This window comes from Allobosea sp. 05T438, assembly GCF_056396025.1.
Window position 1 is genome coordinate 1 of sequence record NZ_JBFTKQ010000028.1, and the last position, 45871, is coordinate 45871.

The 45871-nt window shown below is 66.5% G+C and carries 38 protein-coding genes; 22 read left to right on the forward strand and 16 right to left on the reverse strand.

Features of this window, described 5'->3' with window-relative positions:
• Positions 1 to 237: 237 nt before the first annotated feature.
• From AC1DIN_RS27510 to AC1DIN_RS27520, 3 genes are all read left to right on the forward strand, one after another.
• A complete protein-coding gene (locus AC1DIN_RS27510) occupies positions 238 to 1530 on the forward strand; it encodes an alpha/beta hydrolase (protein ID WP_476812059.1) in 1293 nt (430 codons plus the stop codon).
• A 136-nt stretch (positions 1531 to 1666) separates the two neighbouring features.
• Complete coding sequence (locus AC1DIN_RS27515) at positions 1667 to 2824, forward strand: acyl-CoA dehydrogenase family protein (RefSeq protein WP_476812060.1); 1158 nt, start codon at positions 1667 to 1669, stop codon at positions 2822 to 2824.
• Positions 2824 to 3684, forward strand: a complete 861-nt coding sequence (locus AC1DIN_RS27520; protein WP_476812061.1) for an HTD2 family dehydratase — start codon at positions 2824 to 2826, stop codon at positions 3682 to 3684. Before AC1DIN_RS27515 ends, AC1DIN_RS27520 begins: the two co-directional genes overlap by 1 nt.
• A 22-nt stretch (positions 3685 to 3706) precedes the next feature.
• Here the strand turns inward: AC1DIN_RS27520 and AC1DIN_RS27525 are convergent, their stop codons facing one another.
• Both AC1DIN_RS27525 and AC1DIN_RS27530 read right to left on the reverse strand, forming a co-directional pair.
• Positions 3707 to 4969, reverse strand: coding sequence for an MATE family efflux transporter (locus AC1DIN_RS27525; RefSeq protein WP_476812062.1), 1263 nt, complete (start codon positions 4967 to 4969; stop codon positions 3707 to 3709).
• Positions 4966 to 6105, reverse strand: coding sequence for a glycosyltransferase family 4 protein (locus tag AC1DIN_RS27530; RefSeq protein ID WP_476812063.1), 1140 nt, complete (start codon positions 6103 to 6105; stop codon positions 4966 to 4968). Before AC1DIN_RS27530 ends, AC1DIN_RS27525 begins: the two co-directional genes overlap by 4 nt.
• Before the next feature lie 168 nt (positions 6106 to 6273).
• Here AC1DIN_RS27530 and AC1DIN_RS27535 point away from each other — a divergent pair, with 168 nt between their 5' ends.
• Both AC1DIN_RS27535 and AC1DIN_RS27540 read left to right on the forward strand, forming a co-directional pair.
• Positions 6274 to 7446 (forward strand): DUF1972 domain-containing protein, encoded by a 1173-nt coding sequence (locus tag AC1DIN_RS27535; protein WP_476812064.1) that lies wholly within the window; start codon positions 6274 to 6276, stop codon positions 7444 to 7446.
• Complete coding sequence (locus AC1DIN_RS27540; RefSeq protein ID WP_476812065.1) at positions 7443 to 8684, forward strand: glycoside hydrolase family 5 protein; 1242 nt, start codon at positions 7443 to 7445, stop codon at positions 8682 to 8684. The genes AC1DIN_RS27535 and AC1DIN_RS27540 overlap by 4 nt, the downstream gene beginning before the upstream one ends.
• On the opposite strand, the gene AC1DIN_RS27545 is transcribed toward AC1DIN_RS27540, so the two are convergent.
• Both AC1DIN_RS27545 and AC1DIN_RS27550 read right to left on the reverse strand, forming a co-directional pair.
• Positions 8626 to 9969 carry a VpsF family polysaccharide biosynthesis protein gene (locus AC1DIN_RS27545; RefSeq protein ID WP_476812066.1) on the reverse strand — a complete coding sequence of 448 codons (1344 nt, stop codon included), beginning with the start codon at positions 9967 to 9969 and terminating at the stop codon, positions 8626 to 8628. The two genes, AC1DIN_RS27540 and AC1DIN_RS27545, sit on opposite strands and share 59 nt — an antisense overlap.
• A complete protein-coding gene (locus AC1DIN_RS27550) occupies positions 9969 to 12065 on the reverse strand; it encodes a GumC family protein (RefSeq protein ID WP_476812067.1) in 2097 nt (698 codons plus the stop codon). The genes AC1DIN_RS27545 and AC1DIN_RS27550 overlap by 1 nt, the downstream gene beginning before the upstream one ends.
• A gap of 275 nt (positions 12066 to 12340) precedes the next feature.
• On the opposite strand from AC1DIN_RS27550, the gene AC1DIN_RS27555 reads away from it, so the two are divergent.
• Positions 12341 to 13837 (forward strand): glucosamine inositolphosphorylceramide transferase family protein, encoded by a 1497-nt coding sequence (locus AC1DIN_RS27555; protein ID WP_476812068.1) that lies wholly within the window; start codon positions 12341 to 12343, stop codon positions 13835 to 13837.
• Here AC1DIN_RS27555 and AC1DIN_RS27560 read toward each other — a convergent pair.
• From AC1DIN_RS27560 to AC1DIN_RS27610, 11 genes are all read right to left on the reverse strand, one after another.
• Positions 13761 to 14924: a GNAT family N-acetyltransferase gene (locus AC1DIN_RS27560; protein WP_476812069.1), complete on the reverse strand. Its 1164-nt coding sequence runs from the start codon at positions 14922 to 14924 to the stop codon at positions 13761 to 13763. The genes AC1DIN_RS27555 and AC1DIN_RS27560 overlap by 77 nt on opposite strands.
• Positions 14921 to 15916, reverse strand: a complete 996-nt coding sequence (locus tag AC1DIN_RS27565) for a sterol desaturase family protein (protein ID WP_476812070.1) — start codon at positions 15914 to 15916, stop codon at positions 14921 to 14923. The genes AC1DIN_RS27560 and AC1DIN_RS27565 overlap by 4 nt, the downstream gene beginning before the upstream one ends.
• A gap of 135 nt (positions 15917 to 16051) precedes the next feature.
• Complete coding sequence (pepT, locus tag AC1DIN_RS27570) at positions 16052 to 17281, reverse strand: peptidase T (protein ID WP_476812071.1); 1230 nt, start codon at positions 17279 to 17281, stop codon at positions 16052 to 16054.
• Positions 17282 to 17389: 108 nt separating this feature from the next.
• Positions 17390 to 18370, reverse strand: a complete 981-nt coding sequence (locus AC1DIN_RS27575) for a peptide ABC transporter ATP-binding protein (RefSeq protein WP_476812072.1) — start codon at positions 18368 to 18370, stop codon at positions 17390 to 17392.
• Positions 18367 to 19389 carry an ABC transporter ATP-binding protein gene (locus tag AC1DIN_RS27580; RefSeq protein ID WP_441473751.1) on the reverse strand — a complete coding sequence of 341 codons (1023 nt, stop codon included), beginning with the start codon at positions 19387 to 19389 and terminating at the stop codon, positions 18367 to 18369. Before AC1DIN_RS27580 ends, AC1DIN_RS27575 begins: the two co-directional genes overlap by 4 nt.
• Positions 19390 to 19393: 4 nt before the next feature.
• A complete protein-coding gene (locus tag AC1DIN_RS27585) occupies positions 19394 to 20305 on the reverse strand; it encodes an ABC transporter permease subunit (protein ID WP_441473752.1) in 912 nt (303 codons plus the stop codon).
• 40 nt (positions 20306 to 20345) lie between these two features.
• Positions 20346 to 21356: an ABC transporter permease subunit gene (locus tag AC1DIN_RS27590; protein ID WP_476812073.1), complete on the reverse strand. Its 1011-nt coding sequence runs from the start codon at positions 21354 to 21356 to the stop codon at positions 20346 to 20348.
• 286 nt (positions 21357 to 21642) lie between these two features.
• On the reverse strand, positions 21643 to 23259 hold the full coding sequence (locus tag AC1DIN_RS27595; protein WP_476812074.1) for an ABC transporter substrate-binding protein: 1617 nt from the start codon (positions 23257 to 23259) through the stop codon (positions 21643 to 21645).
• Between the two features lie 146 nt (positions 23260 to 23405).
• On the reverse strand, positions 23406 to 24998 hold the full coding sequence (locus AC1DIN_RS27600) for an ABC transporter substrate-binding protein (protein WP_476812075.1): 1593 nt from the start codon (positions 24996 to 24998) through the stop codon (positions 23406 to 23408).
• Between the two features lie 236 nt (positions 24999 to 25234).
• Complete coding sequence (locus AC1DIN_RS27605; protein ID WP_476812076.1) at positions 25235 to 25900, reverse strand: GntR family transcriptional regulator; 666 nt, start codon at positions 25898 to 25900, stop codon at positions 25235 to 25237.
• Positions 25901 to 25952: 52 nt separating this feature from the next.
• Positions 25953 to 27344 carry a flagellar biosynthesis protein FlgA gene (locus AC1DIN_RS27610; protein ID WP_476812077.1) on the reverse strand — a complete coding sequence of 464 codons (1392 nt, stop codon included), beginning with the start codon at positions 27342 to 27344 and terminating at the stop codon, positions 25953 to 25955.
• Positions 27345 to 27494: 150 nt separating this feature from the next.
• Between AC1DIN_RS27610 and AC1DIN_RS27615 the strand changes: the two genes are divergently transcribed.
• From AC1DIN_RS27615 to pcaF, 6 genes are all read left to right on the forward strand, one after another.
• Entirely contained in the window at positions 27495 to 28529 is a 1035-nt protein-coding gene (locus AC1DIN_RS27615; RefSeq protein ID WP_476812078.1) for a 4-hydroxythreonine-4-phosphate dehydrogenase PdxA, read from the forward strand.
• A 75-nt stretch (positions 28530 to 28604) separates the two neighbouring features.
• Positions 28605 to 29600 carry a Bug family tripartite tricarboxylate transporter substrate binding protein gene (locus AC1DIN_RS27620; protein ID WP_476812079.1) on the forward strand — a complete coding sequence of 332 codons (996 nt, stop codon included), beginning with the start codon at positions 28605 to 28607 and terminating at the stop codon, positions 29598 to 29600.
• A 193-nt stretch (positions 29601 to 29793) separates the two neighbouring features.
• Entirely contained in the window at positions 29794 to 30282 is a 489-nt protein-coding gene (locus AC1DIN_RS27625; RefSeq protein WP_441473760.1) for a tripartite tricarboxylate transporter TctB family protein, read from the forward strand.
• Positions 30283 to 30300: 18 nt separating this feature from the next.
• Positions 30301 to 31812 carry a tripartite tricarboxylate transporter permease gene (locus AC1DIN_RS27630; RefSeq protein ID WP_476812080.1) on the forward strand — a complete coding sequence of 504 codons (1512 nt, stop codon included), beginning with the start codon at positions 30301 to 30303 and terminating at the stop codon, positions 31810 to 31812.
• Between the two features lie 52 nt (positions 31813 to 31864).
• Positions 31865 to 32782 carry a dihydrodipicolinate synthase family protein gene (locus AC1DIN_RS27635; protein WP_476812081.1) on the forward strand — a complete coding sequence of 306 codons (918 nt, stop codon included), beginning with the start codon at positions 31865 to 31867 and terminating at the stop codon, positions 32780 to 32782.
• A gap of 122 nt (positions 32783 to 32904) precedes the next feature.
• Positions 32905 to 34113: a 3-oxoadipyl-CoA thiolase gene (pcaF, locus tag AC1DIN_RS27640; protein ID WP_441473763.1), complete on the forward strand. Its 1209-nt coding sequence runs from the start codon at positions 32905 to 32907 to the stop codon at positions 34111 to 34113.
• A 49-nt stretch (positions 34114 to 34162) separates the two neighbouring features.
• On the opposite strand, the gene AC1DIN_RS27645 is transcribed toward pcaF, so the two are convergent.
• Positions 34163 to 34636, reverse strand: coding sequence for a hypothetical protein (locus tag AC1DIN_RS27645; protein ID WP_441473764.1), 474 nt, complete (start codon positions 34634 to 34636; stop codon positions 34163 to 34165).
• 217 nt (positions 34637 to 34853) lie between these two features.
• Here AC1DIN_RS27645 and AC1DIN_RS27650 point away from each other — a divergent pair, with 217 nt between their 5' ends.
• The 10 genes from AC1DIN_RS27650 to AC1DIN_RS27695 all read left to right on the forward strand — a co-directional run.
• A complete protein-coding gene (locus AC1DIN_RS27650; RefSeq protein WP_441473773.1) occupies positions 34854 to 35510 on the forward strand; it encodes a helix-turn-helix domain-containing protein in 657 nt (218 codons plus the stop codon).
• Between the two features lie 183 nt (positions 35511 to 35693).
• On the forward strand, positions 35694 to 37307 hold the full coding sequence (gene ccoN, locus AC1DIN_RS27655) for a cytochrome-c oxidase, cbb3-type subunit I (protein WP_441473774.1): 1614 nt from the start codon (positions 35694 to 35696) through the stop codon (positions 37305 to 37307).
• Positions 37308 to 37319: 12 nt separating this feature from the next.
• On the forward strand, positions 37320 to 38084 hold the full coding sequence (gene ccoO, locus AC1DIN_RS27660; RefSeq protein ID WP_476812082.1) for a cytochrome-c oxidase, cbb3-type subunit II: 765 nt from the start codon (positions 37320 to 37322) through the stop codon (positions 38082 to 38084).
• An 11-nt stretch (positions 38085 to 38095) separates the two neighbouring features.
• A complete protein-coding gene (locus AC1DIN_RS27665) occupies positions 38096 to 38251 on the forward strand; it encodes a cbb3-type cytochrome c oxidase subunit 3 (protein ID WP_441473766.1) in 156 nt (51 codons plus the stop codon).
• Positions 38252 to 39154, forward strand: coding sequence for a cytochrome-c oxidase, cbb3-type subunit III (gene ccoP, locus AC1DIN_RS27670; RefSeq protein WP_476812083.1), 903 nt, complete (start codon positions 38252 to 38254; stop codon positions 39152 to 39154). It begins immediately after the preceding gene.
• 1 nt (position 39155) lies between these two features.
• Positions 39156 to 40610 (forward strand): cytochrome c oxidase accessory protein CcoG, encoded by a 1455-nt coding sequence (gene ccoG, locus AC1DIN_RS27675; protein ID WP_476812084.1) that lies wholly within the window; start codon positions 39156 to 39158, stop codon positions 40608 to 40610.
• Positions 40611 to 40630: 20 nt separating this feature from the next.
• On the forward strand, positions 40631 to 41152 hold the full coding sequence (locus AC1DIN_RS27680) for a FixH family protein (protein ID WP_476812085.1): 522 nt from the start codon (positions 40631 to 40633) through the stop codon (positions 41150 to 41152).
• Position 41153: 1 nt separating this feature from the next.
• Positions 41154 to 43352: a heavy metal translocating P-type ATPase gene (locus AC1DIN_RS27685; protein WP_476812086.1), complete on the forward strand. Its 2199-nt coding sequence runs from the start codon at positions 41154 to 41156 to the stop codon at positions 43350 to 43352.
• Positions 43349 to 43522: a cbb3-type cytochrome oxidase assembly protein CcoS gene (gene ccoS / locus AC1DIN_RS27690; protein ID WP_476812087.1), complete on the forward strand. Its 174-nt coding sequence runs from the start codon at positions 43349 to 43351 to the stop codon at positions 43520 to 43522. Before AC1DIN_RS27685 ends, ccoS begins: the two co-directional genes overlap by 4 nt.
• 223 nt (positions 43523 to 43745) lie before the next feature.
• The coding region (locus AC1DIN_RS27695; RefSeq protein WP_476812088.1) for a DNA translocase FtsK at positions 43746 to 45871 on the forward strand (2126 nt) is incomplete at its 3' end.

A 45871-nucleotide genomic window follows, 5' to 3' on the forward strand; every position in this document is an offset into this window, starting at 1 on the left:
GCAACCAAATCAAAAGCCCGCCCCTCAAAAGGCGGGCTTTACGTCGTCAGCTGCTCAAGCGCCACCTGCTCACAAAGATCCACCCCGAAAACCAGGCAAACAGCCAAAGCCCCGAGCTCTCCGCTTGACCGCTCGGCAGGAACGCTGCCTAGTTCGGGGCTGGCTGTCACAGCTCAGCATCATTCCCGCATGATAAAGCGATGTCGGGACAAAGTGGCGTCGTTGTCGGGGGCGGGGATGCGTATTGCGTTACTTCACAAGGTCGGGCTCCGGTCTTTCTGGGCAGGAGCCGCCGCCTTGTTGCTCGCGGGCTGCGCCGGTGATGTGAAGGGCGTGCTTCTGCCCGTGAGCTCGTCCGCTACGGATACGAGCAAGGTCACCATGCTGGTGGCCACGACGCGCGCGCCGGACGAGGATGCCGGCGTTCTGTTCTCGGGCGAGCGCGGCAAGCCCGCCTTCGCCGAGATCACTGTCTCCCTGCCGCCGGGGACCCGCCGCAAGGTCGGCGAGGTGCAATGGCCGAGCCGCCTGCCCGGCGATCCGGAGACGGAATTCGTGACGCTGAAGGTCGAAAAGCTCGACCGCGCCCAGGCGGTGTCACGCTTCCACAAGGCCGTGGTCAAGGTGCCCAAGCGCCGGGTGATGGTCTTCATCCACGGCTTCAACAATCGCTTCGAGGACGCGGTTTATCGCTTCGCGCAGATCGTGCACGACTCCAACGCCAACGTCGTGCCGATCCTTTTCACCTGGCCGTCGCGCGGCTCGATCTTCGCCTATGGCTATGATCGCGAGAGCGGCAATTATTCCCGCACGTCGCTCGAGAACCTGCTGCAGGATCTCGCGCGCGATCCGGCTGTCGGCGAGGTCTCGATCCTCGCCCACTCGATGGGGAACTGGGTGACGATGGAGGCGCTGCGGCAGATGGCGATCCGCAACGGCAGCATCCCGCCGAAAATCGCCAATGTCATGCTCGCCGCGCCGGATGTCGACGTCGATGTCTTCCGCAGCCAAATCTCCGACATCCACGGCAAGCTGCCGCGCTTCACTGTGTTCGTCTCGCAGGATGACAGGGCCCTTGCGGTCTCGCGGCGCGTCTGGGGCAGCACGGCAAGGCTGGGCGCGATCGATCCCGATGTCGAGCCCTATCGGACGGAGCTCGCGCAGACCGGCATCACCGTGCTCAACCTGACAAAACTGCGCTCCGGCGACAGCCTGAACCATGGCAAGTTCGCCGAGAGCCCGGAAGTCGTACAACTGATCGGCTCCCGGCTGGTCGAGGGGCAGCCGATCACGGATTCGCGGGTCGGCCTGGGCGAGCGCCTGATGCAGGTGACCGCCGGCACCGCGGCGGCCGTCGGCACGGCAGCCGGCCTCGCGATCTCGGCGCCGATCGCCGTCGTCGACCCGCACACGCGCCGGAATTTCAACGACACGATCGAGCAGGTCGGTCGGTCTGTCGGGGATGCCGGACAAGCCACGGGCGAGGCCGTGACCGCGCCGTTCGAGGCGGGAGCGCCTTCCGGCCGCTGAGAATGAAGCGACCCGCACGCCGGCTGTTGATGATGCAGGCCTTACCCTCCACGGACGCTCTTTCTCATCGGTCTGTGGAGGTCTAACCACGAAGGGATCGGGACGCCGCGAGGCGTCCGGCAGCTTCGAGGCCGCTATGCAGCATGCTTCCGACCACGCCGACATTCGCGATGCGGTTGCCAGGTTGTGCGCGGATTTCCCCGGCGAGTACTGGCGCAAGCTCGACCGTGAGATGGCCTATCCGGCCGCGTTCGTCACGGCGCTGACGGAAAGCGGCTTCCTCTCGGCGCTGATCCCCGAGGAATATGGCGGCGCCGGCCTGCCGCTTTCGGCCGCCGCCGTCATCATGGAGGAGATCCAGCGACAGGGCTGCAACGGCGCCGCCTGTCACGCCCAGATGTATGTGATGGGCACGGTGCTGCGTCACGGCACCGAGGACCAGAAGCAGCGCTATTTGCCGAAGATCGCCTCGGGCGAGCTCAGGCTCCAGGCTTTCGGGGTCACTGAGCCGACCAGCGGCACCGACACCACGGCGCTGCGCACCACCGCTCGCCGCGAGGGCGACCATTACATTATCAACGGCCAGAAGATCTGGACGAGCCGCGCGGCGCAGTCCGACCTGATGCTGCTGCTCGCCCGCACCACGCCGCGCGACCAGGTCGCCAAGCGCACCGACGGGCTCTCGGTCTTCATCCTCGACATGCGCGAGGCGCTGAAGGACGGGCTGACCGTCCGGCCGATCCGCACGATGATGAACCACGCCACCACCGAAGTCTTCTTCGACAATGTGAAGGTGCCGGCGCAGAATCTCGTCGGCGAAGAGGGCAAGGGCTTCCGCTACATCCTCTCCGGCATGAACGCCGAGCGCATCCTGATCGCGGCCGAGTGCGTCGGCGATGCCAAGTGGTTCATCGACAAGGCCTCGAACTATGCCAGGGAACGCCATGTCTTCGGCCGGCCGATCGGCCAGAACCAGGGCATCCAGTTCCCGATCGCCAAGGCCTACGCCAATATGCGCGCCGCCGAATTGATGGTGCGCGAGGCGATCCGGCTCTACGAGGCCGGCGCCAATCCGGGTGCAGAGGCCAACATGGCCAAGATGCTGGCGGCGGACGCGTCCTTCGAGGCGGCCAATGCCTGCATCCAGACTCATGGCGGCTTCGGCTTTGCCGAGGAATACGACGTGGAGCGCAAATTCCGCGAGACGAGGCTCTACCAGGTCGCGCCGATCTCCACGAACCTGATCCTCTCCTATCTCGCCGAGCACGTGCTGGGCATGCCGAGGTCTTACTGATGGCTGCTTCCGATAGGTCCGCACTCGACATCGATCACCTGCGCGGCTGGATCGGCAACGAGGATATCGGCGTCGACATCGTCAGCGAGGATCTGGCGCGGAAGTATCACGCGACATTCGATGATCCGGGCGAGGCGCCGAAGCCCGGCGAAGTGGTGCCGAGGCTGATCCATTTCTGCCTGGCGCAGCCGGCGGCTCCGACCGGCGCGCTCGGCCCCGATGGCCACCCCGCTCGGGGGGGCTTTCTGCCGCCCGTGCCGTTGCCTCGCCGGATGTGGGCCGGGGGCGCATTCTCCTTTTCCGGCGATCTCAGAGTGGGGGATGTCGTCAGTCGTATCTCCCGCATTGCCGACGTCGTGCTGAAGGAAGGGCGCACCGGGCCGCTCTGCTTCGTCACCGTGGAGCATCGCGTCGAGGCGAATGGAGCGCTCGTGCTGGAGGAGCGACAGGACATCGTCTATCGCGATCTCGACGGCGCCGCGGGCACGACAAAGCAGCCACCATCTGCCGAGCAGGGCGCTCACCAGCGGCCTATGAGGGCCGAGGCGCCGCTGCTGTTTCGCTATTCCGCCCTGACGTTCAACGGCCATCGCATTCACTATGACCGCCGCTACGTCATGGAGGTCGAGGGCTACCCCGGTCTCATCGTCCATGGGCCGATGCAGGCGGCCCTGCTCTGCAACTACGCCACCGAGTTACGCGGAGCCCCGCCGCGCCGTTTCAGCTTCCGGGGGCTGTCGCCGCTTTTCGATGACGATGCTTTCGCCTTGCACGCGGCGGAGGAGGGGGGCCGATTGAAGCTCTGGACCGCCAAGCAGAACGGCACGCTCTGCATGACGGCGGAAGCTTCCTGGTCGTAAGGGCGCCAACCGTGGTCGTCGGTCAGCCGGCTCGGGCGGCGGACGGCGCCTTCTCGGCGGCACGCTGCCTCGGCCAGACAACGGCCCAACTGCCGATGAGGACGATGACCTCCGACAGCGCTCCGCCGAGAAGCACCCAGGAGGGAGCGGCCGTCAGCAGCAGGACCAGCACCACCAGCATGCCGATGGCGGCGGCTATCGCCGAGAGGATCGCGATCGAGCGGAAATCCTGGGCGATCTCGAGCCAGATGCGGGGCATGACATAGAGCATTGGCATGCCGCTCATGACCCAGGCCATCACCGATATCTTGAAGAAGCGGGTGTCCTCGAGGCTTTCCGGCAGGATGAGCGGGAGCGCGAGCAGAATGACGATCCCGTAGACGACGCCGAGGGCAGCCAGCGGGATCGGCCAGTAGCGCAGCAAGCGCCCGACCTTCGCGGAGTCGCGATGCGCCACGAGCGCCGTCATCTCCGGATGCATCATGTTGGCGAAGGCGGTGGAGACGATGCGCAGCGGCACGAAATTGACCAGTGCCGCCGCGATCGGCGCATAGGCTGCAGGCCCCGCGATCGTGGCGACCAGCAGTGCCATGCCCTGGCCCTGGAGGTTGGTGATGGTCACGCTCAGCAGCGACCATTTCAGGTCTCGCCAGAGTTTGCGATAGCGCCGCCAGACATGTGTGCCGAAGCTCAACCGTATGGGCCGCCGGCCGAACGCGAGCATCACGGCGATGCCGAGCGCGTTTGCCGTCATCATGACCAGAAACGTGTGTTGCAGGATATGGGTGCCGTTCCACACCACCCATGCGGCGCCGAGGGAGCCACTGATCGTGAACGTCAGGTCGCTGGCGCTGACCAGCATCTGCCGATTGCGGGCGAAGAAGACAGTGCGGATATGCGCGCGTGCGGTCCACAGAGCGACGAAGGCGCCGCCGCCGAAGGCCCCTTCGGGAAGCCAGCCGCTCAGGGCGCAGGCGACGCCGACGCCGAGCAGCGCCGACAGCAGCGCGGCCGCCGAGCCGAAGGTGATCTCAAAGGCCCCGGCCGCGGCGACGCTGTGGCTGCGGGCGATGAAGATGCTCGCCGGCAGAGCCGTGAGCGCGCGGATATAGGTCAGGCCGATGCCGCCGACCACCATGACCAGCGCGAAGACGCCGTAGTCCCACGCGGACACGGAGTGCAGCAGGACGAGGTTGAGGGCGAGGTGAAACGCGCTTTGCAGCGCCTCGCCGCCGACCATGACGACGAGCTTCAGGATCAGGCGGCGCAGGGATTCGAAGTTCATTGCTGCCCCTGCCGGCCGCGGGAGAGCATGTCCTCGACAACCGCACCGATGGCGCGGGCGACGGCCCGATCGCTGAACAGTGCGGAGAAGCGTTCGCGGCCCGCATGCGCCATGGGGGCGAGCATCTCCGGCGCGAGGATCACCTGTTTCAGCGCTTCGGCGAGAGCGTTGGGGTCGCCAGGCGGCAATAGCCGGCCGGTCAAACCGTCCACCACCACCTCCTGCAGGCCCCCGATCGCCGAGGCGAGCGGAGGCCGGCCGAATGCCATGGCTTCGATTGCGACGCGGCCGAGCGACTCCGGGCGACGGGACGGCACCACGACGATGTCGGCCCACTGATAAAGCGGCGTGGGATCATCGCGGAAAGGCTCGACTTTGACCTGCTCGTCGAGACCCGCGCTCGTCACTGCTTCGTGCAAGCTCTGTTCGAGGGCGGGGTCCTCGAAAGCGCTGCCGACGATCCGCACCTCAAGGCGGTCTCGCAGCTCCGGAGGCAGGGCGCTCACCGCTGCGAGCAGGATTTCCTGGCCCTTGATGCGGTTGATCCGGCCGAGCATGAGGACACGCAGTCGGCGCTTCCCGTCATAATCCGTGGGTGCCCAATCGGCGGGTCCGGCCACGCCATTGTAGATGACGTCCGCCGCATGATMGGCCGGGAGCGGAAAGGCGGCGCGCGTCGCCTGCGAGTTGAAGATCAGCCGCGCCCGGCCCCAGAGGATGAGCCGGCGCAGGAGCGTGCGGGTCATTCCCTCCGGGATTTCGTGGATATGCTGGATTACCTTGCCGGCAAAGAACCGCGCGGCGAGGACATGGTCCACGATGACCGAGGTATTGATGTAGACGAGGTCGCAGCGGCGCATGCGCCGCGCCGCTCGCAATACGGCGCGAGGCAGCTCGACCGGGGCCGTGGCCATCAATCTGGGCAGGTTCCTGCGGCGCAGGACCCATAGCGGCTCGATGACGACCCGGCTGGCGATCGGCTGCAGCAGGCTGAGAATCGGACCCTCGCGCGGGAGCACGACCTCGATATCGGCGGCCGGGTAGGCCTGCCGCAAGGCAGCCACGCTCTCGGCGAAAGCGCGATCCGAGCCGTAGAGTTCATAGCCCTGATGAATGCAGGCGATACGCAGCGTCACAATCCATTTCCATTCGAGGACGCCGCCATCGCGCTTCCACCGATTCCGCATGGCCGGAAAGCGCGTCCTAACCATCTTCGATAAAAGGAGAATAAACCCCAGAAACTCAAGGTATTATTGGAGGTATGCGCTATCTTCACGCAGCTTTGCGCGCCTCCGGATAAAATCATGGCAAATACCGCTCCCTCGTTGCTGATCCTCGGAACACGGGGGATTCCAGCTGCGCATGGAGGCTTCGAGACCTTCGCCGAGAAGCTCGCCTTGTTTTTGGTCGAGCGGGGCTGGCAGGTCGGCGTGTACTGCCAGGACGAGGTTCCGGTCGTCACGCGCCGGTTTCACAGCGAATCCTGGCGGGGCATAGAGCTTATCCGCACGCAGGTGTCGTCTTCGGGGCCGCGCGCGACCATCGATTTCGACTGGCATTGTGTGCGGCACGCGGCACAGCGCCCGGCGCTCAGTCTCGTCCTGGGATATAATGGCGCGATCTTCCTGCCCTATTTGCGCCTGGCCGGGCGGAAGATCATGACGAATATGGACGGGATCGAGTGGCGCCGGCCGAAATGGTCTTGGCCCGTCCGCAGCTGGTTCTGGATCAACGAATGGGTCGCGGCCTGGTCCTCGAACCGTCTCGTGGCCGATCATCCGGTCATCGCCGATCACCTCGCGACGCGGCGTCCGCGCAGTGCCACGGTCATGATTCCCTATGGCGGCATGCCCATCAGGATGGCGCCGGCAAAGCCGCTCGCGAGGTTCGGGCTGGAGAGCGGCTGCTATCTGATCTCGATCGCCCGGATCGAGCCCGACAATTCGATCCTCACTCTCGTCGAGGCATTCTCGTCCAAGCGGCGCGGCATGCCCCTCGTCGTCCTCGGCAATTTCTCTGATGAGAACGCCTATCATCGCCAGGTCAAGGCGGCGGCGGGGCCGGAGGTGATCATGCCCGGCGCGATCTACGATGACGAGACGGTAAGGGCCTTGCGCTTCCACGCGCGGGGCTATCTGCACGGACATACGGTCGGCGGGACCAACCCCTCTCTGGTCGAGGCGCTGTGGGCAGGGAACCCGGTCATCGCCCATGACAATCCCTACAATCGCTGGACGGCCGGCGAGGCAGGCCTGTTCTTCGGTGACGAGGCGAGCTGCTCCAATGCGATCGGGAGGCTGCTGGCCGATGACGAGCTGGCCGCGCGCCTGAAGCAGGCTGCGCTCGGGCGCGCCCGGTCCAGCTTCGAATGGCAGACGGTCCTCGAACAGTACGAGCGCGAGGCGCTTGCCCTGCTCGGCCTCGAGCCGGAAGCCACTTTTGCTCCTGTCGAAATGACCGGCAGCCGCCGGGGATGAAGGTCAGCCGCCGGTCTCTGCTCGCGGGTGCAATCGGCACGGCGACCATCGGTGGCGGTCGCGCCCATGCAGCGCGGCCCCTCAGCGTCCGGCGCGGCGTCAATCTCTGGCCGTGGTTCTCGTTGACGCGGGAGCACCCGGCGCCGCGAACCGACTATGATTGGCCACCATTCCAGCTCGACCGGCAGGTTCCGACGCGGGCGGATCTTGCGCTGCTGCGTCGTGCGGGCCTCGACTTCGTCCGGTTGCCTGTGGACCCCGGTCCGTTCCTTGCCGGCGCTCCTGCCGCCAGGAAGTCATTGCTCGATCAGGTGATGGCCGCCGTCGCGCTGGCGCAACGCGAGGGGCTCGCCGTGATCGTCAACCTGCACGCCAACGCCGCGACGCATTATTGGACGCCGTCGCGATTGTTCGGAAGCTTGGATGCTCCGGCGTTTCCGGCCTATCGCGACCTGGTGACGGAGCTGGCGTCGCGGTTGGGACGGAGCGATCCGGAGCGGACCGGTTTCGAGCCGGTCAACGAGCCGCTCCAGGCCTGCGGCTCCGCCGAATGGGGAGAGATGCAGAAGCGGCTTCTGGCCTCGGCCCGGCTGGCCGCGCCAGGGCTGACATTGCTGGCGACCGGCGCCTGCGGCAGCATGATCGCCGGCCTCGAACCCCTCCGGGTTCGCGAGCTCTCGCTCTATGAGCCGCTGCTCTTCACCTTTCACTTCTACGAGCCCTACCTCTTCTCGCATCAGGGCGCGCGCTGGATGAGCGAGCCGGTCTACCGGGCGCTCAACTCCGTGCCCTGGCCGGCGGCGCGGGGAAGCCTCGACGCCACCCTCGCTGCGGTCCGTGCTCGAATGGCGGCGCTAGGCGGGCCGGCACAGGGCAGCGGTGCGGCCGCCTATCGCGAGACCGAGCGTGTCCTGAAGGAGTATTTCGATGCCCAGCCGGACCGCCCCTTCATCGATGGCTATCTGCGCCGGGTCCGTGCCTGGGCAGAGCGCGAGGGCGTCCAGCCCGGCCGGATCCTGATGGGCGAGTTCGGGGCGCTGCGCTCCGGGGGCGGCACGGTCGCCTCCGCTCCGGACGATCGCGCCCGCTATGTGCGTGACGTCAGGCTCGGCGCCGAAGCGCTCGGCTTTCCCTGGGCGTTCTGGAATCTGTTCGACAGCATGGGGATGATGGACGACGTCAGCCGCCGGCTCGACCCGGCCATGATCGCGGCCCTCGGCCTGAGAATGCCGGATTGAGCCGGTCGGAAACGCGCCTTTCCGGTCGATAGAGGCACAGAATCACGACGACGAATTTCGACGGCATCGTCGTCTTCGTCGCGATGCTCTCCGAGCCGTTCAGCAGGATGATCCAGACGATCATCGGGAGCCAGACGCCGGAGCGTCCGCGCCCCAGCTCGTACATGAAGAGGCCGAAGGCCAGCGTCACGAGCGCGGTGATGATCGCCCCTTGATACAGCGTCATGCGCACGAACGGGTTCTCGATGCCCCATTCGAGCCCGTTGACGCGGCGCAGGGTATCGACGAGCTGTACATCCGGCCCGACGATGAGGTCGCCGATCGAAAACATCTGCAGCAGCTCGAACATTTCCTTGCGGGCATTGGCGCTGCCGCCGTCGGAGACGAAGCGCGTGGCCACGTCGTCGAAGAAACCAAGCGCCACCAGCCCGCCGATGGCGACGGGCAGAAGGGCTACGAGCACGCAGCCGATGGCGGCGGCGATGAGCGATATCCGCCCGCTCCGCAGCAAGGCGAACAGCTGTACCGTGCCGTAGCAGAGGCCGAACGCCAGCGACGTCAGAAGCGCGGTCCGGCCGCCGAAGACCACCAGGGCGGCGCTCTGCAGCGCGATGAGGACGCCGCGGACCGCCGGCGGCAGGGAGCGTGATCCGCTGATCAGGGCCATCAGATAGCAGGCGGTGATCATGGCGTTGGCCAGCGGATGGCCGTGAAACGCGCTGGAGCGGGTGTCGGTTTCGAAGACGGCGCCGTCGAAGCGGTAGGGAAAGAGCCGGAACTGCGTGACGAACTCGAAGAGCGCGAGCAGGGCGTTGAGGGTCATGACGACATGCAGCATCGTCGTGAGCGTCGTCATGGTCTCCTCGTCGGCATCGACGAGCAACAGGACCAGCAGGCAGACGGCGACATAGGTGTCGACCATGCCGCCGAGGCCCGGCCCGTCGCGCAGCACGGTGACGATGATCGTCCCCATCGTAACCAGCAGCATGAACAGCGTCGCCGGCCGAKCGCTGACGAGATGAATGATGCKGCTGACCGGATCGCCGCAGCCGATCAGGCTCCAGCCGAACAGCAGCACGATCATATAGGTCGAGGGATGGATCTTCGTGGCGGCGGCGCCGGTGAGGCCGTCGTAATTGTAGCCGACGAGCCAGAGCATGCCGCCCGACACGCAGAACAGCACCAGGACAGTGGCGAAAAGACCGTAGCGCGTCAGCCCATCCAGGTGGGCCCAGCCCGGTGCCCCACGGGCCGAGGCGTCGGCCGTGGGATTGGCGGCAGGCATCAGCCTCGCCCGTCGGCGTCGATCAGGATCGTTGCCGTCACCGTGCGACCCATGACGCGCGCGGATTCGACCGCCCGCATGATCTCCTGCTGACGCGTGGTGTAGAGGCGAGCGACGAGCACGATCTCCTCGACCATGCCGACCAGCGGCGCGATCTTCACATTGCGCTCCAGCGGCCCGCCGTCGATGACCACGACGTCGAAGTGACGGCTGGCATCCGCCAGCATTCGCATCGCATAGCTGCGTGCCAATGCCTTCTGCGTTGCAGCTTTCGGGCGACCGGCCGACATCAGCGCAACATCCTTGGCGCCGCTGAAGTGAATGGCATCCTCGAAGCTGCATTCGCCCCGCAGAATATCCATGAGCCCGGCAGGGCCGCCCTGGACTGGTTCGGTCGTCGTATCGACCAGGAGGACGCGCTCTCCATGCTGGACCGCTGCGCTGGCGAGCAGGTCGGCTGCATGCTCTCGCTCATCGCCATCGGCCTCGGCCGAAATCAGCAGGGCGCTGCGTGCTGCCGGGACCGGCACATCCGTGGGCTTGAACAGCAGCAGCAGCGCGAGTTGCGCCGCGCCTTCCGCATCCGCTTTCCGTCCCGTCGAGCGCCGGAACCACCGGCCGAAACCGCGCGCGGGGGCCGTCCTGGAGCGCAGGATACCGATCACCGGAGCGCCGATCAGGGTCTCGGCCTGCGAGCGGGAGAGCAGATGAGGCGCAGCATATTCGCGAAGCAATGCGAGGCCGGCGCCGAGTCCCAGGCCGAGGACGGCCGCTGCCGCCGCAAGCGGAAGCGTCGGCGGCCAGCTCGCCTGTAGCGGCGGCTGAGCCCGGCCGATGATGCGGGCGTTGGTGGTGTCCAAGGTCGCCTGCTCGCGTGTTTCCTGCGCGCGCAGCAGGAACGTCGCATAGACGGCACGGACCGCTTCGAGATCGCGCTGGAGCTCGCGCAGTCGCACTGAAGCCTGGTCCGCCCCTTGCGTCTGGCGCGTCAGGGTCTCGAGCTTGGTGGCGAGGAGCTTCTCATTGCCGAGCGCGCGCTCATATTCGGTGCGCACGGATTGCTCGACCCGCTCGATCTCCGTCGCGATGAGGCGGCGGATGTGGACGAGCTGGTTTTGCACCGCGCCGATCGACGGGTGCCGCGGGCCGAACTGGCTCTGCAGGTCGGCTTCGCGCTGAACCAGCGTGGCCTCCTGCTCCCGCAGTCTTCCGATGACCGGAGACTGTATTGCCTCCGTGGAGTTGCCGGCCAGGGCCCCGCGCCGGCGTTGCTGCGCGATCAGCTCGACCTGGGACCGGAGGGTGGCGGTGCGTGCCTGGGCGGCCGAGAGCTGATTGCTGATCTCGCTGAGCTGCTGCTCGCTGATGAGGCGCCCGGACGCTGCGACGAGATTGTTCTCGGCACGGTAGCGCTCGACGGCGTTCTCAGCCGCCTCGACCCGCTTCCGCTGTTCCGCGAGCCTGGCGGTCAGCGACTCGGACGCCTCCGTCGCAGCGCGGCTGCGCGCATCGGCCTGGTCGGTGAGATAGGCTTCGGCGATAGCGTTGGCGAGCTTGGCGGACTTGTCGGCGTCGCGCGTCGTCACCACCACGTCCAGCACCAGGACCTTGTCGGCGCGCCTGACGGAAACCTTCCGCCGGAGGCTGGCGAGCGTCCGCGCCTCGGCAGGTGTGAGAGCGCCATCCAGGGCGGGAGTATCTGCCGCGATCCGGCCGAGCAGGCGACTGAGAAGCCCGGCGCCGTTGAATTCCGTGTCCTCGGTGAGTTTCGTTGCCCTGATCGCCCGAGCCAGCACGCTTGTGGACTGAATGACACTGGCCTGGCTTTCGATCTGCGCCAGCCCGCCATCCGGAGAGACCGTATTGGGGTTGACGTCATTGCTGACGACGTTCCGGTCGCGCGGGTCGATCAGGATCTGCGTCGAGGCGGTATAGAGCGAAGGCGTCAGCAGCCCATAGGCGAGGGCCAGCCCCGCCAGCACGCCCGCGACGGCCAGGATCGTCAGGCGCCGATGCCAGAGGATGCGCCAGAGCTCGGAGACCTCGACGGCGCCATCCGGGCGGCGACGAAAGGCTTCCTGAGGAGGCGGCTGCACCGTTTCCTCCTGCCGATGAGCGGTCGCAGCCAGACTTGCCATTCCTCTACTCGGACAACGCAACGCGATGCCGCGGCGTCTTCCAGCCGCAGCTTCCAGGCGCGACACTGCCACGAACTCCTTAACAAGTGCCCCGATCGGTCGAGCCACCCGCATGAGCGGGCTTGCACGCGGGGCTAACCAAATCGAAATGCGGGTATTGGAGAATGCCGGCTGCTTTGGCGCAGTTGCCGCAAGAAATGCGGCTGGGCTTGGATATGAGATTGAGATTGAACATGGGTGCTTCGCCCTTGCGGCGGTGGCATCTGGTCCTGATCGAGCGGCTGCGGGCTATCCCCGGCCTGGCGCTTTCGGTCGTTCCGCCGGCGGCGAACGCAGCCGACCCGCATCGACTCGACGGTCTCTTCCGCGTGGAGGGCTATCTACACGGCCTCCAGCCTGAGGGTCTTTTCACGGCGGCCCCGCCGGCCGAGGCGGCTGCCGTGGCTGCCGCGCCGGGGCACGACGAAGCCGACCTGCTTCTCGATCTCGGCAGCGATGAACCGTCCGGATCGACGCGGCGCTGGAGCCTGCGCTTCGAAGGGCGGGCGGGAGAAGCGGCGCTCGTCTCCGCTCTTCTCGCCGGTGGCGTTCCCTTGGTCGAACTGACGGAGAACGGGGCGCGGATCGCCGCAGCGCGGCCGGGCAGCGATCACGGCCGCATTCTGCTGGCGAAGCTCGACGATATCCTCAGCCGCGTGATCACATTCATCGTGGCAGCGGTCGAAGGCAGCCGCATGCGTGTGCCGCAGCTGCCTGCCGAAGCCGAGCCTTCGCCCCCGCCCCAGACCGGCCTCGCCCGGACCATGGTCCGGGCAGTGACCTCGAATGCGGTCGATCGCATCTATCGCCGCTGCTTCCATGCCCCGCACTGGCGGGTGGGCTGGCGCAAGCTGGCCGGCCCGGATCTGTTCGATCTGAAGCGCCATCCCGGTACGGGCTGGCACGACCTGCCCGATGACGGCACCCGCTTCTACGCCGATCCGTTTCCGATCCTGCATCGCGGGCGCCTCATGCTCTTCGTCGAGGACTTCCCCCATGCCACCGGCAAGGGCATCATCTCGGCGGTGGAGTTCGGGCCGGATGGTCCGACAGGGCGCCCCGAGCCGGTGCTCGAGCAGCCCGGCCATCTATCCTATCCCTTCGTCTTCGAACGGGATGGGCAGGTCTGGATGATCCCGGAAAGCTCCGGTGCCGCGCGGGTGGATCTGTTTCGCGCGACGGCGTTCCCCGGCGGCTGGGTCAGGGAGGCGACGCTGATCGACGGCGTGGTCGCGAGCGATGCGACGCTGATCGAGCACGGGGGTCTTTGGTGGCTGTTTGCCACGGTGCGCGACGGCGGCGGCTCCCATTCGGATGCGCTGCATCTCTGGTCGGCGCCGGATTTCCGCGGTCCCTGGAAACCGCACCCCCGCAATCCCGTGCTGATCGACATCGCCTCGGCCCGGCCGGCCGGGCACATGACCATCCGCGACGGTGTTCTGCTGCGTCCGGTGCAGGACTGTCGGTTCGGCTATGGCAAGGCGCTCGGCATTGCCCGCGTCACCCGGCTCGACCCCGAGGGCTTCGATCAGGAGGTCGAGACCATCATCCAGGCAGGTGCTCTCTGGCCCGGTCGCCGCATCCACAGCCTCAACCGGGCCGGCGGATACGAATTCATCGACGGCTCGGCAATGGCTCGCCGGCCGCTTCTGGCTCGTCCCCGGCCTGTGCCGGCGCTCGCCGATTCCTGATGGCGTGCTGGGCGCCGTCGGCAAGGACGGCGAGCCGTCCGAGCAGCGTGCGGCCTCCCGAAACCGAATCCAGCGTCACCGCCTGTGTGGCGAAGCGCCGCTTGAAATCCTCGCCGCCGCAGAGGAAATCGACCATCGACAGGCCCTGGTCGATCGACCACTGGATGTAGTCCATCATCAGCACCATGCCCGGAGAGGCACGCTCATGGTCCGGGTCATAAGTGGTGACGAAGGCCATCATCCTGTCGCGCTGCACCAGATTGATCGAGACCGCGACGATGCTGTCGCCGCATTCGAGCAGGAAAACACGCAGGATGCCGAGCTTCGCCATCACGCCGACGAGCGCGGCGAGAGCCGGCGAGCCTTCGTCGAACAGGTCCGAAGCATGGCCGTGGCGCTCGAGCCATTTGCGCTTGAGGGCGGCGACGCGCTGCAGCACCGGTTCCAGAGGTTCCCCCGGAGCCATCAGCCGGAAGCGGACCTCCCCTGATTCCTCCATGAACTTGCGCCCGCGCCGGTAATTCTGCCGCGTCTTCTTCGACTGCTGGTCGAACCAGAGCGCGCCACGGTTCCAGGAGCCGCTCACGCGATAGTTGATCTCGCACCGGTGGTTCGGGCGCAGGCGAAGGGCTGCGTTGTCGTCCGTCACGATCTGACGGGCCACCGCCTCGGGCGCGAGCCGGTTGAGATAGGCCATGTCGAAGCGGCCGGCGGTGGCGATCGCCCGCCACAGGGCGGCTGCAGCTTCGCGGCTCCAGCCGGGAGCCACGAGGATGTCGCCATAATCGCTATGCTCCTTCGCGGCCCATTCGAGGATGCGGATGCCGCGGCGCCGGATCGTGGCGAAAGGCAGCACGGCCTCGAGGTTTTCGCCATTCCAGACCAGGCCGATCAGCAGCTCGCGCTGGTCGCGGCCCGGCGTGGTCCGCCACCAGGCGCTGATCCAGCCATGGCTCTGGAAGACGAGGCCGTCGGCTTGCCGCCACAGCGCATCCCAGGCGGGAGCCAGCGCCGTGAGCCGCTCTTGCGAGGTGACGATCTCCAGCTTTCGGCCGTCGACGGCGGCGAGCGCGGTTGGGGCGCTCACTGCTGTGTTCCCTCGATCTCGGCTTCGGTGCGACGAGCGGGACGCAGGCCGAGGCGACGCCGGATCTGATACCACATGCGTTTCAGCGGCAGCAGATAAAGCCCCGACAGCGACTGGTAATCACGAACGCCGCGTTCCATCAGCCCGAACTTGAAGTCCTCGTCCGGCTTCGGCACGCACAAGGTTCCGAAAAGACGATCCCAGAACGAGAACAGCAGGCCGAAATTCTTGTCGTAGTGGCGCGGATCGACGCTGTGATGCAGCTGGTGCCAGTGCGGACACAGGATGAGGTTGTTGAGCGGGCCGAACGAGATCTTGAAATGCGTGTGCCTGACGAAGTCCATCATCAGGATATTGCGCATGATGTAGACGTTCACGCCGAAGACGGTGAGTTCGACGAGGTTGAGCGAGACCAGCGACCAGATCCCGAAGCAGATGCCCGGGATTACGCCGTCCCAGGCCCGGTTCATCAACTCGTCGAGCGGGTGGACGCGGTCCTTGGTGATGCCCACCATCACTTCCGCGGAATGATGGACCTTGTGCAGCTCCCAGAGGATGGGAAAGCGGTGCTGCGCGACATGATAGAGATAATAGGAGATGTCATAGGCCAGCAGCATCGTGATCGTGAAGATCACGGTGGTCATCGGCCCGGCCGGCCCCGGAATGAGGGGCGGCTCGATCTGGAAGATCGTCGCGAGGATCTTGTTGGTCGCGTAGCCGACTGCGACGACGAAGGTGACGCCCGCCGGCAGCATCAGGAACGGCATGATCGCCTTGCGCGTCACCCAGAAGAGCAGATCCGCCTTCGCCGAGGGGTGAGTGATGATCTCATTGGGGAAGATGAAATCGAAGAACTCCCGGAAGTTCTTCTGCTCGGCCGTCCTCCAATAGGCGACCAGCGCGCTGACCAGCGCCGTCAGCAGCAGCAAGCCCGTCGTCAAGAGGCTCGTCGCCGAAATCTTGTCGAGGATTTTGCTAATGAATTCGGTCATTCCGTCTAGCACCTGCGGCGGGGGGCGGTACCCTTAGGCCACAAGGCTATTAAATATTCGACACATCGCAGGAAAGCTCGCGCCTTATGGTTAAGCGCGGCTTCGGGCGGCGCGATTCCGCTGCGGGGCGCGGCTTCAGCCCCGCTCCGCCGCCAGCCGGCAGATCATGCGCGCGGTTTCGTAGGACTTCACGAAAGCCGGAACGGGCAGGAATTCGAAGCGCGAGTGGAAATTGCAGCCACCGGTGAAGAAGTTCGGCGTCGGCAACCCGCGCGCCGACAGCGCTGCCCCATCCGTGCCGCCGCGCATCGGGATCAGCTTCGGTTCGATCTTCAGTGCATCGAGCGCGGCGAAAAGCAGATCGACCGGGCGGCGGTCGTCGCCGAGGCTGTCATGGATGTTGCCGTAGGTATCGGTGACATCAGACGAGACCCGTCCCCTCGGATAGCGCTGTGCGATCAGCTCCGCGACCTCGCCGATACGGCGCTTGCGCTGTTCGAACCGGGACTTGTCGAACTCGCGGATCATCACCTTGAGCTTGGCCTCGCTCTGGCCGGCGGCGATCTCGGTGAACCAGAAATAGCCCTCGCGCCCTTCGGTGTTTTCCGGTGTCTCGGCGCGGTCGAACTCAGCGATGAAATCCATCGCCATCAGCAGCGGATTGACCAGCACGCCCTTGGCCGAAATCGGATGGGCGCTGACGCCGGTGAAGCTGATCTCGCCCTGGGCCGCGTTGAAGTTCTCGATGACGACCTCGCCGAGTTCGCAGGCGTCGATCGTATAGGCGAAGTCGCAGGCGAAACGCGTGAGATCGAGAGCCTTGGCGCCGCGCAGGCCGATCTCCTCGTCGGGCACGAAGGCGACGAGGATGTCGCCATGGGCGTCTTCGGGGCCAAGCTCGGCGAGTAGCGTCATGATCGCGGCGACGGCGGCCTTGTTGTCGGCGCCGAGCACGCTGGTGCCGTCGCCGACGATGACGTCCGCGCCGACCCAGGGCTTGATCTGCGGGTTCTCCTCGACGCGCAGCCAGATGTCCTGCTCGCGGTTGAGGCACAGATCCTGCCCTTCGAAGCGCAGGATCTGCGGGCGGATGACCGGCGAGAGCCCGACATCGACGGTGTCGAGATGGGCGATGAAGCCGATGCGCGGCGCGCCCGGCCGTGTGCCGGGCTTGCGCGCGGTGACGGTGGCGTGGTCGTCGATGACGATATCGGCGAGGCCGAGGGCGGCGAGTTCCTCGGCGAGAAGCGCGGCGAGGCGCTGCTGCCCGGGCGTCGAGGGCAGGCTCGTCGCCCGCGCGTCGCTCTGGCTCTCGACCGCGACGTAGCGCAGGAAGCGCTCCGTCAGTTTCGCCGCAATGGACATCTCGACCTCGCTTCGCGTCTCGCCGTGCCCCGCATCCTGCGGATGCCGGGCGCAGCGAGAGCTATCGCGTCGGCCTGCGCTTCGGCAAGGGCCGCCGAAGCGCAGCGGTCACGCCGCCTTGGCGAGGAAGTCCTCGGCGTAGTGGCAGGCGACCTGCCGGCCGTCGATCTCGCGCTTCTCCGGGCGCTCCGCCCGGCAGCGATCGGTCACATAGGGGCAGCGCGTCGAGAACACGCAGCCCTTGGGCGGGTTGAGCGGGGAGGGCAGTTCGCCGCGCAGCACGATGCGCTCGCGCTTGCCGGCATCGACGCGCGGCGTCGAGGCGAGCAGCGCCTGCGTATAGGGGTGCAGCGGCCGGGCGTAGATGCGCTCCTTCGGGCCGTGCTCGATGGCATTGCCGAGATACATCACCATCACGTCATGGGCGATGTGACGGACGACGCTGAGGTCATGCGAGATGAAGAGATAGGCGAGCTTCAGCTCTTCCTGCAGATCCGCCAGCAGGTTCAGCACCTGCGCCTGAATCGAGATGTCCAGCGCCGAGACCGGCTCGTCCGCCACGACGAGCTTCGGCGAGAGGATCAGCGCCCGGGCGATCGCGATGCGCTGGCGCTGACCGCCGGAGAACATGTGCGGATAGCGGGCGTAATGCTCCGGCCGCAGGCCGACCTTGGCCATGATCGCGCGCGCCTTCTCGGTGCGCTCGGCCTTGGAGAGGTCGGTGTTGATCTTGAGCGGCTCCTCCAGGATCGTGCCGACCTTCTTGCGCGGGTTGAGCGAGCCATAAGGGTTCTGGAAGACGAACTGGACGGTGCGGCGCAGGCGCTTGCGCTCGCTCGCGGGCGGATTGACGGCATCGACCCCGTCGAGCATCAACGTGCCCGAGGTCGGCGTCTCGATCAGCGTCGCCATGCGGGCAAGCGTCGACTTTCCGCAGCCGGACTCGCCGACGACCGCGAGCGTCCGGCCGGCCTCGACCGCGAAGGACACCTTGTTCACCGCCTGCAGCTGCGCCGGCGGGCGGAAAAGCCCCTGCTTGACCGGATAGATCTGCGTGAGTTCACGCGCCTCGATGACGGGGCTGCTCATCGCACGGCCTCCTTCGCCCGGCCGGCTTCGTCGCGGGCGCGATCAGCGTCGCGCTGAGGATCGCCGAGCGGATAGTGACAGCGTACGCGCCCGTCAGCCCAGTTCCTGAGTTCCGGCTGGACATTGCGCGAGTGCTCGGTCGCATAGGCGCAACGCGGGCTGAACAGGCAGCCCTTCGGCCGGTCGTTCAGGCCCGGCACCATGCCGGGGATCGTGGCGAGCCGCGTCGCGTTTTCGCTCCGCTCCGGCAACGCCGCGAGCAGCGCGGCGGAATAGGGATGCTGCGGATCGGCGAAGAGCGCGTCGACCTTGCGCTCTTCCATGATCTGCCCGGCATACATCACCATGATGCGCTGTGCCGTCTCGGCGACGACGCCCATATTGTGGGTGATGAGGACGAGCGCCATGCCGCGCTCGCGCTGCAGCGACATCAGGAGATCGAGGATCTGCGCCTGGATGGTGACGTCGAGCGCGGTCGTCGGCTCGTCGGCGATCAGCAGGCGCGGATTGCAGGCGATCGCCATCGCGATCATCACGCGCTGGTTCATGCCGCCGGACATCTGATGCGGGAAGGCCTTGAGGCGGCTCTCCGGGGCCGGGATGCCAACCTGCTCGAGCAGCTCGATCGAGCGGCGCTTTGCGGCCTTGCCGTCCATGCCCTCATGCTTCCTGAGCGTCTCGGCGAGCTGGAAGCCGATGGTGAAGCAGGGGTTCAGGCTGGTGCTCGGCTCCTGGAAGATCATCGCCACATCCTTGCCTGTGAGCTGGCGGCGCTCGCGGGCGGACATGGTCAGGAGGTCGCGGCCGTCGAAGCGCAGCTTGTCGGCGCGGACGCGGCCGGGATAGCCGACGAGGCCCATCAGCGCGAGCATGGTGACTGATTTGCCGGAGCCGGATTCGCCGACCACGCCGAGCACCTCGCCCTCCTCCAGGGTGAGGTCGATGCGGTCAACGGCGCGCAGCGTTCCCTGGGAGGTGGGGAATTCGACGCTGAGGTTTTCGATTTCGAGCAGGGGCATGGGATCAGCGCTTCAGCTTGGGGTCGAGCGCATCGCGCAGGCCGTCACCGAGAAGGTTGAAGGCGAGCACGGTGATGAGGATGGCGAGGCCCGGGAAGGTGACGACCCACCAGGCGCGCAGCACGAATTCGCGCGCATCGGCGAGCATCGTGCCCCATTCCGGGGTCGGGGGCTGGGCGCCGAGGCCGAGGAAGCCCAGCGCCGCGGCGTCGAGGATCGCCGTGGAGACGCCGAGCGTCGCCTGCACGATGAGGGGAGCGGCGCAGTTCGGCAGGATCTCGGAGAACATCAGTCGGATGGTCTGCGCACCGCTGACCTGGGCGGCGATGACGTAATCCTTGCTGGCCTCGGTGATCACGGCGGCGCGGGTGATGCGCACGTAATGCGGCAGCACGACGATGGCGACGGCGAGCATCGCGTTCATCAGGCCGGGGCCGAGGATCGCGACGATGACGATGGCGAGCAGCAGGCTCGGCATCGTCATCAGGATGTCCATCAGCCGCATGATCGCGATGTCGGCGATGCCCTTGAAGTAGCCGGCGATCAGCCCGAGGACGATGCCGACGACGATGGCGATGGAGACGACGGCGATGCCGATCACCAGCGAGAGTCGCGCGCCGAAAAGCAGGCGCGAGAGGATGTCGCGGCCGATGGCGTCGGTGCCGAGCGGATAGGAGAGCGAACCGCCCGCCTGCCAGAACGGCGGCTTCAGGAAGACCGCGTTGTTGGTCAGGTTCGGGTCATGCGGCGCGATCAGCGGCGCGAACAGCGCGCAGACCAGCACCAGCACGATGACGACCAGGCCGGCGACGGCGCCGCGATTGGCGCTGAAATAGGTCCAGAACTCGCGCGCCGGATGGGGCGGCGTGCCGCTCGGTGCAGCGACTGCTGGGGCTTCGAGGGTTTCTGCGCTCATGGACGAGGGCTCCGATGGGAGCTGGAATGTGAAGGGCGGATCATTTGGCGTGCCTGATGCGCGGGTTGATCAGGCCGTAGAGCAGGTCGACGAAGAGGTTGACGCTCATCACGACGATGCCGAGCAGCAGCGTGCCGCCCTGCAGGACGGGATAGTCGCGCCGGCTGATCGCCTCGATCAGCCATTTGCCGACGCCGGGCCAGGAGAAGATCGTCTCGGTCAGGATCGCACCGGTGAACAGCGTGCCGACCTGCAGGCCGATGACGGTGACGACCGGGATCAGCGCGTTGCGTAGCGCATGCAGCGCGACGACGCGGATCGGCGCCATGCCCTTGGCCCGCGCCGTGCGGATATAGTCCTCGCCGAGCACCTCGAGCATCGCCGAGCGCGTCATGCGCGCGATCACGGCCAGCGGCACGGTGCCGAGCACGATCGCGGGCAGCACCAGATGCGACAGCGCCGACCAGAAGGCGTCGATGTCGCCGGCCAGCAGGCTGTCGATGGTGAGGAAGCCGGTGACCGGCTCGATGAAGTATTGCACCGCGATGCGTCCCGACACCGGCGTGATGCCGAGCTGCACCGAGAACAGCAGGATCAGCAGCAGGCCCCACCAGAAGATCGGCATCGAATAGCCGGTGAGCGAGATGCCCATCACGCCATGATCGAAGATCGAGTTTCGTTTGACCGCCGCAATGATGCCGGCAGGCAGCCCGACGATCAGCGCGATCAGGATGGCGCAGAGTGCGAGCTCGATGGTGGCGGGGAAGAGCTGGCCGAATTCCGTCAGCACGTTCTCGCGCGTCACGATCGACTTGCCGAGGTCGCCCTGCACGACGCGCTCGATATACTTGCCGTACTGGACGAGCAGCGGCCGGTCGAGGMCGTATTCGGTGAGGAGCTGCGCATGGCGGGCGGCGTCGATGCCGCGCTCGCCGGCCATCGTCTCGATCGGGTCGCCCGGCACGAGCCGCACCAGGAAGAAGGCCAGCAGCGTGATGCCGATGAAGGTCGGGATGACCAGGCTCAGCCGTGTGAAGATGAAGCGCAGCATGGTTCTGCCATTTTTGTCGGCCCGGGCATGTCATCTGCGCGGCGGCCTGTCTTGTCATTTTAGTCGAATTTGAATTCCGGCGCAGCGGAAACACCAGAATCCACGAAAGATCAAGAACGCGATGACAAAAACCGTGGATCGCCGTCAGAGGCCGCGGTTCTCGGGTGTTCGGCTGGTGAAATACTTGGGAAAAACCGAGAATTCCGGCGCAACAATGCGAATTGTTTCGGCGCCAGCAAGGCAATGAATGCTCTGCTGGCGCCGCTGATCGTTGGGTGTTCAGATCCTACTTGGCGATCGACACGCCATAGAACGGCTGTCCTCCGAAGAAGTGGATCTTGTAGTCCTTCACTTCCTTGCGGACCGGCGTGAAAGCCTGCGCATTGGCGAAGAGCAGGCCCGCAACATCCTCGTGGAAGAGCTCCTGGAAGCGCTTGTAGAGCTTGGTGCGTTCGCCCTGGTCGGTGATGGTGTTGGCCTTGGCGAGCGCGTCCGAGGCTTCCTGGTTGCACCAGCGGGCCCGGTTGGCGCCGGTCTTCACACCCTCGCAGGTCCAGCCCGAGAGCAGGATCTGGCTCGGATCAGGGTAGTCCCAGGTGTAGCCGAACATGCCGACTTCGTGCTCGCCGGCCCTGCCGCGCTTGAGATACTCGCCCCATTCGAAGGTCTGGATCGTCGCCTTGACGCCGATCCTGGCCCAGTCTGCCTGGATCAGTTCGGCCGCGCGCCGGCCGTTCGGCATGTAGGCGCGAACGACCGGAATGGCCCACAGCGTCGTCTCGAAGCCGTTCGGATATCCGGCCTCTGCCAGCAGCGCCTTGGCCTTGTCGGGATCATAGGGGCGCGGCTTGAGGTCGGCGTCATGCGACCAGAGCGAGGGCGGCACCGCCGCCGCGGTCGGGTTGCCCGTCCCCTGATAGACCGCGTCGATGATGGCGGGGATGTTGGTGGCGTAGGCCAGCGCCTCGCGCACCCGCTTGTCGCCGAAAGGTTTCTTCTGCTGGTTGAAGGCAAGGAAGCTCTGATCGGCGATGCTGCCCTGCAGCAGGTTGACGGTCGGCTCGGTCTTCATCGCCGGCAGGTCACCGGGATTGGGGTAGCGCGCGATCTGGCATTCGCCCGAGCGCACCTTGGCGAAGCGGACGGCGGCATCCGGGGTGATCACGAAGATCAGGTCGTTGACCAGTGCCATGCGGTCGCGATTGCCGACGGCCTTGGTCCAGTGATCCGGCACCGCCTTGAAACGGATGATCGCATCCTTCTGGTAGGACAGCAGCGAGAACGGGCCGGTGCCGATCGGCGCGAAATCGACCTGCTCCGGCGTGCCGGCCTTCAGCATCGCGGCCGCATATTCGGCCGAGAGGATGGACATCGGCTCGACCGAGAGTGCCGACAGCATCGGCGAGTTCGGCTTCGTCAGCGTCAATTTGACCGTGTAGTCGTCGACCTTCTCGATCGACTTCAGGCTCGGCTTCACGATCTCGCTGAAGAACTGGTAATTGCCGCTGCCGACCTTGTTGTAGGGGTTGCTCGCATCGAACATCCGTTCGAACGAGAAGACGACGTCGTCGGCATTGAACTCGCGGCTCGGCGTGAAGGCCTTGTTGGCGTGCCACTTCACGCCCTTGCGCAGCTTGAAGGTGTAGGTCAGCGCGTCGTCGGAGATCGTCCAGGACTCGGCGAGGCTCGGGATGATCTGCGATCCCCCGCGTTCCGTCGCCGTCAAGCGCTCATAGATCTGCGCCGCCACGTCGTAGGCGGTGTTCTGGCTGCTGAATTGCGGGTTCAGGAAATCGGGGCTGGCTTCGGAGCAGACGACGAGCGCCTGGGCGCTGGCGACGGCGGGCAGCAAAAGGACACTCAGCCCCAGCGTCAGAGCGAAGGAGCGGGCACGAGCGGACATGGCGTTTCTCTCGGATAGGCAAGGAGACGGATCGGGCGCGGGGCGTCATGCCCCATCGTCTCCGCCTCCCGAAACGCGGCCCCGCGGGGGCCGCGTCGTTTGGCACGCATCAGCCACGCCGGATCGGGGCGCGGCTGGCACTTCGCTCAGTTGGCGATGTCGACGCCGTAGAAGACATGGCGGCTGAACGGCGAGAGCTTGAAGTCCTTCACTTCCTTGCGGACGGGCTTCAACTGCACCGCATGCGCGATGGTGAACCAGGGCGACTGCTCCTTGAACACCACCTGCGCCTGCCGATAGAGCCTCTCGCGTTCGGCCTGGTCGGTGACGGTCTTCGCCTTCGTCACCAGCTCCTCGAAGGGCTGGTAGCAGAACTTGGCGACGTTCGAGCCGTTGGTCTTGGCCGAGTCGCAGCCCAGCAGCGTGTGCAGGAAGTTGTCCGGATCGCCGTTGTCGCCGGTCCAGCCGAGCATGCCCGTCTGGTGTTCGCCGTTCTGCATGCGCTTGCGGTACTCGCCCCATTCGAAGCTCTTGATCTCTGCCTTGACGCCGACCTTGGCGAGGTCCGCCTGCATCAGCTCGGCGATGCGCTTGGCGTTCGGGTTGTAGGGGCGCTGCACCGGCATGGCCCAGAGGTCGATCTCCAGCCCGTTCGGATAGCCGGCCTCGGCCAGCTCCTTCTTGGCGGCCTCCGGATCATAGGGGTCGTCCTTGATGGTCTCGTTGTACGACCACATCGACGGCGGGATCGGGTTGATCGCTGCGATGCCGCTGGAGAGATAGACCGCGTCGATGATCGCCTTCTTGTTGATCGCCTTGTTGACGGCCCGGCGAACCCTGACGTCGTCGAAGGGCTTCTTGGTGGTGTTGTAGGCGAGATAGCCTATGTTCAGGCCGGGCTGCTCGAGGATCTGGACGTTGGCGTCCTTCCTGATCGCGTCGAGATCGGCCGGGTTCGGATAGGGCATGACATGGCATTCGCCCTTCTGGAGCTTGGCCCAGCGCACCGAGGCGTCCGGCGTGATCGCGAAGATGAGGTCATCGATCTTCGCCTTGCCGGCCCAATACTCCGGGAAGGCCTTGTAGCGGATGATCGCGTCCTTCTGGTACTGCACCAGATAGAACGGGCCGGTGCCGATCGGGTCCTGATCGAGCTTTTCCGGCGTGCCGGCCTTCAGCATCGCGTCGGCATATTCCTTCGACTGCACGCTGGCGTACTGCATGGCGAGGTCGGAGAGGAACGGCGCCTCAGGCTGGTTCAGCGTGAATTTGACCGTATAGTCATCTACCTTCTCGACCGACTTCAGCAGCTTGGGCATGCCCATGTCGTTGAAGTAGGAGTGGTTCGAGCTCGTCACCTTGAAGAACGGGTGATCTTCCTTCCACTGCCGCTCGATCATGAACATGACGTCGTCGGCGTTGAAGTCGCGCGTCGGCTTGAACGTCTTGTTCGAATGCCACTTCACGCCCTTGCGCAGATGGAAGGTGTAGGTCAGGCCGTCCGGCGAGATGTCCCATTTCTCGGCGAGCGCCGGCTGGACCTTGGTGCCACCGCGCTCGAACTGGACGATGGTGTCGTAGATCTGGGTGTTCGCGTCGAAGGAGGTGCCGGTCGTGTTGACGCTCGGCGCGAAGTTCTCAGGGCTGCCCTCGGAGCAATAGACCAGCGTCTTCGCCATCAGCGGCTGCGCCGCCATCAGCGCCGAGGCCGACAGCGTCGCCAACAGAATTTTCTTCATGGATGTCTCCTCGAACGCCTCTCTCCGCCGCCTCAGGCGGATGATGATCCCGTTGCATCGGAAGCTTCATGGGCGGAATTCCCCGAGCCGCCTTGTCAACAGCTTATTGAAAGTCGAGGGGCGCGAATAGTCGTTTCCGCAGGCGTTTTGCGACCTGTGGAGGGGAGGGTAAACGATTGCGCTGTGCGTCCGCGTGGCCTGGAAAGAGGCGCCGCAGGGGCCGGCCAGCCTTCCGGCTAGAGCACCTCGCGCACGCGCAGCAGGGTGACATCCATATGACGGCCGATCGCCTCCGACAGGGCATCGGCGTCGCGCTTGAGCAGCGCCGCCATCATCTCCTCATGCTCGGCCACCGCGCCGGCCCATTTCTCCGGGCCTTCATTGCCGACGAAGCGCAACCGCTTGATGCGCGACTGCAGGGTGGTGTGCATCTCGAGCAGCACCGGGTTGCCGGAGGCGGCGACGATGGCGCTGTGAATGGCCTGGTTGAGCTTGAAATAGTCGAGGCGATCGCGCGTCGCGTAGAGCGCCAGCATATCCTGATGCATCTTGTGGATCGCTGCGATCGTGGCGTCGCTGGCCTGGGCGCAGGCGATCCGGCCGCCGAGTTGCTCCAGGCTCTTGATGACCTCGAGGATGTCGGCGAGGTCGCGCGCCGAGAACTTGCGGACCACGGCGCCCTTGGCCGGCAGGATCTCGACCAGCCCCTCGCTGGCGAGCGTCTTGATCGCCTCGCGCAGCGGCGTCCGCGAGACGCCGAGCTGCGTGCCGATCAGCCCCTCGTTGATGCGCTGACCGGGAGCGAGCTGGCCCTCGATGATCATGTCGCGCACGCGCTCCAGGACCTCGTCATGGAGGGTCCGCCGCGTGATCCGGGGGAAGTCGACCGCCGTCTCGCTCATCGCTGCTCCATTGTTCTCGGCCGCTCCGTTACGGCATGCGGCTTCGTCGCTGTCAAACGGCGGCGAAGAGCTTGTCCTGGCGCTGGCGCATCGCCAGCAGGCCGGAATCGCCGGCGATCTCGACATCGCCGAGGCGGATCGCCTCGCCGGCCGTGACGGCGCGGACGAGCGGTCGGTCGGCGACGAGATAGAACGGGGCAGGGCGGTCGGCCGCGAGCGGAGCGGCAGGGCGAACCTCGGCGCCGATGCCGTCGATGCTGTGATGGTGGCCGCCCATCTTCAGAGCCGTGCCGGCCGGGAGGTCACGCTGCGCCACCGCGACGAGATCCTGCCGCGGCCGATAGTCCTCGCCATAGCCGGAGCGGCCGAGGCCGGCGGCGTCGAGGATGGAGGTGGCGACTTCCACGCCCAGCAGGTGGCGCGGCAGGTAGAGCGCCGCAGTTCGGCCGGTGCGGCTGACGACATGGCCCTTGCCGGCGAGCATCTCCCAGGTCTCGGCATTGTCGCAGCGCACCACGATGAAGACGCCGCCGGCGAAGCTCGCCTCTTCCGTCAGGCGGAGGTGATGGAACACGTCGATGCGGCGCGTGCCCGACATCAGGCCGCCCTCGCTGCGCTCCGCAAAAAGATCGGCGAGCTCCGGGATACGCGCCGGCGGTGCATGGAAGCCGGCTGCGTCGGCCGAGAAGCCGAGCGCGTTGGCGACCAGCGTCATCTCGCAGAGATCGGGCACGGCTCGCAGCGGGAAGGCCTCGCCCAGAATGCGCGCACGCTCCGCCGCATTGGCGACGGTGGAGCGCGAGCCGGGCAGCCAGTGCTCGCGCAGCGCCGGCAGCGAGCGGGTCACCCCATTGCAGGTGACGTTGCCGGTGGCCGCGTCGAGCACGAAGTCGTACTCGCTCGACTTGCCGGCCGCGATGATGTCGAGGCCGAGCACCTCGGCCCAGCTCGCCAGCGCGATCAGCAGGCTCGGCTGGTCGCCGTCGACCGGCGTCACCACGACACCTTTCTCGCGGGCGAGGCGCGCCAGCCCCGGCCCGACGACGCTGTCGGCCTCCTTCGAGACAAGAGCGACATGGCGGCCGGCATCGATCGCTGCGAGGCTGTGGCGGGTCGCGCCTTCCGGGCTGCCCGTCGCTTCGACGAGTAACTGAAAGGGGAGGCCGAGGACGATGCCGAGGCTCGCTGCTGCGACGCATTTGCCGCTGTCCCAAGCCGCACGCGCTTCGGCTGTGGTCTCGCACAGCGCGATCTCGGAAGGCGCGAAGCCGGCCGCGGCGAAGGCGCGCCCGGCGGCGTCGGCCGTCATGTCCACGGCAATGCGCGCACTGACCAGCCGCGTGCGGCGCGACTGCGCCAGATAGCTGCGGCCGAAGCTGCCGCTGCCGACGAGGCAGGTTTCGACCGGTTCGGTGATCCCGGCGTAATGCGCGTGGAAATTCATCGCTCTCCTCCCGGCACGGCCGATGACGGCGTGGCCGCGCTTTTGGCGATGACTACAGCAATCTCGTTATGCTGCATACAGCATACTTGAGGCGATGAGAGGCCTGTGTTAGCGAGGAGGGGCAAGAATGCTGGGCAGCGGAGTGCGGCCATGAACGAGCGGATGAATGAGGCCCTGCCGGTGATTGCCGTTGCGATGGGCGATCCTTCGGGCATCAGTCCGGAGCTGACGGCGCGGATTCTTTCAGAGGCTGATCTCAGGGCGGCGGCGCGTTATGTCGTGTTCGGCGACAGGCGGCTTCTCGATCTCGGCATCGAGGATGGCGGCGTCGATCCGCAGGTTCAGGTCGTGAAGGACGGCGATGCATTGCCACTCGGCGACAAGCCCGTCTTCGTCGATCTCGGCAACCACGACCCGGCCGATCTCCAGCGCGGCAAGGCGACGCTCGCCGGCGGCAAGGCTGCGACCGAGAATTTCCGCCGCGCGCTGCAGTTCGCCGCTGCCGGCCAGGCCGATGCGGTGTTCTTCACGCCCTTCAACAAGGCGGCGATGCGCTTCGCCTATCCCGGCTATGACGACGAGATCCGCTTCGTGCGCGACGCCATCGGCTTCGAAGGCGCGGCGAGCGAGTTCAACATCCTCGACAAGCTCTGGAACGCCCGCGTCACCTCGCATATCCCGCTCTCCGAGGTGGCCAAGAACATCACCCAGGAACGCATTCTGCGGGCGCTGACGCTGGCGGACGCCAATCTGCGGGCGGCCGGCTTCAACCCGCCGCGCATCGCGGTTGCCGGCATCAATCCGCATGCCGGCGATGGCGGCAATTTCGGCCGTGACGAGATCGAGACGATCGAGCCGGCAGTCGCGGCGGCCAAGGCCAAGGGCTTCACCGTCGAGGGGCCGTTCCCCTCGGATACGGTCTTCCTGCGTGCCAAGAATGGCGATTTCGACGCCGTGCTGACGATGTATCATGACCAGGGGCAGATCGCGATGAAGCTGATCGGCTTCGACCGCGGCGTTACCCTGATCGGCGGCTTCCCCTTCCCGATCTGCACGCCCGCCCATGGCACGGCCTATGAGATCGCCGGCAAGGGAATCGCCAATCTCGGCGCGACGCGCGCCGCGCTCTCGCTCGCCATCAAGATGGCTCAGGACGGAAAGGCGAGGGCGCGCGCTGCGGCCTGAGTTTCAGCTGCTTTCAGTGAAGCCGCCAATAAGAGCGGCGTCGCAAAAATCCAATTCCTAGGGAGAAAAACCATCATGAAGACCATTGCCATCTCGGCTGCGTTCGCCGGCGCGCTCGCGCTCGGCGGCGTCGGTGCGGCGCAGGCCTGGGAGCCGACCAAGCCGATCGAGTTCGTCGTGACCTCGGGCGCCGGCGGCGGCACCGACAATTTCGCTCGCATCATCCAGTCGATCATCACCAAGCACAAGTTCACCGAGCAGCCGATCGTGGTGGTGAACAAGGGCGGTGGCTCCGGCGCCGAGGGCTATGTCTATGGCAAGGGCGCCAAGGGCGATCCGAACCGCGTCATCTTCGGCACCAACAACGCCTATCTGCTGCCCTATGTCGCCAAGCTCGGCTACAAGTTCACGGACCTCACGCCGGTCGCCTCGCTCGCGCTCGACGAGTTCCTGATCTGGGTGAAGGGTGACGCGCCCTATGCCGACGCCAAGAGCTATATCGAGGCGGTCAAGGCCAAGCCCATGGGCTTCAAGATGGGCGGCAGCCAGTCCAAGGACACCGACCAGACGCTGACCTCGATGATCCAGGACGCCACCGGCGTGAAATGGATCTACGTGCCGTTCCAGGGCGGCAGCGCCGCGGCCGTGCAACTCGCCGGCGGCCATATCGACTCCAACGTCAACAACCCCAACGAGAATATCGGCCAGTGGAAGGCCGGCCAGGTGAAGCCGCTCTGCGTGTTCTCGCCGGTTCGCCTCGCCAAGAGCGATCCGGTCTTCGAGGGCAAGGGCTGGGGCGATATCCCGACCTGCAAGGAAGCGGGCCTGCCGCTCGAGACCTTCCAGATGCCGCGCACCGTCTGGCTGCCGGCCGACGTCCCGGCCGATGCCGTGGCCTACTACGCCGACCTGATGGAGAAGGTCTCCAAGACGCCGGAGTGGCAGGAGTTCGTGCAGCGCACCGCCCAGACCGCCCGGTTCATGAAGGGCAAGGAGCTCACCGACTTCGTCGCCAAGGACGAGGCCGCGAACAAGAAGGTCTTCGAGAACGAAGGCTGGGTCGCGAAGTAAGGTGTAGTCGGCGCGTGCCGATTTGCCTCGGAACCGCGCAGTCATCCCGGGCTTGACCCGGGATCCATGCCAGAACCTCTATCGGGTAGGCTCAGGCATGGATCCCGGATCTCCGCTTCGCTCAGTCCGGGATGACCCGCTTCTCCTTTGAAACGCGCGTTCCCGCCGCCCCCCGCAAGGAGGAAACCACCGCATGATCACCCGCTTCTGGGCTGAAATCGGGACGGCGATCCTGACGCTGGTCTTCGGGCTCGTCATCGTGAAGGGCTCGCTGGAATTCGGCATCGGCTGGGATTCCGCCGGGCCGCAGCCCGGTGCCTTTCCGTTCTATGCCGGGGTGCTGATCGCGCTGGCGAGCCTGGGCACGCTGGCGATGACGGTCGGCCAGCGCGTGGCCGGCAAGGCCGCACTCGCCGAGTCCTTCCTCGATGCCGAGCGCGGCAAACGGGTGCTGTCCTTCCTGCTGCCGCTCATCGGCTTCGTGGTGCTGAGCGCGACGCTCGGCATGTATGTCGCGACGATCCTCTATCTCGTCTTCGCGATGCGCTTCCAGGGCGGTTACGGCTGGCTGCCGACGCTCGTCACCGCCTTCGCGACGGCGGCGTTCTTCTACTTCGCTCTCGAAAAATTCTTCCAGATCGGCCTGCTCAAGGGCCCGATCGAGCCGCTCATCGGCCTCTGAGGCGGCAGGGAAACGCGCATGGACAACGTCGCCAACCTGATGCACGGCTTCTCGGTCGCGCTCACCACGCATCATATCCTGCTGATGATGGCAGGCGTGCTCCTCGGCGTGCTCGTCGGGGTGCTGCCGGGGCTCGGCGCCCCCAACGGCGTCTCGCTGCTGTTGCCGCTGACCTTCTCGATGGATCCGGTCTCGGCGATCATCCTGCTGACCTCGCTCTACTGGGGGGCGCTCTTCGGCGGTTCGACCACCTCGATCCTGTTCAACATCCCCGGCGAACCGTCTTCGGTCGCCACCACATTCGACGGCCATCCCATGGCCAAGCAGGGCAAGGCGACCGAGGCGTTGTCCTTCGCCTTCCTCTCCGCCGGCTTCGGCGCCATGGCCGGCGTCATCCTCATCACGCTGCTCTCCGGCTGGGTCGCGAAATTCGCGCTGCGCTTCTCCTCGCCCGAGTATTTCGCCGTCTATTTCATGACCTTCGCGAGCTTCATCGGGCTCGGCGGCGCCTCGCCCTTCAAGACGGTCGTCTCGATGGCGATCGGCTTTGCGCTCGCGACGATCGGCATGGACTCGATCTCCGGCAATGTCCGCCTCACCTTCGAATTCGACGTGCTGCTCGCCGGCGTCAGCTTCCTGATCGCGGTCATCGGCCTCTTCGGCATCGGCGAATTGTTGCTGACGATGGAGGAGGGTCTGAAATTCGAGGGCGTCGCCGCCAAGGTGCGCATCAGCGACGTGCTGCGCACGGCCGCGAAGCTGCCGCACTATTGGCTCGCCCTGCTGCGCTCCTCACTGATCGGCATCTGGATGGGCATCACGCCGGGTGGGCCGACCGCGGCCTCCTTCATGAGCTACGCCATGGCCAAGCGCTCCTCGCGCAACCCGGCGAAGTTCGGCAAGGGAGAGCCCGAGGGCGTGATCGCGCCCGAGACGGCAGACCACGCCGCCGGCTCCGCCGCCATGCTGCCGATGCTGGCGCTCGGCATTCCCGGCTCGGCGACAGCGGCGGTGATGATGGGCGGTCTGATGATCTGGGGCCTCAACCCCGGCCCGACGCTCTTCACCGACCGGCCGGATTTCGTCTGGGGCCTGATCGCCTCGATGTATCTCGGCAATGTCGTCGCGGTGGTGATCGTGCTGGCGACGGTGCCGCTCTTCGCCTCGATCCTGCGCATTCCCTTCTCGATCATCGGGCCGATCATCGTCGTGATCTGCTTCATCGGCGCCTACACCGCCGCGAGCAAGGAGTTCGACATCTGGCTCGCGCTGATCTTCGGGCTCGTCGGCTACGTCTTCAAGAAGCTCGATTATCCGATCGCGCCGCTGGTGCTCGCCATGGTCATCGGCGACAAGGCCGAGGACGCCTTCCGCCAGTCGATGATCTTCAGCCAGGGTTCGCTCTCGATCTTCTGGTCGAACCCGCTGGTCTCGACGCTGATGACGATCGGTCTGGCGCTGCTGGTCATGCCGGTCGTCGGCGGCGTTGCCCGCCGGTTGCGCGGCACCAAGGCCGCCAGCACGGCCTGACCACCGTATCGCCCGCTCGAATTCCGCCCTGTCCGCCATACGAGATGACGCCATGACCGAACCCTACAAGGGCATCCTGCCGATCGCGCCGACCATCTTCCACGACAATGGCGACCTCGATATCGAGGGCAACAGGCGCGTGATGGACCTGATGGTCGATCAGGGCGTCGACGGCATCTGCATCCTCGCGAATTTCTCGGAGCAGTTCCTGCTCACCGACGAGGAGCGCGATCAGGTGATGCGGCTGTCGATCGAACAGGTCGCCGGCCGCGTGCCGGTCATCGTCACCACCTCGCATTTCTCGACGCGCATCGCCGCCGCCCGCGCCAAGGCGGCGGCCGATGCCGGCGCCAAGATGCTGATGATGATGCCGCCCTATCATGGCGCGCTGCTCAAGGCCGACGAGCAGGGCATGATCGAGCACTTCAAGGCGGTCACTGACGCCTGCGGCTTGCCCGTCATCCTGCAGGACGCGCCGCTCTCCGGCGTCACCATGACCGTGCCCTTTATGGTGCGCCTGGCGAAGGAGGTCCCGCTCGTCCGCTATTTCAAGATCGAGGTGCCCGGCACGGCCAATAAGCTGCGCGCGCTGATCGAGGCCGGTGGCGAGGCCGTCGTCGGTCCGTTCGACGGCGAGGAGGCGATCACGCTGATGGCCGATCTCGACGCCGGCGCCACCGGCACGATGACATCGGCGATGATCCCCGACCTGATCAAGCCGATTCTCGCGGCCCACGCTGCGGGCGACCGCAAGCAGGCGGCGGCGCTCTATGCCCGCGTCCTGCCGATCATCAACTACGAGAACCGCCAGTGCGGCCTGCGCTCGGCCAAGGCGGTGATGAAGGAAGGCGGCGTGATCAGGTCGGAGGCCGTGCGCCATCCGCTGACCCCGCTGCATCCGAAGACCCGAGAGGGCCTGATCGAACTCGCGCGCGAGCTCGATCCGCTGGCACTGCGCTGGGGCAAATAGGACGGATGGACGTGGCGCGCGCCCGTGCGCGCGGCTTCGTCTTTACAAAGCGCGGAGGGGCGGCGAGAACACCCGATGACGGCCGGGCCTGAAGGGCCGCGACACAGGGGAAGTTCCCGACGATGACCGAAGCTTTCATCTGCGGCTATGTCCGCACGCCGATCGGCCGCTTCGGCGGCTCCCTCTCCTCGGTGCGGGCGGACGACCTTGGAGCGGTGCCGCTGAAGGCCCTGGTCGAGCGCCATGCCGGCGTCGATTTCGGCGCGATCGACGATGTGATCTTTGGCTGCGCCAACCAGGCGGGCGAGGACAACCGCAACGTCGCGCGCATGTCGCTCCTGCTCGCCGGCCTTCCCAAGGAAGTGCCGGGCACGACGATCAACCGGCTCTGCGGCTCCGGCATGGACGCCGTCATCACGGCGGCCCGCGCGATCAAGGCGGGCGAGGCCGAGCTGATGATCGCCGGCGGCGTCGAGAGCATGTCGCGCGCGCCCTTCGTGCTGCCGAAGGCCGACAGCGCCTTCTCGCGCCACGCCGAGATCCACGACACCACCATCGGCTGGCGCTTCATCAACCCTCTGATGAAGAAGCAATACGGCGTCGACTCCATGCCGGAGACCGGCGAGAACGTCGCGGCCGACTGCAATATCAGCCGTGCCGATCAGGACGCCTTCGCCCTGCGCTCGCAGCAGAAGGCCGTCGCCGCCCAGCAGAACGGCCGGTTCGGCAAGGAGATCGTGCCGGTCGTGATTCCGCAGCGGAAGGGCGACCCCGTCGTCGTGGAGAGCGACGAGCATCCGCGCGGCGACACCACGCTGGAGAAGCTGGCCAAGCTGCCGACGCCTTTCCGCAAGGAGGGCGGCACCGTCACCGCCGGCAATGCCTCGGGCGTCAATGACGGCGCGGCGGCGCTGATCATCGCCTCGGAGAAGGCCGCGGCGAAATATGGCCTGACCCCGCTGGCGCGCGTCGTCGGTGGCGCTGCGGGCGGCGTCGCGCCGCGCGTGATGGGGCTGGGGCCGATCCCGGCGACCCGCAGGCTCTGCGCGCGGCTTGGCCTGAAGCCGACGGATTTCGACATCGTCGAGCTCAACGAGGCCTTCGCTAGCCAGGGCATCGCCGTGCTGCGCGACCTCGGCATTGCCGAGGACGGCGCGCATGTGAATCCGAATGGCGGCGCGATCGCGCTCGGCCATCCGCTCGGCATGTCCGGTGCGCGTATCGCCGGCACGGCCGCACTCGAATTGTCGCTGACCGGCAAGCGCCGCGCACTCGCCACCATGTGCATCGGCGTCGGCCAGGGCATCGCCATCGCGCTCGAAGCGGTCTGAGAGGCCGTCCGGCGCCACTGTAGCCGGCGTCATTCCTGATTGAGACAGGTCAATTCCAGGGTGTGGGCTCCATTCGAGCCCGCCCCAAAACCATCACGCGATCGACCTGGAAGCCCGAACGCTGCAGCGCGTCGTGGTCCTGCGGCCAGGCCGCGGAGCGCTCCAGGGAGATCGAGATTCGGGGCAGGCCGAGCTCGACCGCGAGCTGATTGGCAAAGCGCAGCATCGCATCGACCAGATGCGTTCCCGGCAGGCGCAGCATCGCCAGCTCGAAGATTTCGAGCGTGGTTCCTCCAGCGATGGTCTGCGCGACGCGGAAGGTGAACAGGGCATGCGGCATGCCGCGGGCATCGCGCAGGGCAAAGACGCCGCGCGGGCGGGCGCCGTCCTGCGAATGGTCGCGCACGAAGGCGGCCCAGTCATCGGGCGTTACCTCCGGATGCAGCATGGCGACGAGGCCGTAAACGGCGTCGGCTCCGGCCGGCGCGATGCGCGCGACCTCGAAGATGTCATCGCCGGTCACGTGCGGCTCTCCCGAATTTCTGGAGCGCACGGTGGTTGCGGGGGCGATGTTGTCGCATTGATCTGGATCAATTCCGCCGGCTACGGTGGCAAGCGTGCTTTGTGACCCTGTTGGCCTCGGCTATGGTCGCCGTGAAAAGCGGGAAGATGCGATCGTGAACTGTCACCCTTCGGTCTGTAGCGCTGCCAACCGCGGCGAAGGCAATTGCCGCACCTGCATGGTTCGCCTGGTGAGCGTTTGCGCCTCGCTCTCGGACGACGAGCTGGCGCTGCTCGAATCCCTGGCGCACACCACGCATTTCGCATCCGGCGAGACGCTGTTCACGCAGGGGCGCGAGGCCCACTCCGTCTACAATGTCACGGCTGGCGTGGTGCGCCTCTACAAGCTGTTGTCGGACGGGCGTCGCCAGGTCGTCGGCTTCGCTCTGCCGGGGGATTTCCTCGGGCTCGCCATGCGCGACGCCTATGGCTTCTCGGCCGATGCGATCGGCGATGTCGCGGCCTGCGCGTTCTCGCGCGGCGCCTATACGGCGCTGGTCGACGCCAAGCCGCATCTCCTGAAGCGCCTCCACGAGTTCGCCACGCATGAGCTGACGCTGGCGCATGAGCAGATGATGCTGCTCGGCCGGCGTACGGCCGAGGAGAAGCTGATCTGCTTCCTGCTCGGGATGCAGCAGCGCTGGGCACGGCTCGGCAAGCCATCGGTCACGGTGCCGCTGCCGATGACGCGGCAGGACATCGCGGACTTCCTCGGCCTGACCATCGAGACCGTCAGCCGCACCTTCACCCGCCTCGCCAAGGACAAGACGATCCTGATCGTGCCGGGCGGCGTGCGCGTGATGAATCCCGAGCGCATGAGCATGGTCGCGGCCTGAGGCCTGCGCCCTCTCGCCGCAACCCGCTGCCGGCTCCCCTTGACCTGAATCAACGCCCGGCCTCCGGCCGCTCGGTAAGGCTCCCCTTCATGGCGCGCTCATGCGCCGGCGACGAAGCGGGAGTCGAATGTGACGGCAACGGCGAGCCAAGTCAGGCAGGCGACTGTCGGCGAAATGATCGGCATGCTGATCGCGGCGGCCTGCGTGCTGCCGCTGATCGTAATCTCGGCACTGGCCGAAAATTCGGGCTATGCCTTCCACGCCATGCTGGGCGTCGTGGCGGCTGCCGCCAGCGTCATCCTGATCGCGAACCGCTGCTTCGACGGCACGCCCGCGACTGAGCCGCAAGAGATCGACGGCAAGCCGAACTACAATATGGGGCCCGTCAAGTTCGCGACGGTCGCTGCGATGGTCTGGGGCATCGCCGGTTTCACGGTCGGGCTGCTGATCGCCTCGCAACTGGCCTTCCCGGATCTCAACTTCGATCTGCCCTGGATCAATTTCGGCCGCATGCGGCCGCTGCACACCTCGGCCGTGATCTTCGCCTTCGGCGGCAACGTGCTGATCGGCACGTCCTTCTACGTCGTGCAGCGCACCTGCCGCGCACGCCTGGCGGGCACGCTTTCGCCCTGGTTCGTCGTCCTCGGCTACAACCTCTTCATCGTCATCGCCGGCACCGGCTACCTGCTGGGCATCACCCAGGGCAAGGAATACGCCGAGCCGGAATGGTATGCCGACCTCTGGCTGACCATCGTCTGGGTCGCCTACCTGCTGGTCTTCCTCGGCACGGTGATGAAGCGCAAGGAGCCGCATATCTATGTGGCGAACTGGTTCTATCTCGGCTTCATCCTGACCATCGCCGTCCTGCATATCGGCAACAACGTTGCCGTGCCGGTCTCGGTGCTGTCGCCGAAATCCTACGGCCTCTGGTCGGGCGTGCAGGATGCGATGTTCCAGTGGTGGTACGGCCATAACGCCGTCGGCTTCTTCCTCACCGCCGGCTTCCTCGCGATCGTGTACTACTTCGTGCCGAAGCGTGCGGAGCGGCCGATCTACAGCTACCGGCTCTCGATCATCCACTTCTGGGCCCTGATCTTCATCTACATCTGGGCCGGCCCGCACCACCTCCACTATACCGCCCTGCCGGACTGGGCGCAGACGCTGGGCATGACCTTCTCGATCATGCTGTGGATGCCCTCCTGGGGCGGCATGATCAATGGCATCATGACCCTGTCGGGCGCCTGGGACCGGCTGCGCACCGACCCCGTCCTGCGCATGATGGTGGTCTCGCTCGCCTTCTACGGCATGTCGACCTTCGAAGGCCCGCTGATGTCGATCAAGGCGGTCAACGGCCTGTCGCACTACACCGACTGGACCATCGGCCACGTCCATTCCGGCGCGCTCGGCTGGGTCGCCTACATCTCCTTCGGCGCGATCTACTGCCTCGTGCCCTGGCTGTGGAACCGCAAGGGGCTCTACTCGCTCAAGCTGGTGAGCTGGCACTTCTGGATCTCGACGCTCGGCATCGTCTTCTACATCTCGGCGATGTGGGTTTCGGGCATCCTCCAGGGCCTGATGTGGCGCGCCTACACCTCGCTCGGCTTCCTCGAATACTCCTTCATCGAGACCGTCGCGGCGATGCATCCCTTCTATGTGATCCGCGCGATGGGCGGTGCCCTGTTCCTGATCGGCGCGCTGATCATGGCCTTCAACCTCTGGATGACCGTGCGCTCCGAGAGCGCGGCCGAGATGCCGCGCGTGGACGATGCGCCGGCGCCGCTGGCCATGGCCGTCTGAGGAGTTTCCGCAATGACGAGCATCGAACACAAGCCCGCGCGCCGGTCGCTCTGGGCCAAGCACAAGATCTTCGAGACCAACTCGATCATCCTGGTCATCGGCGTGCTGCTGGTGATCTCCGTCGGCGGCCTCGTCGAGATCGCGCCGCTCTTCTACCTGAAGAACACGATCGAGACCGTGCAGGGCATGCGCCCCTACACCCCGCTCGAGCTGGCCGGCCGCTCCATCTACGTCCGCGAGGGCTGCTACAACTGCCATAGCCAGATGATCCGGCCGCTGCGCGACGAGGTCGAGCGCTACGGGCATTACTCGCTGGCGGCCGAGAGCATGTACGACAAGCCTTTCCAATGGGGCTCCAAGCGCACCGGGCCCGACCTCGCCCGCGTCGGCGGCAAATACTCCGACGAATGGCAGCGGGCGCATCTCGCCGAGCCGCGCGCGGTCGTGCCGCAGTCGATCATGCCGGGCTATCCCTTCCTGGCGAAGACCGAGCTGTCCTATGGCGACATCGCCGACGACCTGCGCGCCAATCGCGCCGGCGGCGTGCCCTATACCGACGAGATGATCGCGCAGGCGCAGAGCGACCTGAAGGCGCAGGCGACGCCGGACCATCCCGGCCAGTCCGATCTGGAGAAGCGCTATCCCCGGGTCCAGTCGCGCGATTTCGACGGCAACCCGCAGCGCATCACCGAAGCCGACGCCCTGATCGCCTATCTGCAGGCGCTCGGCACGCTGGTCGACTTCAAGCTCTACGACGACAAGGCCAACATCCGCTGAGCGAGACGACGATGCAAACGACCTATCACTGGCTCGCCGGCTTCGCCCAGTCCGCCGGCCTCCTCTACTTCGTCGCCGTCTTCCTCGGCGTCTGCCTCTACGCCTTCTGGCCGAAGAACCGCGCCCGCTTCGAGGAAGCCGCGCTCAATCCGCTGCGCGAGGACTGAATGATGGACCAGCACCACGACGTCCCCAAGGTCCACGCCCCCCATATCGATGCTGCAACCGGCCAGGCTACGACCGGCCACGAATGGGACGGCATCCGCGAGCTCAACACGCCGCTGCCGCGCTGGTGGCTCGGCATCTTCTACGCCACCATCATCTGGTCGTTCGGATACTGGATCGTCTATCCCGCGTGGCCGCTGCTGACCGACGCGACGAAGGGCGTGATCGGCTATGCCACCCGCTCGGACATCACCGTGCAGATGAACGAGCTCAAGGCCCAGCGCGCCGCGCTGGCCGCCGGTATGACCGATGCGACGCCAGCCCAGATCAAGGCCGATCCGGCGCTGTTCCAGATCGCGATGGCGCAGGGCAAGGCCGCCTTCGGCGACAATTGCGCCGCCTGCCACGGCGTCGGCGGTGCCGGCGCCAAGGGCTATCCAAACCTGAACGATGACGACTGGCTCTGGGGCGGTTCGCTCGACGCGATCATGCAGACGCTGCGCCACGGCGTCCGCGTCGCCGGCAATGACGAGACGCGGGTGAGCCAGATGCCGGCTTTCGGCCGCGACGGCATGCTCAAGCGCGACGAGATCAACGCCGTCGCCAACCATGTCCGCGAACTCGCCGGCCTGTCGACCGAGCCGAAGGCCGACCTGGCGCTGGGGCGCAAGCTCTTCGCCGACAACTGCGCCGCCTGTCACGGCCCCGCCGGCAAGGGAAACCGGGAGCTGGGTGCGCCCAACCTGACCGACGCGATCAGCCTTTACGGCATGGACATGGCCTCGCTGACCGAGACGATCACCAACAGCCGGGGCGGCGTGATGCCGGCCTGGGGCGGCCGCCTCGACGAGACGACGCTCAAGGCGCTGACCGTCTACGTCCATTCGCTGGGGGGAGGGCAGTAGCGTGAGCACGGCCGAGGCCGATACCGACGATGTCCCGCTGTTTGCGGCGTCGCGGAAGGTCTATCCGCAGAGCGTCTCCGGTCCGTTCCGGCGCGCGAAGTGGCTCATCCTGTTCCTGTGCCTCGGCATCTACTATCTGCTGCCGTTCCTGCGCTGGGACCGCGGCCCGCATTTGCCAAACCAGGCAGTGCTGGCCGACATCGCCAACAATCGCTTCTACTTCTTCTTCATCGAGATCTGGCCGCAGGAGGTCTACTACTTCACCGGCCTGCTGATCCTGGCGGCGTTCGTCCTCTTTCTGATGAACGCCGTCGCGGGGCGGGTCTGGTGCGGCTATCTCTGCCCGCAGACGGTCTGGACCGACCTTTTCCTCGCCGTCGAGCGCTTCTTCGAGGGCGACCGGCGCGAGCGCATGCGCCGCGACGAGGCGCCCTGGAGTTTCGACAAGCTCTGGCGCAAGAGCGCCAAGCACGCCGTCTGGCTCGTCATTGCCTGGTGGACCGGCGGCGCCTGGGTCCTCTATTTCGCCGATGCGCCGACGCTGGTGCGCGAGCTTGCGACCTTCACTGCGCCGATCTCGGCCTATGTCTGGATCGCGATCCTGACCTTCACCACCTATTCGCTCGCCGGCATCATGCGCGAGCAGGTCTGCAAGTTCATGTGCCCCTGGCCGCGCATCCAGGCGGCCCTGACCGACGACGAGGCGCTCAACGTCACCTATCGCTATGATCGCGGCGAGCCGCGCGTCTCGGTCAAGCAGGCGCAGAAGCTCAAGGCGCAGGGCGCGCCGGCCGGCGACTGCATCGACTGCCACCAATGCGTCGCCGTCTGCCCGGTCGGCATCGACATCCGCGAGGGCGCCCAGCTCGACTGCATCCAGTGCGGCCTGTGCATCGACGCCTGCGACACCGTCATGGCCAAGATCGACCGTCCCAAGCGGCTGATCGCCTATGACACAGAGATCAACGTCAAGCGGCGCATTGCCGGAAAGCCTGCGGTCTACAACCCGCTGCGGACGCGCACGCTGATCTATGCGGCGCTGATCCTCGTCGTCGGCGGCGCCATGATCTGGCAGCTCGCGACGCGCCGCACCGCCGATATCTCGGTGCTGCACGAGCGCGCGCCACTCTTCGTGACGCTCAGCGACGGCTCGATTCGCAACGCCTATACGGTCCGCCTGCTCAACAAGCGCCCGGAGGATCGCCCCTTCGCGCTGACCGTGGACGGGCTGCCGGGCGTCCGCATCGACGCGGTCGGGGTAGCGCCCACCGCCGATCTGCGGCCGGTCGTGACGGTCGACCCGGATTCCTCGCGCGAAGTGCGTGTCCTCGTCACCGTGCCGGCCGGCGTGCCGCTCGAGGCGTCTCAGCCCATCACCATCACGGCCTCGGATCTCTTCGCCGGGGAAACCGTGCGCGCAACCGACCACTTCATGGCGCCCGGAGGCAAACCATGAGCTGCTGCGGAGTTTTCCTGATGTCGTGCGACACCCAAGCCGCGCCGCGCCTGCGCCGCTCTTTCCAGCTCACCGGGCGCATGGTTGCCGCGATGCTGGTGCTGTTCTTCGGCGTCATCATCTCGGTCAATGCGACGATCATGACGGTGGCGTTGCGCACCATGCCGGGGGTCGAGACCCGCAGCGCCTATGAGGACAGCCAGCACTTCAACGAGGAGATCGCGCGCCAGCACGAGCGCGATGCGCGTGGCTGGAACGCCGCGGCCACGCTCGCAAGGCAGGGCGAGGGAGCAGCGCTCGACGTGACGCTGGCGGATCGGCTCGGCCAGCCGCTCTCCGGCTTCACGGCGACGGCGCGGCTGCGCCACCCCGCCACCTCCGCGCGTGATCACAGCGTCGCGCTGAGCGAGCGCCAGCCGGGGCGCTACGAGGCGCGCTTCGACCGTATCGAGGCCGGCGCCTGGATCCTCGAGCTGAAGGCGCGTCGCGGCGAGGAGGTCGTCTTCGTCTCGCGCAGCCGCATCACCCTGCCGGAGAAGTGAGATGGCGACGCAGGATCTCTCCGTCTTCGTGCGCCATCGCGATGGCGGCGTCGCCAGCATGGAGCTCGCGGTCGACGGCATCCGCTGCGCCGGCTGCATGCAGGCCATCGAAAGCGGCCTCGGCCGCGAGCCCGCCATTCTCGGTGCCCGCGTCAATCTCGCGCTGAAGCGCGTCTCGGTCGAATGGCGCGAAGCTCTGCTGCGGCCGGAGGCCGTGGTCGACAAACTCGCGGCGCTCGGCTTCAAGGCCTATCCCTTCGTGCCGGAGCGGCAGGAGGATGGCGCCGCCACCGAGGAGCGCAGCCTGCTGCGTCGGCTGGGCGTCGCCGGCTTCGCCTCGATGAACATCATGCTGCTCTCTGTCGCGGTCTGGTCCGGCAACAGCGGCGACATCGACCCGACGACGCGGGATTTCTTCCACTGGCTCTCCGCGCTCATTGCCCTGCCGACGGCGGCCTATGCCGGCCGCCCGTTCTTCGAGAGCGCGCTCAGGGCTCTGAAGGCCGGCGCCGTCAACATGGACGTGCCGATCACCATCGGCGTCGTGCTGGCGCTCGCGATGTCGGTCGCCGAAACCTGGACCCATGGCCGCCACGCCTATTTCGACGGCGTGGTGATGCTGCTCTTCTTCCTTCTGATCGGCCGCTATCTCGACCAGCTGATGCGGCGGCGCACCCGCGACCTCGCCGGCAACCTCGCGGCTCTCAAGGCCGAGACGGCGACGCGCCTTGCCGACGACGGCAGCTGGACGATCACGCCGATAGCCGCGATCGTGCCGGGCGACCGCGTCCTCGTGCGGCCGGGCGAACGGGTCTCGGTCGACGGCATGGTCGAGACCGGCCGCTCCGAGCTCGACCAGAGCCTCGTCACCGGGGAGACCGCACCTATTGCGATCGGGCATGGCGAGCGCGTTCACGCCGGCACGCTCAACCTCACCGGCGCGCTGACGGTGCGCGTCGAGGCGGCGGGCCAGGGCACTCTGCTCGACGAGATCGATCGGCTGATGAGCCAGGCTGTCGGCAGCCGCTCGCGCTATGTCCGCCTCTCGGACCGGGCGGCGCGGCTCTATGCGCCGGTGGTTCACACTCTGGCGGCCACGACGTTTCTCGGCTGGCTCGCCTGGGGGCTTGCCTGGCCGGAGGCGCTGATGATCGCCGTCACGGTGCTGATCATCACCTGCCCCTGCGCGCTTGGCCTCGCGATTCCGGCGGTGCAGGTCGTGGCAGCATCTGCCCTGTTCAAGCGCAAGATCATGCTCAAGGAGGGCGATGCGCTGGAGCGCCTCGCCGAGGCCGACATCGCGGTCTTCGACAAGACCGGGACGCTGACGCTGCCCGAGCCGGACATCCTCAATCCCGAGGCGCTGCCGCCGGAGCATCGCGCCGAGATCGGCGCGCTCGCGGCGGCGAGCAACCACCCGCTGGCACAGGCCTTGGCGCGAGCGCTGGGTGGCACCTCCGCGAGAACCGACGTCCGCGAGGAGCGCGGACAGGGGCTGTCGGCGGGCGAGGGGAACGACGAGCAGCGCCTCGGCAGCATCGAATTCTGCGGCGCGCAAGCAGATGCCGAGTCGGTGAAGGCGCTTCACCCCGGCGCCTCGCTCATCGCCTATCGCCACGGCTCCTATCGCACCGTGCTGGCGCTCGGGCAGAGCCTGCGCCCGGAAGCGCGCGAGACGATCGCCGCCTTGCGCGCGGCGGGGCTGGAGATCGCGATCCTCTCCGGCGACCGGCCGGAGGCAGTCGCGCCGATCGCGGCCGAGCTCGGCATCGCGCATGTTCAGGCCGGCCTGCTGCCAGGCGACAAGCTCAACCTGCTCGACAGCATGGCGGCGAATGGCCGCAAGGTGCTGATGGTGGGCGACGGCCTCAACGATGCACCGGCGCTCGCGGGGGCCCATGTTTCGATCTCGCCGGTCAGCGCCACTCATCTGGCGCAGGCGGCAGCCGATGTCGTCTTCCTTGGCGACAGCCTTGCGCCGGTATCAGCTGCGCTCGAGATCGCCCGCAAGGCGCGCGGGTTGATGCTGCAGAACCTGTGGTTCGCCGTGCTCTACAACGCTGTGGCGGTGCCGATCGCGATTGCAGGATTGGCGACACCGCTGGTGGCCGCCGCCGCGATGTCGGGCTCGTCGCTGGTCGTGACGCTCAACGCCATGCGCGCACGCAGCCGCAGGGCCGCGCCGGAGGCAGAAGCATGAACATTATCGTGATCCTGTTTCCGCTCGCGCTGGGGCTCGGGCTGGCCGGCCTCGGCGCCTTCTTCTGGTGCATGCGATCAGGCCAGTTCACCGATCTCGAGGGGGCGGCCTGGCGCGTCCTGCAGGACGACGACGCGGAAAGAAGCACGCCGGAAAACGAAGCGAGCTGATTGGCACGCGGGCTTGAGCGCGCCACCTTCGGGCATCGAAAAGGAGACTACCGGAACGGTCTCTTAACCGTGCCGGGCTAGGACTGGGTCTCAGGTTAACGAAGCGTAGTGTTCGCCTAAGCCCATGCAAAAACTGGATCGTTTCCGCCGCGCGAACGCCGTCGCTTCCGAGGATAATCGCCTCGCTCATCCGCAGGAGGGCGTGGCGTCCGCGACCCCGCAAATGCCTGTCTTGGAGCCGATTCGGACCGAGCCGGCATCATCCAGTCTCTGGCCGGCCTATGTCCGGCCCTCGCGTTCCACCGACGCCCATCGCAAGCTGGCGCAGGCCGAGCGGGAACTCTCCGCCTCGCCGGTGCTGGGACAGCGCTTCGACATCAGCCTGTCGCCGACCGCCCCTGCGCCGGGAGAAAGCCGCGTTCGCTTCTGGCGCACGCCGGATCACCTGATCCGGCAGGTCTGGGGTGCGCCCGGCGCCGAGCCGGCGCCTGAACCCGCCATGGACGAGCCGGCAGACGTCGAGTTGACTTTCGACGCGGACGAGAACGCCTTTGTCGATGAGATGCAGCCCGTCAAGGCGGATTTCGCGGCTCACGAGGAGATTGCTGCCTTCCCGGAGCAGGATGTTGCGACGCCGCTCGATTTCATCTCGGATCACGCCTTCTGGGAATGCGTGCCCGAGGCCGAGCGCGACGACGCCGATTTCACCTTCGATCCTATCGCTCCATCGATGATGGCGGAAGCGACGGTCCATGCCCCGGTCGTGGTGTCCGACGAAGAGCCGCGGGTGGCGATGCGCGCCGCCACGCCGCTTGCGATCGCAGCGCCGGTCGTTGCGCCTGCCTGGTCCGGTTTTGGCTGGGGGCAGAGCTATCAGGTGAGTTTCCAGATCGCGGCACCGTCCTGGCAGATGCCGGCCGCGGATGTGCCGGCGGTCGAAGACGAAACTCCGATCCCGGACGAACCCGTGCCTGCGGCAAAGCCCGGCGTGCCGCTGGCGCGCCGCACGCGGCCTCCGGTCGAGCCCAAGCCCGTTCTGTCCAAGCCTTTTCAGCCCGAGCCCGCTCAGCCTGAACCTGTTCGTCGCGAGCCGGTCGCGGCCGAATCCGCGCAGGTCACCCCCTTCAGGGCCAAGCTTCGCCTCGTCGAACTCCCTGTCGTGCACGATGCGGGCTTCCAGTTGCCGCCGATCGAGTTCCTCGCCGAGCCGCCGGTGGCGCAGAGCGAGGCGATGCCGGTCGAGGTGCTGCAGCAGAATGCCGGGCTGCTCGAAGGCGTGCTCGAAGACTTCAATATCAGGGGCGAGATCGTCCAGGCTTGCCCCGGCCCGGTCGTGACACTGTACGAACTCGAACCCGCCCCCGGTATCAAAAGCTCGCGGGTGATTTCGCTTGCCGACGACATCGCGCGCTCGATGAGCGCGGTCTCGGCCCGCGTGGCGGTGGTGCAGGGCAAGAACGCCATCGGCATCGAACTGCCCAACAGCAAGCGCGAGACCGTCTTCCTGCGCGAATTGCTCGCCTCGGGCAAGTCCGTCGCGATCAACACCATGATCCTGTCGATCCTCTACCGGCTGAAGCCCGAGGAATGCCGGCTGATCATGGTCGATCCCAAGATGCTCGAGCTCTCCGTCTATGACGGCATCCCGCATCTGCTCACCCCCGTCGTCACCGATCCCAAGAAGGCGGTCGTCGCCCTGAAATGGGCGGTGCGCGAGATGGAGGAGCGCTACAAGAAGATGTCGAAGCTCTCGGTGCGCAACATCGACGGCTTCAATGCSCGGGTCGGCGARGCCAAGGCCGCCGGCGAGATCATCACCCGCACGGTCCAGACCGGCTTCGACAAGCATTCGGGCGAGGCTGTCTATGAGGAGGAGGTCATGGACCTCGAGCCTCTGCCCTATATCGTCGTCATCGTCGACGAGATGGCCGACCTGATGATGGTCGCCGGCAAGGAGATCGAGGGCACGATCCAGCGCCTCGCCCAGATGGCGCGCGCCGCCGGSATCCACGTGGTCCTCGCCACGCAGCGCCCCTCGGTCGACGTCATCACCGGCACGATCAAGGCGAACTTCCCGACCCGSATCTCCTTCCAGGTCACCTCGAAGATCGACAGCCGCACGATCCTGGGCGAGATGGGCGCCGAGCAGCTGCTCGGCCAGGGCGACATGCTCTACATGGCCGGCGGCGGGCGCATCACCCGCGTCCACGGCCCCTTCGTCTCGGATAACGAGGTCGAGAAGGTCGTCGCGCATCTCAAGACGCAAGGCCGGCCGCAATATCTCGACGCCGTCACCTCCGAGGAGGAGGAAGGCGCAGAGGACGAGGACGGCGCGGTGTTCGACAAGAC

Excerpts from the sequence above, each read along its gene's own strand:
- ccoN (WP_441473774.1), top strand. The coding sequence starts at position 35,694 with ATGCTGATCGCGGCGGCCTGCGTGCTGCCGCTGATCGTAATCTCGGCA.
- AC1DIN_RS27585 (WP_441473752.1), bottom strand. The coding sequence starts at position 20,305 with ATGAGCGCAGAAACCCTCGAAGCCCCAGCAGTCGCTGCACCGAGCGGC.
- AC1DIN_RS27555 (WP_476812068.1), top strand. The coding sequence starts at position 12,341 with ATGGGTGCTTCGCCCTTGCGGCGGTGGCATCTGGTCCTGATCGAGCGG.
- AC1DIN_RS27630 (WP_476812080.1), top strand. The coding sequence starts at position 30,301 with ATGGACAACGTCGCCAACCTGATGCACGGCTTCTCGGTCGCGCTCACC.
- AC1DIN_RS27580 (WP_441473751.1), bottom strand. The coding sequence starts at position 19,389 with ATGCCCCTGCTCGAAATCGAAAACCTCAGCGTCGAATTCCCCACCTCC.
- AC1DIN_RS27600 (WP_476812075.1), bottom strand. The coding sequence starts at position 24,998 with ATGAAGAAAATTCTGTTGGCGACGCTGTCGGCCTCGGCGCTGATGGCG.
- AC1DIN_RS27625 (WP_441473760.1), top strand. The coding sequence starts at position 29,794 with ATGATCACCCGCTTCTGGGCTGAAATCGGGACGGCGATCCTGACGCTG.
- AC1DIN_RS27615 (WP_476812078.1), top strand. The coding sequence starts at position 27,495 with ATGAACGAGCGGATGAATGAGGCCCTGCCGGTGATTGCCGTTGCGATG.
- ccoP (WP_476812083.1), top strand. The coding sequence starts at position 38,252 with ATGATGGACCAGCACCACGACGTCCCCAAGGTCCACGCCCCCCATATC.
- AC1DIN_RS27510 (WP_476812059.1), top strand. The coding sequence starts at position 238 with ATGCGTATTGCGTTACTTCACAAGGTCGGGCTCCGGTCTTTCTGGGCA.
- AC1DIN_RS27680 (WP_476812085.1), top strand. The coding sequence starts at position 40,631 with ATGTCGTGCGACACCCAAGCCGCGCCGCGCCTGCGCCGCTCTTTCCAG.
- pepT (WP_476812071.1), bottom strand. The coding sequence starts at position 17,281 with ATGTCCATTGCGGCGAAACTGACGGAGCGCTTCCTGCGCTACGTCGCG.
- AC1DIN_RS27520 (WP_476812061.1), top strand. The coding sequence starts at position 2,824 with ATGGCTGCTTCCGATAGGTCCGCACTCGACATCGATCACCTGCGCGGC.
- AC1DIN_RS27620 (WP_476812079.1), top strand. The coding sequence starts at position 28,605 with ATGAAGACCATTGCCATCTCGGCTGCGTTCGCCGGCGCGCTCGCGCTC.
- AC1DIN_RS27575 (WP_476812072.1), bottom strand. The coding sequence starts at position 18,370 with ATGAGCAGCCCCGTCATCGAGGCGCGTGAACTCACGCAGATCTATCCG.
- AC1DIN_RS27515 (WP_476812060.1), top strand. The coding sequence starts at position 1,667 with ATGCAGCATGCTTCCGACCACGCCGACATTCGCGATGCGGTTGCCAGG.
- AC1DIN_RS27540 (WP_476812065.1), top strand. The coding sequence starts at position 7,443 with ATGAAGGTCAGCCGCCGGTCTCTGCTCGCGGGTGCAATCGGCACGGCG.
- AC1DIN_RS27595 (WP_476812074.1), bottom strand. The coding sequence starts at position 23,259 with ATGTCCGCTCGTGCCCGCTCCTTCGCTCTGACGCTGGGGCTGAGTGTC.
- ccoS (WP_476812087.1), top strand. The coding sequence starts at position 43,349 with ATGAACATTATCGTGATCCTGTTTCCGCTCGCGCTGGGGCTCGGGCTG.
- AC1DIN_RS27525 (WP_476812062.1), bottom strand. The coding sequence starts at position 4,969 with ATGAACTTCGAATCCCTGCGCCGCCTGATCCTGAAGCTCGTCGTCATG.
- pcaF (WP_441473763.1), top strand. The coding sequence starts at position 32,905 with ATGACCGAAGCTTTCATCTGCGGCTATGTCCGCACGCCGATCGGCCGC.
- AC1DIN_RS27650 (WP_441473773.1), top strand. The coding sequence starts at position 34,854 with ATGGTTCGCCTGGTGAGCGTTTGCGCCTCGCTCTCGGACGACGAGCTG.
- AC1DIN_RS27605 (WP_476812076.1), bottom strand. The coding sequence starts at position 25,900 with ATGAGCGAGACGGCGGTCGACTTCCCCCGGATCACGCGGCGGACCCTC.
- AC1DIN_RS27565 (WP_476812070.1), bottom strand. The coding sequence starts at position 15,916 with ATGACCGAATTCATTAGCAAAATCCTCGACAAGATTTCGGCGACGAGC.
- AC1DIN_RS27665 (WP_441473766.1), top strand. The coding sequence starts at position 38,096 with ATGCAAACGACCTATCACTGGCTCGCCGGCTTCGCCCAGTCCGCCGGC.
- AC1DIN_RS27535 (WP_476812064.1), top strand. The coding sequence starts at position 6,274 with ATGGCAAATACCGCTCCCTCGTTGCTGATCCTCGGAACACGGGGGATT.
- ccoO (WP_476812082.1), top strand. The coding sequence starts at position 37,320 with ATGACGAGCATCGAACACAAGCCCGCGCGCCGGTCGCTCTGGGCCAAG.
- AC1DIN_RS27685 (WP_476812086.1), top strand. The coding sequence starts at position 41,154 with ATGGCGACGCAGGATCTCTCCGTCTTCGTGCGCCATCGCGATGGCGGC.
- AC1DIN_RS27610 (WP_476812077.1), bottom strand. The coding sequence starts at position 27,344 with ATGAATTTCCACGCGCATTACGCCGGGATCACCGAACCGGTCGAAACC.
- AC1DIN_RS27635 (WP_476812081.1), top strand. The coding sequence starts at position 31,865 with ATGACCGAACCCTACAAGGGCATCCTGCCGATCGCGCCGACCATCTTC.